At 41.5% G+C, this 57671-nt stretch carries 51 protein-coding genes (2 of these 51 only partly in view); 31 read left to right on the forward strand and 20 right to left on the reverse strand.

Annotated elements, in window-relative coordinates; genetic code table 11:
* A protein-coding gene (locus tag CDZ94_RS21930) for a hypothetical protein (protein WP_342587632.1) crosses the window boundary here: on the reverse strand, positions 1-46 show its beginning. 191 nt of this gene lie to the left of the window's left edge; 46 of the gene's 237 nt are visible here — the first part of the coding sequence; the start codon lies at positions 44-46; the stop codon falls past the left edge of the window.
* A 112-nt stretch (positions 47-158) separates the two neighbouring features.
* Here CDZ94_RS21930 and CDZ94_RS16100 point away from each other — a divergent pair, with 112 nt between their 5' ends.
* The 3 genes from CDZ94_RS16100 (at position 159) to CDZ94_RS16110 (ending at position 6582) form a co-directional block, all read left to right on the forward strand.
* A complete protein-coding gene (locus tag CDZ94_RS16100) occupies positions 159-1283 on the forward strand; it encodes an NAD(P)/FAD-dependent oxidoreductase (RefSeq protein WP_096438752.1) in 1125 nt (374 codons plus the stop codon).
* A gap of 164 nt (positions 1284-1447) precedes the next feature.
* On the forward strand, positions 1448-3394 hold the full coding sequence (locus CDZ94_RS16105) for a DUF2075 domain-containing protein (protein ID WP_096438753.1): 1947 nt from the start codon (positions 1448-1450) through the stop codon (positions 3392-3394).
* Between the two features lie 41 nt (positions 3395-3435).
* On the forward strand, positions 3436-6582 hold the full coding sequence (locus CDZ94_RS16110; protein ID WP_096438755.1) for a DEAD/DEAH box helicase: 3147 nt from the start codon (positions 3436-3438) through the stop codon (positions 6580-6582).
* 32 nt (positions 6583-6614) lie between these two features.
* On the opposite strand, the gene CDZ94_RS16115 is transcribed toward CDZ94_RS16110, so the two are convergent.
* The 6 genes from CDZ94_RS16115 to CDZ94_RS16140 form a co-directional block, all read right to left on the reverse strand.
* Positions 6615-7010: a (deoxy)nucleoside triphosphate pyrophosphohydrolase gene (locus CDZ94_RS16115; protein ID WP_096438757.1), complete on the reverse strand. Its 396-nt coding sequence runs from the start codon at positions 7008-7010 to the stop codon at positions 6615-6617.
* Positions 7011-7432: 422 nt separating this feature from the next.
* On the reverse strand, positions 7433-8275 hold the full coding sequence (gene mleCBF / locus CDZ94_RS16120) for a CBF family alpha/beta fold macrolide esterase (RefSeq protein ID WP_096438759.1): 843 nt from the start codon (positions 8273-8275) through the stop codon (positions 7433-7435).
* A gap of 412 nt (positions 8276-8687) precedes the next feature.
* Positions 8688-9947 (reverse strand): MFS transporter, encoded by a 1260-nt coding sequence (locus CDZ94_RS16125; RefSeq protein ID WP_096438761.1) that lies wholly within the window; start codon positions 9945-9947, stop codon positions 8688-8690.
* Positions 9944-10411: an ArsR/SmtB family transcription factor gene (locus tag CDZ94_RS16130; RefSeq protein WP_096438763.1), complete on the reverse strand. Its 468-nt coding sequence runs from the start codon at positions 10409-10411 to the stop codon at positions 9944-9946. Before CDZ94_RS16130 ends, CDZ94_RS16125 begins: the two co-directional genes overlap by 4 nt.
* Before the next feature lie 559 nt (positions 10412-10970).
* Positions 10971-11414, reverse strand: coding sequence for a hypothetical protein (locus tag CDZ94_RS16135; protein WP_096438765.1), 444 nt, complete (start codon positions 11412-11414; stop codon positions 10971-10973).
* A gap of 556 nt (positions 11415-11970) precedes the next feature.
* Positions 11971-13521 carry a glycine betaine uptake BCCT transporter gene (locus tag CDZ94_RS16140; RefSeq protein ID WP_096438767.1) on the reverse strand — a complete coding sequence of 517 codons (1551 nt, stop codon included), beginning with the start codon at positions 13519-13521 and terminating at the stop codon, positions 11971-11973.
* A 460-nt stretch (positions 13522-13981) separates the two neighbouring features.
* Between CDZ94_RS16140 and CDZ94_RS16145 the strand changes: the two genes are divergently transcribed.
* From CDZ94_RS16145 to CDZ94_RS16170, 6 genes are all read left to right on the forward strand, one after another.
* On the forward strand, positions 13982-15457 hold the full coding sequence (locus CDZ94_RS16145; RefSeq protein ID WP_096438769.1) for a protein adenylyltransferase SelO: 1476 nt from the start codon (positions 13982-13984) through the stop codon (positions 15455-15457).
* A 249-nt stretch (positions 15458-15706) separates the two neighbouring features.
* A complete protein-coding gene (locus CDZ94_RS16150; RefSeq protein WP_096438771.1) occupies positions 15707-16186 on the forward strand; it encodes a DinB family protein in 480 nt (159 codons plus the stop codon).
* A gap of 309 nt (positions 16187-16495) precedes the next feature.
* On the forward strand, positions 16496-17233 hold the full coding sequence (locus CDZ94_RS16155) for a DUF899 domain-containing protein (RefSeq protein ID WP_096438773.1): 738 nt from the start codon (positions 16496-16498) through the stop codon (positions 17231-17233).
* Positions 17234-17509: 276 nt separating this feature from the next.
* A complete protein-coding gene (locus CDZ94_RS16160; protein ID WP_096438775.1) occupies positions 17510-18451 on the forward strand; it encodes a D-2-hydroxyacid dehydrogenase in 942 nt (313 codons plus the stop codon).
* A gap of 158 nt (positions 18452-18609) precedes the next feature.
* The gene (locus tag CDZ94_RS16165) at positions 18610-19233 is read left to right on the forward strand and encodes a kinase (protein ID WP_096438777.1); all 624 of its coding nucleotides are present in this window, start codon (positions 18610-18612) and stop codon (positions 19231-19233) included.
* Between the two features lie 429 nt (positions 19234-19662).
* Entirely contained in the window at positions 19663-20286 is a 624-nt protein-coding gene (locus CDZ94_RS16170; RefSeq protein ID WP_096438779.1) for an SGNH/GDSL hydrolase family protein, read from the forward strand.
* Between the two features lie 171 nt (positions 20287-20457).
* Here the strand turns inward: CDZ94_RS16170 and CDZ94_RS16175 are convergent, their stop codons facing one another.
* The 4 genes from CDZ94_RS16175 to CDZ94_RS16190 all read right to left on the reverse strand — a co-directional run bounded on the left by CDZ94_RS16175 (position 20458) and on the right by CDZ94_RS16190 (position 26788).
* Positions 20458-20946: a glutathione peroxidase gene (locus CDZ94_RS16175; RefSeq protein WP_096438781.1), complete on the reverse strand. Its 489-nt coding sequence runs from the start codon at positions 20944-20946 to the stop codon at positions 20458-20460.
* A 198-nt stretch (positions 20947-21144) separates the two neighbouring features.
* The gene (locus CDZ94_RS16180) at positions 21145-22638 is read right to left on the reverse strand and encodes a S8 family serine peptidase (RefSeq protein ID WP_096438783.1); all 1494 of its coding nucleotides are present in this window, start codon (positions 22636-22638) and stop codon (positions 21145-21147) included.
* 536 nt (positions 22639-23174) lie between these two features.
* Entirely contained in the window at positions 23175-24389 is a 1215-nt protein-coding gene (locus CDZ94_RS16185) for a dicarboxylate/amino acid:cation symporter (protein ID WP_096438785.1), read from the reverse strand.
* A gap of 185 nt (positions 24390-24574) precedes the next feature.
* The gene (locus CDZ94_RS16190; protein WP_245415748.1) at positions 24575-26788 is read right to left on the reverse strand and encodes a S8 family peptidase; all 2214 of its coding nucleotides are present in this window, start codon (positions 26786-26788) and stop codon (positions 24575-24577) included.
* A gap of 248 nt (positions 26789-27036) precedes the next feature.
* On the opposite strand from CDZ94_RS16190, the gene CDZ94_RS16195 reads away from it, so the two are divergent.
* The 3 genes from CDZ94_RS16195 (at position 27037) to CDZ94_RS16205 (ending at position 29486) form a co-directional block, all read left to right on the forward strand.
* Complete coding sequence (locus CDZ94_RS16195) at positions 27037-27642, forward strand: FMN-binding negative transcriptional regulator (RefSeq protein ID WP_096438789.1); 606 nt, start codon at positions 27037-27039, stop codon at positions 27640-27642.
* Between the two features lie 156 nt (positions 27643-27798).
* Complete coding sequence (locus tag CDZ94_RS16200) at positions 27799-28539, forward strand: class I SAM-dependent methyltransferase (RefSeq protein WP_096438791.1); 741 nt, start codon at positions 27799-27801, stop codon at positions 28537-28539.
* A 185-nt stretch (positions 28540-28724) separates the two neighbouring features.
* Positions 28725-29486, forward strand: coding sequence for a class I SAM-dependent methyltransferase (locus CDZ94_RS16205; RefSeq protein ID WP_096438793.1), 762 nt, complete (start codon positions 28725-28727; stop codon positions 29484-29486).
* Positions 29487-30016: 530 nt separating this feature from the next.
* On the opposite strand, the gene CDZ94_RS16210 is transcribed toward CDZ94_RS16205, so the two are convergent.
* The 4 genes from CDZ94_RS16210 to CDZ94_RS16225 form a co-directional block, all read right to left on the reverse strand.
* The gene (locus CDZ94_RS16210) at positions 30017-31222 is read right to left on the reverse strand and encodes an NAD(P)/FAD-dependent oxidoreductase (RefSeq protein WP_096438795.1); all 1206 of its coding nucleotides are present in this window, start codon (positions 31220-31222) and stop codon (positions 30017-30019) included.
* The gene (locus CDZ94_RS16215) at positions 31215-31553 is read right to left on the reverse strand and encodes a (2Fe-2S)-binding protein (protein ID WP_096438797.1); all 339 of its coding nucleotides are present in this window, start codon (positions 31551-31553) and stop codon (positions 31215-31217) included. The genes CDZ94_RS16210 and CDZ94_RS16215 overlap by 8 nt, the downstream gene beginning before the upstream one ends.
* A complete protein-coding gene (locus CDZ94_RS16220) occupies positions 31546-31815 on the reverse strand; it encodes a (2Fe-2S)-binding protein (RefSeq protein ID WP_232735848.1) in 270 nt (89 codons plus the stop codon). The genes CDZ94_RS16215 and CDZ94_RS16220 overlap by 8 nt, the downstream gene beginning before the upstream one ends.
* Before the next feature lie 65 nt (positions 31816-31880).
* Entirely contained in the window at positions 31881-33605 is a 1725-nt protein-coding gene (locus tag CDZ94_RS16225; RefSeq protein ID WP_096438799.1) for a sigma-54 interaction domain-containing protein, read from the reverse strand.
* Positions 33606-33766: 161 nt separating this feature from the next.
* Between CDZ94_RS16225 and CDZ94_RS16230 the strand changes: the two genes are divergently transcribed.
* The 9 genes from CDZ94_RS16230 to CDZ94_RS16275 all read left to right on the forward strand — a co-directional run bounded on the left by CDZ94_RS16230 (position 33767) and on the right by CDZ94_RS16275 (position 43505).
* The gene (locus CDZ94_RS16230; protein WP_096438801.1) at positions 33767-34948 is read left to right on the forward strand and encodes an NAD(P)/FAD-dependent oxidoreductase; all 1182 of its coding nucleotides are present in this window, start codon (positions 33767-33769) and stop codon (positions 34946-34948) included.
* Positions 34949-35971, forward strand: a complete 1023-nt coding sequence (locus CDZ94_RS16235; RefSeq protein ID WP_096438803.1) for a proline racemase family protein — start codon at positions 34949-34951, stop codon at positions 35969-35971. It begins immediately after the preceding gene.
* 17 nt (positions 35972-35988) lie between these two features.
* The gene (locus CDZ94_RS16240) at positions 35989-36897 is read left to right on the forward strand and encodes a proline racemase family protein (RefSeq protein ID WP_096438805.1); all 909 of its coding nucleotides are present in this window, start codon (positions 35989-35991) and stop codon (positions 36895-36897) included.
* Positions 36898-36969: 72 nt separating this feature from the next.
* Positions 36970-38397, forward strand: coding sequence for a Na+/H+ antiporter NhaC (gene nhaC / locus CDZ94_RS16245; RefSeq protein WP_096438807.1), 1428 nt, complete (start codon positions 36970-36972; stop codon positions 38395-38397).
* Positions 38398-38421: 24 nt separating this feature from the next.
* On the forward strand, positions 38422-39315 hold the full coding sequence (dapA, locus tag CDZ94_RS16250; protein WP_096438809.1) for a 4-hydroxy-tetrahydrodipicolinate synthase: 894 nt from the start codon (positions 38422-38424) through the stop codon (positions 39313-39315).
* A gap of 14 nt (positions 39316-39329) precedes the next feature.
* Positions 39330-40814: an aldehyde dehydrogenase family protein gene (locus CDZ94_RS16255; protein WP_096438811.1), complete on the forward strand. Its 1485-nt coding sequence runs from the start codon at positions 39330-39332 to the stop codon at positions 40812-40814.
* Positions 40815-41179: 365 nt separating this feature from the next.
* Positions 41180-41812: a fumarylacetoacetate hydrolase family protein gene (locus tag CDZ94_RS16260; RefSeq protein ID WP_096438813.1), complete on the forward strand. Its 633-nt coding sequence runs from the start codon at positions 41180-41182 to the stop codon at positions 41810-41812.
* A 409-nt stretch (positions 41813-42221) separates the two neighbouring features.
* Positions 42222-43118 (forward strand): Rpn family recombination-promoting nuclease/putative transposase, encoded by an 897-nt coding sequence (locus tag CDZ94_RS16270; protein WP_096438817.1) that lies wholly within the window; start codon positions 42222-42224, stop codon positions 43116-43118.
* A 162-nt stretch (positions 43119-43280) separates the two neighbouring features.
* Positions 43281-43505, forward strand: coding sequence for an RpnC/YadD family protein (locus CDZ94_RS16275; protein ID WP_157911775.1), 225 nt, complete (start codon positions 43281-43283; stop codon positions 43503-43505).
* Between the two features lie 110 nt (positions 43506-43615).
* Here the strand turns inward: CDZ94_RS16275 and CDZ94_RS16280 are convergent, their stop codons facing one another.
* The gene (locus CDZ94_RS16280; protein WP_096438821.1) at positions 43616-44497 is read right to left on the reverse strand and encodes a LysR family transcriptional regulator; all 882 of its coding nucleotides are present in this window, start codon (positions 44495-44497) and stop codon (positions 43616-43618) included.
* 170 nt (positions 44498-44667) lie between these two features.
* Between CDZ94_RS16280 and hpaI the strand changes: the two genes are divergently transcribed.
* The 10 genes from hpaI (at position 44668) to CDZ94_RS16330 (ending at position 55720) form a co-directional block, all read left to right on the forward strand.
* Positions 44668-45591, forward strand: coding sequence for a 2,4-dihydroxyhept-2-ene-1,7-dioic acid aldolase (gene hpaI, locus CDZ94_RS16285; RefSeq protein ID WP_096438823.1), 924 nt, complete (start codon positions 44668-44670; stop codon positions 45589-45591).
* A gap of 36 nt (positions 45592-45627) precedes the next feature.
* The gene (gene hpaE, locus CDZ94_RS16290; RefSeq protein WP_096438825.1) at positions 45628-47157 is read left to right on the forward strand and encodes a 5-carboxymethyl-2-hydroxymuconate semialdehyde dehydrogenase; all 1530 of its coding nucleotides are present in this window, start codon (positions 45628-45630) and stop codon (positions 47155-47157) included.
* A gap of 148 nt (positions 47158-47305) precedes the next feature.
* A complete protein-coding gene (hpaB, locus tag CDZ94_RS16295; RefSeq protein WP_096438827.1) occupies positions 47306-48781 on the forward strand; it encodes a 4-hydroxyphenylacetate 3-monooxygenase, oxygenase component in 1476 nt (491 codons plus the stop codon).
* A 13-nt stretch (positions 48782-48794) separates the two neighbouring features.
* Positions 48795-49778, forward strand: a complete 984-nt coding sequence (gene hpaD, locus CDZ94_RS16300) for a 3,4-dihydroxyphenylacetate 2,3-dioxygenase (RefSeq protein WP_096438829.1) — start codon at positions 48795-48797, stop codon at positions 49776-49778.
* Positions 49779-49817: 39 nt separating this feature from the next.
* Positions 49818-51248 carry an aldehyde dehydrogenase family protein gene (locus tag CDZ94_RS16305; RefSeq protein ID WP_096440934.1) on the forward strand — a complete coding sequence of 477 codons (1431 nt, stop codon included), beginning with the start codon at positions 49818-49820 and terminating at the stop codon, positions 51246-51248.
* Positions 51249-51725 (forward strand): flavin reductase family protein, encoded by a 477-nt coding sequence (locus CDZ94_RS16310; RefSeq protein WP_096438831.1) that lies wholly within the window; start codon positions 51249-51251, stop codon positions 51723-51725.
* Between the two features lie 142 nt (positions 51726-51867).
* Complete coding sequence (locus tag CDZ94_RS16315) at positions 51868-52728, forward strand: FAD synthetase family protein (RefSeq protein ID WP_096438833.1); 861 nt, start codon at positions 51868-51870, stop codon at positions 52726-52728.
* A 106-nt stretch (positions 52729-52834) separates the two neighbouring features.
* Entirely contained in the window at positions 52835-53902 is a 1068-nt protein-coding gene (locus CDZ94_RS16320; protein ID WP_096438835.1) for a TRAP transporter substrate-binding protein, read from the forward strand.
* 13 nt (positions 53903-53915) lie between these two features.
* Positions 53916-54419 carry a TRAP transporter small permease gene (locus CDZ94_RS16325; protein WP_096438837.1) on the forward strand — a complete coding sequence of 168 codons (504 nt, stop codon included), beginning with the start codon at positions 53916-53918 and terminating at the stop codon, positions 54417-54419.
* Positions 54416-55720, forward strand: a complete 1305-nt coding sequence (locus CDZ94_RS16330) for a TRAP transporter large permease (RefSeq protein ID WP_096438839.1) — start codon at positions 54416-54418, stop codon at positions 55718-55720. Before CDZ94_RS16325 ends, CDZ94_RS16330 begins: the two co-directional genes overlap by 4 nt.
* An 82-nt stretch (positions 55721-55802) precedes the next feature.
* On the opposite strand, the gene CDZ94_RS16335 is transcribed toward CDZ94_RS16330, so the two are convergent.
* From CDZ94_RS16335 to CDZ94_RS16345, 4 genes are all read right to left on the reverse strand, one after another.
* Positions 55803-56567, reverse strand: a complete 765-nt coding sequence (locus CDZ94_RS16335; RefSeq protein WP_096438841.1) for a class I SAM-dependent methyltransferase — start codon at positions 56565-56567, stop codon at positions 55803-55805.
* Between the two features lie 50 nt (positions 56568-56617).
* Positions 56618-56794: a hypothetical protein gene (locus CDZ94_RS21425; protein WP_157812053.1), complete on the reverse strand. Its 177-nt coding sequence runs from the start codon at positions 56792-56794 to the stop codon at positions 56618-56620.
* A gap of 69 nt (positions 56795-56863) precedes the next feature.
* Positions 56864-57247: a 5-carboxymethyl-2-hydroxymuconate Delta-isomerase gene (locus tag CDZ94_RS16340; protein WP_096438843.1), complete on the reverse strand. Its 384-nt coding sequence runs from the start codon at positions 57245-57247 to the stop codon at positions 56864-56866.
* A gap of 39 nt (positions 57248-57286) precedes the next feature.
* Positions 57287-57671, reverse strand: partial view of a fumarylacetoacetate hydrolase family protein gene (locus tag CDZ94_RS16345; RefSeq protein ID WP_096438845.1) — the 3' portion only. Its footprint extends 365 nt past the window's final position; only the last 385 of its 750 coding nucleotides appear in the window; its start codon lies off the right edge, out of view; it ends in the stop codon at positions 57287-57289.

Below are 57671 nucleotides of genomic sequence, written 5' to 3' on the forward strand. Positions count from 1 at the left end.
CTTTTTGTAAGGGACGTACTTTTAAGCTTCCTTTTTGAAATAACATGACTCCATCCTTTTATAATACAGAATATTCAAATTATGTTATATTCATTTTAGCATGATCGTTAAAAGTCATCCTCCATTCATTTCATAAAACCAAGATGAGGAGTGTTCATATGAAAGTGGTCGTTGTCGGAACTGGGATCGTAGGCGCAAGTGCTGCCTATCATTTGGCGAAACGAAAGATAGAGGTTGTCATGGTCGACAAGGTTCAAGAAGGGAAAGCAACATCAGCTGGAGCAGGGATCGTCTGTCCATGGGCGTCCAAAGTTGATGATGGAGATTGGTATAAAATCGCAAAACGAGGCGCCAAACATTATCCAACATTAATCGAAGAGCTCAAGAATGATGGCGAAGAGGAAGTTGGCTACCGAAAAGTAGGCGCACTCTGTGTGAGTAAAGACACCGATGAGCTAGATGAAATCGAAAATAGGGTCAGCGCCAAACAACAGGACGCACCAGAAGCTGGCGAAATTAAACGGCTTAATGCTGACCAAACACGCAAGCTTTTTCCACCATTAAATGAAAAACTAGAAGGGGTACTCGTATCTGGAGCCGCTCGAGTTGACGGGCGTTTGCTCCGTGAAGCTTTAAAGCGCGCGGCGCAAAAGCATGGAGCACAGTTCATTGAAGGAGAAGGAATGCTCATCTATGAATCTAACAAAGTAACCGGAGTAAAGGTGAACGGGGAGACGATCTTAGCCGATAGCGTCTTAATCACAACGGGAGCTTGGGCACCTGAATTACTCAAACCACTTGGAATAAACTTAACCATCGAACCTCAGCGTGGACAAATTGCTCACATCCAGTTACCTGACCAAGAAACGAAAGACTGGCCCGTGATTCTCCCACAAACTAGTCATTACATGTTAGCCTTCGATGACTCCCGCATAGTCGCAGGTGCCACACGAGAAACAGACTCCGGCTTTGATTACCGATTAACAGCAGGCGGTGTAAAGGAAGTTCTTGACCAAGCTTTACATATCGCACCCGGCTTAACAAATGGCACATTGAAAGAAGTACGGATCGGATTCCGTCCCATGGGTCCAGATATCCTGCCCATCCTTGGCCCCGTTCCAGACTATGAAGGACTCGTTTTAGCAAACGGGTTAGGCGCATCCGGCTTGACTATGGGCCCTTATGTAGGGAAGCTGGCGGGAGAGATCGCGATAGGAGGAGAGGTAGAGCTGGATATTACCCCTTATCTTCCGGGGCGTGTGATTCACTTTACAGGAGATTAGTAACTTATTAGTGGGCATACCGCTCACTTTTTTTGTAGAAATATAAAAGTTAAACCACGTAAGCGTTCTCTGTGTTCTAGGATCTTTGATATAATAGTAAGAAATATTTAGGAATTTTGGTTTAGGTAACCATTACATACATAATAGCAAAGCCAGGTGAGACGATGATTGTATATGAAGCGACGAAAAACGAGTTTTTGGATGATGTTTTTCATGATCAGCTTGTTAACAATATTTGCGCGAATTATGAAACCAAGATCGGTCGGATTAATGAACGAGAAGTTCGTTCATGGGATAATTCAATGCAATATATGTATCGTGTGCTCAGTGATCATGAGATTCCTAATGACGCTGGGGTTGCGATTGAATTTAAAATCCCACATACATCAAAGCGTGTCGATTTTTTGATTTCCGGGAAACAGCAAAGTGAAAACTCGGTCGTTATAGTGGAGCTAAAGCAATGGAACCAAGTTGAGAAAATTGAAGGAAAAGAAGCGATTGTGAAAACATTCCTCAACCGCGGATTAAGGGAAACGACACATCCTTCGTATCAAGCATGGTCTTATGCAGCACTGATTAAAGATTACAACGAAAATGCCCAGGACAATGCCATGAACTTGTATCCGTGTGCGTATTTACATAACTACATTCATGCAGGGCAGGCCGATCCTCTGACAGATCCGGTGTATGAATTTTACATGGAGGAAGCGCCTGTTTTTATGAAAGGTCAAGCTGGGAAACTGCGTGATTTTATTAAACGCTATATTACGATTGGGGATCAGAAGGAAAACCTATACAAGATCGAAAAAGGACGGATCCGACCTTCAAAATCATTGCAGGACTCCCTGAATAGTATGCTTCAAGGCAATCAGGAGTTCGTAATGGTTGATGAGCAAAAGGTTGTGTATGAAACAGCTCTTCAATTAATGAATGAAGCAAAGCGGACAAATACGAAGCAGGTGCTCGTCGTTGAAGGTGGGCCTGGAACCGGAAAGTCTGTGTTGGCGATCAACCTCCTTGTTGAAATGACAAAACGCAATCTAGTAAGTCAGTACGTCACAAAAAATGCAGCTCCAAGAAACATTTACGCGACAAAGCTAAAGCAAGATTTCCGTAAAGGGCACATTGATAACTTGTTTAAAGGCTCAGGCAGCTATGTTAATGCTGAAAAAAATGAGTTTGACTGTCTTATTGTTGATGAAGCTCACCGTTTAAATGAAAAATCCGGTATGTTTCAACATTTAGGTGAAAATCAACTGAAGGAAATTATGAATGCAGCGAACCTGTCGATTTTCTTTTTAGATGAACGGCAGCGTGTCACGTTAAAGGATGCTGGCAGTTTAGAGGACATTAAGAACTTTTCTGAAGGTCATGGTGCAAACATGACAATGGTGAAACTAGACTCACAGTTCCGCTGCAATGGTTCTGATGGATATTTAGCATGGGTTGATGATGTACTGCAAATCCGCGAAACTGCGAACGCAAACGAAATAAGCCACCAATATGATTTTCGAATATTTAATAACCCTAATGACATGCGTCAGGAAATTGCAAAATTAAATGAAGAAAGTAACAAATCGAGACTGTTAGCAGGCTATTGCTGGAACTGGGTCAAAGAAGGAAAAGCCGATACCGATTTTTATGACATCACCATCCCTGAACACGACTTTGCGATGAGCTGGAACTTAGGGAGTACTGCCACATGGGCAATTGATAAAACCTCAGTGAATGAAATCGGCTGTATCCACACCGCCCAAGGGTTAGAATTTGATTACGCAGGCGTCATTATTGGTGACGATATTATTTACCGAGATGGAGAAGTCAAGACAGACTATACAAAACGAGCGAAAACAGACAACTCATTACGAGGCATAAAGAAAATGTTTAAGGAAGACCCAGAAAAAGCAGAAAAGCTTGCCGATGACATCATCCGCAACACATACCGGACTCTCTTAACCCGCGGCCAAAAAGGATGCTTTGTCTATTGCACCGACGAACCCCTAGCAGAGTACTTAAAGGAAAGACTGGTACGCGTCAACCGCGTTTACGAAGAAAATGAGTTCTTTAGGTCGGTGGAGAGAGTGGCGGAGGATGATGGGGAGTATAGTTAATTTAACGCTACGACCTCCATTTTAAGGTAAAGAGGTGAAATATGCTTACTGAAGGAATTTACGAACAAATTATTTCTGAAAAATTAAAGAATGAACTTGAAATGCACCAAAACGTTGATATTCGTAAAGAGAAGCTTGATGTTGAAGATGCGAAAAAGATGTTATCGTCATATATTTCTCATGTGACTAGAAAAGCTCTAAGTTATGTACGGGATGAGGGAGCGAACGATCAAGATGCCTTACTGAAACAAATCAAAACGTGTAATGACATTATTCATATTTTAAGTGAGCAACTTATGGAAGACGAGTTTCAATCTTTACAGATCTCAGATGAAGGGGAAGTATTAACTTCCATTTATTCAAAACTAAATCATGTAAGAGGTTTAAAGAAAGGCGAGGTCATTAGACCAATTACGCCAATATCAGAAAGCTCTTTGTTTACTGGATCACACCATGAACCGAATATGTTAGGGGAATTGAAGAAGGAGATTCAAACGTCAGACCGGATTGATATGCTTGTCTCATTTATTAAGTGGAGTGGCCTTCGGTGTATCATTGAGGAGTTAAGAGATTTCACTGAAAACAAAAGAGGAAAACTTAGAGTCATAACAACATCTTATATGGAAGCTTCTGATTATAAAGCCATTGTAGAACTAAGCAAGCTTGCTAATACAGAGGTAAGAATTTCCTATGATGTTGAACGAACTAGGCTACATGCAAAAGCTTACATGTTCAAGAGGAAAACAGGATTTTCAACTGCATACATAGGTTCTTCAAACTTATCTAATCCAGCACTTACATCAGGCTTAGAGTGGAATTTAAAAGTAACGGAGAAGGATTCCTTTGATGTAGTAAAAAAGTTTGATGCTACATTCGAAAGTTATTGGAACGATGGTGAATTTATTCGTTTTGATCATGAACAAGAAGCAGATGTAACGAGATTAAAAAACGCATTAAATAAGTCAAAGGTAAAAGAAAAGAATAGTCCGGCATTTTTATTTGATATCCAGCCCTATCATTACCAAAAAGAAATTTTAGAAAGCTTACAAGCAGAACGAGAAGTTTTTGGAAGGAATAAGAATTTGTTAGTTGCTGCTACTGGTGTTGGAAAAACAGTCATTTCTGCATTTGATTATAAAAGGTTTGTCAAGAAACATAAAAGGTTACCGAAGCTTTTATTTGTTGCACATAGAGAAGAAATACTGAAGCAAAGTCGAGATACGTTTCGAGCAATATTAAAGGATTATAACTTTGGTGACTTGTTAGTCGGAGGACAAGCACCTAGTTCGATTGAGCAATTATTTATTAGTATTCAAAGTTTCAATAGTACAAAGCTATATAAAAATACTACTCCTGATTTTTACGATTTTATTATTGTCGATGAGTTTCATCACGCTGCGGCAGACTCTTATCAGAAATTATTAAGTTACTACACGCCACAAATATTGTTAGGGTTAACAGCTACACCTGAGCGAATGGATGGCAAAAATGTATTAGAATACTTTGAGGATAAAGTGGCTGCTGAGATGCGTTTACCAGAAGCGATTGATCAGAAGCTGTTATCTCCATTTCAATATTTTTGTGTAACTGACACCGTTGATTTATCCAAATTAAAATGGAGCCGAAGAGGGTACGATATTCGAGAATTAGAAAATGTTTATACTTCTAATAAGTTAAGAAGTAACCAAATTATCAAAGCGCTAGAGAAATACGTAAGTGATCTAGACGAGGTTAAAGGGCTTGGATTTTGCGTTAGCATTGAGCATGCAAAATACATGGCCGATTATTTTAACGAAATGAATGTTCCATCGGTTGCCTTGTACGGAGACGTTGATCGAAAAACGAGGGAAGAAGCTAAGAGCAAACTGGTGAATGGGGAGATCACGTTTATTTTTGTTGTTGATTTATACAATGAAGGTGTTGATATCCCAGAAGTGAACACAATTCTATTTTTACGACCAACTGAAAGTTTGACCGTCTTTCTTCAACAATTAGGAAGAGGGCTTCGGTTGTCTGATGGGAAAGAATGTCTCACTGTTTTAGACTTTGTTGGTCAAGCTCATCGAAATTATGATTTTGAAGCAAAATTTCGTGCTATAACAGGTAGAACAAAACATTCAGTAAAATACTATGTTGAAAATGGATTTTTTAATTTACCAAAGGGTTGCTTTATTCAACTCGAAAAACAAGCAAAAGAATATGTTTTGAGGAATATTAATGATCATTCGAATACACGTAGAAATCTTGTTACTAAAATGAAATATTTTGAAGAGGATACAGAGTTAGAGTTAACTCTTTTTAATTTCTTAAAGCATTATCAACTATCCTTACATGACTTTTATGGGAAAAATGGTGATCGCTCATTTCAACGAATGAAGGTTGAAGCTGGTAAAAAAGATGATTTTACTTGCGACAATGAGAAAGCGGTTTTAAAACGTTTTCCAAACTTTTTTCACATTGATTCAAAAGATTATCTTTCCTTTTTGCTTCGATATATGGAAGAAGGGAAAGTCGAAACTGAAAATGAGAAGTTAATGCTCACCATGCTTTACTATTCCTTTTACCCTTCTGCCCCTAGTAAAGAAGGCTTTCGTTCTTTTAGAGAAGGGCTAGAAAAAATATTGAAAACAGAAGAAATACGTGATGAGTTAAAAGCAATTTTAGAGTATAAATACTCTACCATAAGCTTTGTGGAAAAAGCTCATGACTTTTCGTTTCAATGCCCTCTTAAGGTGCATAGCCATTATTCAACAGCACAGATTTTAGCTGCATTTGGCTTTTTTAATGAAGATAAAAGTCCTGCGTTCCGAGAAGGAGTAAAGCATTTTGAAGATAAGAATCTTGATATATTCTTTATCACGTTAAATAAATCTGAAAAAGACTTTTCCCCTTCTACATTGTATGACGATTATGCCATTAATGAGCGTTTATTTCATTGGCAAACTCAGAGCCGAGTATCAGATGGGAGTAAAACGGCGGAAAGGTATATTAATCATAAAAAGAACGGGCATCAGATTGCATTATTTGTAAGGGAATATAAAAAAGAACAGGGTTACACGTCTCCGTTTGTGTTCTTAGGAACAGCTGATCATATCAAGCATTCAGGCAGCAAGCCAATGAGCTTTGTGTGGAAGTTAAAAGAAGAAATGCCGCCACATCTTATCGAAAAGGCAAGTAGAGTGATATGAACCTGTGAAAATGGTCTTCTTATACGAGAAGGCTATTTTTCGTTCATTAACTGTTCTACAGCAGGAATATCAGCAGGTGCCCACTTTAATGATTCAAGGTTCTCTCTTTTTAGCCAAACCAATGAGGAATGTTCACTGGGAACCGGGCTTCCTTTGATAATCTTAGATTTAATACAAATCAACGTAATAATAAAATCTTCATATTCATGAGTGTGTTCATGAAATAACTCACTCGTTTCAATGATACATCCTAGTTCTTCTTCAATTTCTCTTCTTAATGCAGTGAAGATGTCTTCGTCCTTTTCAACCTTTCCACCTGGAAACTCCCACACATTTGGAATGCTCATCTTAGGTGACCTTAGGGTACATAGGATTTCACCTTGTCCATTTTCGATTATTCCTGCAACAACGTTGACAACTTTTTTCAATGGTATCGCTCCTACAAATAAAGTCTATGAATATCATATCATAACGTTTTTTGTGGGACATGGGGACATGGGACATGGGGACAGACATGGGACATGGGGACAGGTCCCGTGTCCCGGCAGTTCTAACCTGGATTCCCTAAATGTATAACGATAACTTCGCCTTAAACCGCTGAATGAATATTGCCACCGAGTGCCTTTTTTAATTTATGCCTGCCCCCTCGGGGCAGGCATAAATTCAGGTTGTCGAGAAACCCACAGTTTTTTCAAAACGTGGGTTTCTCGACAATCTGAAAATGGTGACTATATTGATATATAGTCACCATTTTATACCTATTTACCCTACCACTCTTTAGGGTCTGCTGCTCTTACTAATACATCTGATAATTGCTTGCGCCAGTTTTTACTTCTTGCCACTTATTCTTTTATCTCGAACTAAGCTTTACAACTGAATTAATAATTTGATCCCAGTCTTCACTATGAATCTCGTGTCCTGATCCATCAAGAGTCACTAATTCAGCATGAGGGAGGGCTTTCGCAAGAGCAAGCCCGTGCTCGTATGGCAGAGCTGGGTCTTTTGTACCATGAATAACGAGCGCAGGTACGCTGATCTCACCCATTCTATCGAAATACACGTCTCCTCCTTGCAGCATGGCATGATTAAATCTGCTCGGCAGTTGCTTGGCACGATTTGCTTCTCTTTCCGCCAACTTATATATTCTTTCCTGCTCATAAGGTTTGGTGCCGACTAAAGTTTTCCAGCCATCTGCAAGATAGGGAATGACCTTCTCCAGATTTGTCCAATCTATGAAAGAACTTTTCGCATGGTGATTTAGTATGCTCTGATCCATTGGAGGTAGTTTTTCCATCTCAGTCCCGAACACACTTGATGCAATTAGCGTAAGCTTACATACGCGTTCCGGGTATCTCAAGGCAAGAATTTGGCCGATCATACCGCCCAGTGACATTCCAACGATATGAGCGTACTTTATGGAATAAGCATCCAGTACACCTGCTGCATCGTCAGCCAAGTCCGTTATTGTATAATTGGAAGTACCAGGTTCATAAACGGTCGATCGCCCAAGGTCCCGATGATCGTAACGAATGACAAACCTCCCCTGATCGGCGAGGCGAAGACAGAAGTCCTCATCCCACCAGTCCAATGATGACATCGCTCCCATGATTAGAAGCACAGCTGGGTCCTTAGGGTTTCCAAAGCTGTCAGTACATATATCGACTTTATTTACTCTCAGTATTTGTTCACTCATGTTTATTACCTCCGTATTATTTATTATCTAATCGCCGTTACAAAGGCGCAGATCAATAAACTCTTTCCGGAGTATGATTGGCCTGCCCCTTTAATTATCGGAGTCGAACCCACTTGATAATCATAACGAGGCCTCCTTTTAAATGTTATTTAATATGGGAATTATCCCTATATTTATTACTAGAACATAGGGACATCCCCTCACATACCAAAATTTTCTTGTTGTTTTTATCTCAGATACTGCTAAGCAACTATTCCTTTTAATTCTAGATGGGGGAATAACTATTACATCGCGAGTACCTATAAAAAAAGACATTGTGGAAACAATCCAATTCAAGAGTGCTTCCTTAAAAGAAGGGTCAACGCTCTTTTTTCATTATATTGCGGCTCCATCATTTAGGTAGAGCTCTCCTTTACTGAGCTTGCTTTTCGGCTGAGGGAGTAAATAAGGTTAGTTTGTCAATCGGCTTTAGCGAACGCAAAATCGGGTGGAGAAGCCAATACAGGCTAAATAGTACCATAATCATCCCTGATAGAATGAACGGATAAACCGGGCTAAACATGGAGCTGATCGTACCTCCAAGGAGTGCCCCAACTGGCTGACCAATGGCGGCAAAGCTAGTGAGGACCGTAATGACTCGGCCAATCATCTTTACTTCGACCTGCTGCTGAATGATCGAAAATAAGAGAATATTAATGACCCCGACCGCAATAAACCCGATGCCATAAAAGACGATGGAAAACCAAGCAGGAAGCAAGGTAGCCCCTAGCCAAAAGAGGCCTGCCCACAGTGCCGAGACCATCGTTAGTGACCCGTATGGCAGCTGTTTAATTCGAGGCGTAAGAATGGAACCGCCTAGCATTCCTAGTGTCATCGCCACCATAAAATAGCCATAAAAGGCTTCACTGCCTCCTTGCATGAGAGAAAAGGCAGGAAGGGAAGCGAACATGCCGCCTACAAAGAAATTGACAAAAACCGCTGAAACAATGATATGGGGGAGAATCGAGTGACGAATGTACTCTATGCCTGCTTTTAAATCCTTCTTATAGCTTTGAATTAAGATTTTGGTTTTATATGTGTCCGAGTCATTTGTGACTTTGTTCGCTTCAAAACGAAACAATAGGTAAAGTAACGATGTGATCGCATGACAGCAGGCGGTAATAAGAACGGCCTGCACACTACCAATGACAGCAACTAATACCCCTGCAACGGCTAGAAAGACAATATCAAGGCTCTCCCGTAGCGTATTGATATAGGAGTTTGCTTTTACGACATTTGCTTTTCCGACAAAAGAAGGGACAAGTGTCGTTTCAATAGGATAGGTAAACGCCGAAATGAGTGCTACGGAAAACATAATCATAATGACGTAGGATACTTGCAATACAGAAAACGCGTAAAGGAGGGGGATTAAAAAAAGCAGCATCGATTTCGCTAACTCACATACGATCAAGGCTTTTTTATATGAGACGTAATTGGCGAATGGTGAAATGAGAAAACTGATACAGCTAGGAAGGCTGATAACAAAAAATGCCACACCTGAATAAAAAGGGTCGCCACTAATGTAAAGCACTAAGAGCATACCCGCAATACTATAAATCCCGGTACCGATCGCTTTTACAAAGACACCTGAGAGTAAAATATTAAAATTATAACTGAACAATCGCTGGTTCATTCTGCTTCGTCCTCCTCATCATGTGAAATCGTGCATTCAACGCGGTACGCTACACGTTTTTTGTGCGAAGAGACTGAATGGCGTGCGAATTCTACAATCAGTTCTTGCAAGCGTTCATTAAATTGTTCCAATTCTTCAGGTGATAAAGTGAGCGTTGCTGAATTCTTAGTGTGTACTGAGCTTTTCTTTGTGTAGTCTTGATCTTCTAATGTGAAACTTAATGCTTTTGAGCGGTAATATTTCTCAACAATCCCTTTCGATGTGTCTTCATGGTCGAGCTTAAGAATGCCATGATTGTAAAGCTTTTGGATGTGATAGTGGACGCTTCCCCCTGACTTCCCTAAATGGGTTGCAACTTGTTTCGCTGTCATTGTCTGATCATAGAGCAGCATAATAATTTGGCTTCGAAGTGGGTGGGAAATGATTTTTTGCTGCTCTAATGTAATCGTCATATTCTTTGCCATAACATCACCTTCTTTTTATCATCTATTTTTATAGTACGATCTAAAAAGTTAGATTACAACCTTTTTTCAGACTTTTCGAAAAAATATTCAAATGTGAGTAGTTCCGGGGAATGTATTGGTTTTGTAATTTTTATTTAAAAGCAGGCAGCTACCTTCACGTCGCTCGTCTCAATGAGAAAACCAGCATTTAGTGGAATCTAGTCAAAGCAGCAAGAAATCTGGTCAACCGGCGTCGAGATGTAGTCAAAAGAAGGTTTTATCTGGTTATTCAGGGTCGATCTGCTAAATTAGAGACGAAATCTAGTAAAATTGGCTAGATGGGTTTTGTTGTCGATGACTTTACAAAACTCTTCAACGGTTTTAATTCAACTTTGATCGGATCAACTCTTTCGTTTTCTTTAGAAGCTTTTTTGTTTAGATAGTCGGTGATCGCGACAATGGTTTATTTTCTGTAGTAATCTCTATAGTAATCTCTGTAGTAATCTATGGTATTGTTCCTTTAAGTTTTTCACCTAAAGGAATAGAATGATTGCTTGAAGAAACATTTTGTCCCTTCGAATCATCCCTTCGAATTATCCTTTTGAATTCTTTTTGAATCGACTTTATAACCGTCCAAATAATAGCCACGACGAAAAAGATCAGTCTGGATATTCACCAAATTGACCCGGTATTGCTTCGTATGATCCCAGTTGTGATGCGGGTTGTTTCGCTCATCTAGCCAGCCTGCATCGACCAGCGCTTTTAAATACCTCCTCATTGCTTTACTTGAGACGGTCATCATCGTATCTTCCACCAGTTCCTCTGCTTTTTTATAGATCCAGCCGTTCAAAAGCTCAATGCCAAAGTCCTCGTTTCGCCTCCGCTCTTCTTCGATGACGAACCGGTCAAAATCACCTATATACTGCGACCAGTAAATCATCTGATTGAGCACAAGTGCTAGCTTAAAATCCCCCGTCAATGCCAGGAGCTCTTCTTTGATTACAGACCTTTTTGGTTTTCTCATCCATACCCCTCCGTTTTTTGATATGTCTTCATTTAATAGGTATGGAGAACTTAAGGGAAATGGGGAGGAGAAGTTTATATTTTATTAAGCTTTTTTGTAAATTGGTTTTGTTAGGAACTATTCTACACAATATTGATTTTCTTCTACTCAAATGAATTTCATAATATGAGTGTGTCATTAGCTCAGAAATTATTCATATTAGAAGCATATTATACTTCCGCAGAAGTGTCGTGGTGTCTTCGGGCCTTTATAAGTAAGGCTGTTTTCTAAAAGACTGTTGTTCTTGACACAAAATATATAAACTGCGACATAGAAGTAGATTGATTTCCGCTCCGGACAGTCGCGCGGAAAGCGAGCAGATGCAGGCCAACGGAGCTGCATTACAATAAGAAATAATCAAGAAAACGGGGAGAAAATATTATTTTGAAGTTGTGTGCTTTTTTAAACAAGTGAATTATGAAAGTGATTCACTCAAGGCTCCTTTTTAATAATGTTGCTCTTTTATTTCAAAGGGTCGTTTATCATAAGAAAAAAACCTAGCCTGCTAAAGCTAGGTTTATGTTGGATTGATTTGATCTTCTGTATTTTTCAGCTTGCTTCTCGCTTTTTCTCTCTGAGCACCTGAGTTTGGTTTCGGTTTTACTTCTGCTTTAAAGGATTTTAACATTGAAAAGGGCATGACGAAAAGTACAAGAGTCAATGGAAACGCACTAACGATAATGGCTGTTTGCAGTGCTTCCAACCCTCCTGAGGCCATTAAGACTACGGCCGAGGCTGCTAAGATAAGTCCCCAGATATATTTAACAACATTTGGAGGTTCTGTGCTTCCGTTTGTTGTTTGCATTCCAAGGACAAACGTAGCAGAATCAGCAGAAGTGATGAAGAATGTACTAATGAGAAAGATCGTAATGGCTGCAAGAATCCCGCTTAAAGGCAGTTGTTCGTAAACTAAGAATAATGCCGTTTCTAGAGCCTGTCCTGATACATCCAGTCCCATCGTATATTCGTAAAAAATGCCTGTTCCTCCAAAAACGCAGAACCATAGTGTACAGACAAAGGTTGGGGCGAGTAATACAGCAATGACAAATTCTCGAACGGTTCTTCCTTTTGAAACGCGTGCAATAAACGTACCGACAAAGGGTGACCAGGCAATCCACCATGCCCAATAAAAGATTGTCCATGCTTGGAGCCAAGCGGCATTGCCCGAATCAAATGGAGATAAGCGTAGTCCCATTGCAGGTATGTTTTGAATGTAACTTCCTAAGGTGGTTGTATACAAATCTAATATAAAGATCGTAGGTCCAAGAATGATGACCACAGTGAATAAGATAACGGCTAAAGCCATATTCGTATTACTTAAGTATTTAATGCCTTTTTTGATCCCTGTGCCAGCACTAATTAAAAACAAGATCGTGACAATAGCAATAATGGTAAACTGAATCGTAAAATTATTTGGGATACCAGTTAAATAGCTTAATCCGCCGTTAATTTGAGCGGCACCTAAGCCGAGTGATGCACATACGCCGAATATCGTGGCAAAAACAGCGACAATATCAATCACGATTCCCGTGCGCCCTTTGACCTTATCGCCAAGTAGAGGGCGTAAGGTCGCACTCAGTAAACCTGGATACCCTTTTCTAAATTTAAAATAAGCGAGGGCAAGTGCGATGATCGCGTAAATTGCCCAAGCATGGAAGCCCCAATGAAGATAGGTATACTGTAAGCTCATGATAGCTGCTTCACCCGTATCTCCTTCGATAAAGGGGGGATTGGCAAAATGTGCAATGGGCTCAGAGACGCCAAAAAACAATAAACCGATCCCCATTCCTGCACTAAATAACATCGCAAACCAGGTCGGGCGGCTAAACTCGGGTTGATCATCGTCTTTGCCGAGTTTGATTTTTCCGTACTTGCTAAAAATGAGGAATAAAGCAAATACGAGAAAGAAGGTGGCTGCGATTTGATAAAACCAACCGAAGTTTTGAAGGAAGAATGTTAGGGCAACATCCATGACGCTACCTAGATGTTCGGGGGAAACAACACCCCATAAGACAAAAATAACCGACATGACAATAGCAATCCAAAAAACAGTAGTCACTTTATTCATGGAAATAAAGCCTCCTTTGTCACTATTGTTTTGAACAACGCCTATTTTTATGTAGAGGAATGAATTTCATAATTCTGAGCCCAGGCAGCACAACGGTTCTAAGACATGAAAAAAAGAGCACCTCCCCGAATGTCGAATTTAGTAAGTGACTAAACAAGCGAAATGAAATGGGAGGATACCGTCTGTTTAGCACCCTACGTAGTTGGACGGAATCTGCGAGACACCTGCGGAAAAACGGACTAGGTCGAGGCGGCGAGTTTTCGTAATAAAAAAATGTATTTCGATAACACCTTTAATTTCAAATTAAGAGCGGCACCTTTGTTTTGATAAGGTATAATAAATTACCAGAAGTATACATTAAAAGAGGCTACCTTCTGTTAAAATTGAAATAGAGACCATCATAGAATACCTATATTTTTATATTAGGAAACAAATCGTCAAAAGTAGGAAAGGGGATACGATGTCAAAAGGAAAAGAAACAATAGAAACAGGGTGGAATTTAGACAACAGCTATGCCGATTTGCCAGAATCATTTTTTACTAGCCTTAATCCAACCCCTGTGCGCTCACCAAAGTTGATTATACTCAATCATTCATTGGCAACATCTCTCGGGTTGAACGTTCAGAAGCTGCAAAGCGAAGATAGCGTAGCGGTGTTTGCTGGCAACCAGATTCCTGAAGGTGCTTCACCTCTTGCTCAGGCTTACGCGGGGCATCAATTCGAGCATTTTACCATGTTAGGAGACGGCCGGGCTCTGCTACTAGGGGAGCAGGTTACTCCTGAGGGTGAGAGGGTTGATATTCAGCTCAAGGGTTCAGGGAGAACGCCATACTCCCGCGGGGGCGATGGTCGAGCGGGACTCGGACCGATGTTGCGCGAATATATCATCAGCGAAGCCATGCATGCGCTTGGTATTCCCACCAACCGAAGCTTAGCGGTGGTGACTACTGGTGAGTCAGTCATCCGCGAAACCGATCAGCCTGGTGCTATTCTGACTCGTGTGGCTACCAGTCATTTGCGCGTAGGTACGTTTCAATATGCCGCAAAATGGGGCACAGTTGAGGAACTCCAGGTGCTGGCTGACTATACACTACAGCGGCATTTTCCAAACGTTGTAGATGATGATAACAGATATTTATCCCTACTTCAGGAAGTGATCAAGCGTCAGGCCGCGCTAATTGCCAAATGGCAACTGGTTGGCTTTGTTCACGGGGTAATGAACACGGATAACATGACCATTAGTGGAGAAACCATTGATTATGGTCCTTGCGCCTTCATGGATGTCTATGACCCGGCAACGGTATTCAGTTCCATTGACATGCAAGGGCGCTATGCCTATGGCAATCAGCCGCCTATTGCCGGTTGGAATCTCGCGCGATTTGCTGAAACCCTATTGCCGCTGTTGCATGACGATCAAGAGCAGGCTATTAAACTGGCTCAGGATGAGATTTCAGATTTTGCGAAGTTGTATCACTCTCATTGGCTCGCAGGAATGAGGGCAAAGCTGGGGATATTTAACGAAGAGGCAGAGGATGAAACCATTATTGAAGACCTCCTCAGTATGATGCAGAAGTATCGTGCGGACTATACGAATACCTTCGTGGCATTAACGTTTGATAAGTCGGAAGATACGGTCCTGTTTGATACTGAAGAATTTACTAAGTGGCATGAGCAGTGGCAGGCGAGACTAGGCAGGCAGGAGGAATCGAAAGTTTCCTCGCGTGATTTGATGCAAAACAGTAATCCTGCGCTAATCCCTCGGAACCACCGAGTAGAAGCGGCACTAGAAGCCGCCGTGAACCAAGGAGACTACAGCGTGATGGAGCGGTTACTGGATGTGCTTTCAAGCCCATACGCACACTCGCCTGCACAGGCTGAGTACGCCACACCTCCTGAGCCATCAAGCCGTCCTTATCGAACCTATTGCGGCACATGATATTTCTGCTTTTTTAATCAAGCTGACATCATGTCAGATTAGAAGTGATATCGATTCAAATCATCCAATGAGGGGTGGGCTCTTTTATGAGTTCACTCTTTTTTTTGCGCCTAGAAAAATTGCTCAAAACGTCATCGAGGGGTATAAATCTTTTTCGTTTGTTTGACTCATAGTTTAATCAGCAAGGGAAAATGTGTGTGAATGGAGAAGTAGTTGAAGAAAAGATCCAAAAGGGGAGGACAATAAAATATGGTTCATGCAAATAAGGTATTATTAGATCAATTGTTAGCTAATGCTAATGACCCTAGTTGGTATGTATCATTTCAAGATTCCGTTGACAATTTAACAGAAGAAGAAGCATGTTGGATGCCAAATGAAAATAGCTATAGTATCGCTGCAATTATTCAGCATCTCATTTATTGGAATGAAACGTGGCAAACGAGATATCTGAATGATCACGTCAATGCTGTTCCACGATTAGAGGATAACAACGATAGTTTTTTTATTCCTGAAGATAAGACTTTTCATGAGCTTAAAGATGAATTATTAACGGTCTTATTGCGATGGCAAGATTTACTCACGGAAGAAAAGGTAGAGACGGAAGTCAAGGGGTTTCCAATTCAAGCTGAATGGTGGGAGTTAATTGCAAATGCCGCTACACATAATGCCTACCACATCGGTCAAATCGTGTATATTCGGAAGCTGCAAAGGAGCTGGAGAAATTCATAAGCCTATAAACAACGGTATACCAACTGAAGGGATTCAAAGCTTACTTGTACGTGAAAAAAAGTGGTCCGATAAAGAACGATGTACTGCTCAACGGAAACGTAAGCTAGAATGATTAACAAGATATGCGATAAAAACATGAGGTAGAGGCACACGTTTAATTGATCTATTGTGTGTCTTTTTTGTATTTGGTTTTTATGGTTAAATAAATGAACAAAAATATAGCAATCCAGAAGAAAGATCTTCATATACCATATGGTAGAATGTGTGCAAAGGTATTCCAATTGAAAAAAGTTCAAAGGGGATGAAGGGATGAACGATCAATCGCATGGATGCTGTAATGCTAATGAAAGTGGTAGAAGCTCTTCTAAAAACAGTGAAATTAGCAGGTCGAGGATCGTCTCAAGAGAAGAGTGGCAGGAGGCTCACCAGGCGTTTTTAGAGGAAGAAAAAGCATTTACTCGCGCCCGTGATGAACTGAACGCTAAACGTCGTCAATTACCGATGATGGAAGTTACTAAACGATACGTTTTTAATGGAACAAATGGAACGTCAAGCTTACATGACTTATTTGCTGGTCGCCGCCAGCTCATTGTTTATCATTTTATGTTCGATCCGGGTTGGAAGGAAGGCTGCGATGGCTGTTCTATGATGGTGGATAACATGGGACACCCCTCTCATTTGAATGCTCGTGACACAACGCTTGTCTTAATATCTAGAGCACCACTCGACAAGGTTGAACCGTTTAAGGCTCGAATGGGTTGGACTATCCCTTGGTATTCGTCATTCTCCAGCGAATTCAATCGTGATTTTGGCGCAACAACTGAGAATGGTGAAACGCACGGTTATAGTGTTTTTCTATTAGATGACAATCGGATCTATCATACCTACTCATCTTGGAGACGCGGGGTTGAATACTTGGGTAGTAATTGGAGTTATTTGGATATGACACCACTCGGTCGACAAGAATTGTGGGAAGAGTCCCCGTCATGGGTTAATCAAACGGCCACATATGAATGGTGGCGTCATCACGATCGCTATGAAAAGTAGTGAAATTCAAATTCATAAATATCAAGTGGATTTCCACTAGAATGGAATAAGTGCGATGAAGTAGAAAGTGCATCACTTCTACCGATTAGCCCGTATATCTTCATATACCGGGCTGTTTCTTTTGGAATGGCTGTCTTCGTAAAGTTTGTTGCTTTTTGAGGGCAAGCGTACGCTTGCCTAACGCTCAAAAAACAAATAGCAACAATCTTTTAGAAAAGAGCTTTTTGAATAAATGCGATAAAATAGAGAAAATGAATTCAGGGAGGGACTTTGGTTATGGAAATTAGCAATATTTTATTTGCAAGTCCTATGTATAAAGAGATCGAAACCATTTTAAAAAACAAAGATGTCAATCAGAGTAAACAGTTTCGGTTTCTTTCGGAAGAAGACGTCACGGAAGAAGATTATGGATGGGCAGATGCTTTTGTAGCGTTTAAGCGGCCGGATAATTTTACATTTGGCAACATCAAATGGGTTCATTCTCTCGGAGCCGGAGTCGATAAAATTCTCAAAGACATCGACTGGAAAGATGATGTTGTTTTAACGAGGATGGTCAGTTCTTTTGGTCAAAAAATAAGTGAGTATTGCATAAGCTATATTTTACGTGATTCGCAACATCACGATCAATATGAGGATTGGCAATCTAAGAAAGAGTGGAATCAGCTTGCACCAACGCCGCTACATGAAAAACAAGTCGTTGTTTATGGCACAGGGGTGATTGGCCAAGAAGTAGCCAAAACGCTTGCCTATTTCGGCGTGAAAGTTTTCGGAGTTTCCCTCAGCGGTAATTCAAAAGAACCTTTCACAGACGTTTTTTCTTCAGAAGACGAAGGTCACCATGCTTTGTCAGAAGCCGATTATGTGATTAATACAATACCGTTAACAGAAAAAACGAGAAAAATGTTTGATGAATCTCTGTTTAATAAATGTGAGAATGTCGTTTTCATTAACGTAGGACGTGGGGAATCCGTTGACAATCAAGTATTAATGGAAGCTTTACATAAAGGGAATGTAAGAAAGGCTATTTTAGATGTCTTTCAAGACGAGCCTCTTCCAGAAAATGATCCGTTCTGGACACATCCAAATGTCGTTGTGACACCGCACATTTCTGCTGTCACGACACCTGAAGAAGGGGTGGATTGCTTTTTGGAAACATTAGATCATATCGAAAATAATAACCCGGTTCCTAATCTAGTTGATCTTAAAAAGGGATTCTAATAAATGAGCCTTTGTAGGTAGTGTGGTGCGCGTTATTTGTCGAATCGCCGATATCAGTGCTATTTCCGCCGATATAAGACCAATTTCCGCTGATATATTGACTATTTGCGCTGATACAATACGAAAACAGCCAATATTTAAAATAGGGGATGAATGAGATGTTCATAAACGAGCTGGCAGAAAAATTATATTTTCAATTTTCAACACGTTCTATTAAAGATCGTCCTCTAATCGTCGGAATAGATGGATTAAGTGGAGCAGGAAAAACGACATTAGTAAAAAAAATTGAACAAGAATTAAATGATAATAACTGTGAGGTAGTCACTTTTCACCTTGATGACCACATTGTTGAAAGGAATAAACGATACCAAACAGGACATGAAGAATGGTATGAATATTATTACTTACAATGGGATATTAAAAGGTTGACAACCCATTTATTTGAACTACTACATACTAGTTGTAACAAAATATTTTTACCTTTTTACGATAAATCTACTGATTCAACTTCAACTAAACAAATAACAGTAGCATCTGACAGTATTGTTCTTATTGAAGGTATATTTCTACAAAGACAAGAATGGAGAAGGTTTTACGATTTTATTATTTTTTTAGACTGTCCTCGTGAATTGAGGTATAAGAGATCTTTAAATCGTGATTCGTATATCGGAAATTATCCAGCAAGGCTTAATAAGTATAAGCGGAGATACTGGTTAGCAGAAAAACATTACTTAGATATAGTAAAACCAGTTAGAAATGCAGATTTAGTATATAATGCATAAATATAAACAACTGTTAGGATAAGTGTGTATGTGTCAACTGAAGAACCATTTGCTTTTTCAGTATCTTTGCGTTGTTCCACAAACAGCCGCGAATTGTGAAAATAGAAGTAAAAGATCAATACATATTGTCATGTAATATGTATCGCTCTTTATTTTTTATGACTTTTTTAATACATCCAGTAATCGTATTCGCTGCATTGTCCCCTCCATTTGTCCTTGCAGTCATATTGATAAGTATGTATCGCATTGATTAGAATTGAGTATAGACGATGACTTTACGTGAATCGCAAGCTAAATATTAAATTAGGCTTTTTACACTTGCGCTTACCCTTCCGTTAAACTTAAAATGTAACGCTCTTTCATTATTGGAATCCTGTAGTTTGAATACAAAAAGAGTTTCATTATTTATCTTTCGAGGGGGATAATAGAATGAAGACGCCAAAAATCTTATTTATTGGGGACAGTATAACCGATTGTGGAAGATTAGAAGATCAGGATGGTTTGGGATATGGTTATGTAAGACTTTTGCATGATTATTTGGTGACAACATATCCATCTACTAGCTTTCAAATCGTGAATGTAGGGATAAGTGGAAATCGAATTATTGACTTGGCTGAAAGGTGGCAATCAGATGTGATAGACCATCAGCCAGATTTCGTTTCAATATCAATTGGAATAAATGATGTATGGAGACAACTTGATCGTCCAGAAATGGAACAAGTAACTCCTGAAGAATATCATCAAATTTACGTAGAGTTATTAACAAAAGTCAGAGGCCAAACCAATGCTAAAATCTTTTTAATGGAACCAACCATTATTGGGGAGGATACTGACTCAACTGGTAATAAGATGTTATTAGATTATGTAGAGATCGTAAATAAAGTCGCAGAGCAGTTTGAAGAAACTGTCATACCAACGCATAAAGCGTTTAACCAGTATTTACAATCCAAAGCCAATCATCAGCTAACGACAGATAGTGTACACATGAATTCAATGGGGAATATGTTAATTGCTACTACCTGGCTGAGAGCAGTAGAAGATCAATTACGATAAATTACCATAAGAGTTAAAAAAGGCTACGATGTCTTGCTCGTCGCTCTGGTGCTCGAAAACTTCGCCGCCGCGACCTAATCGGCTCTTTTTATACTCCTTTTTGAACACGCACTATTATGGAAACTAATAGAGGTTATCAGAAAGTATTATTTTAGCGAATTCGCTTTTGTATCAACTGATCGACAACAACGCTAGAATATCTTTCTCGATTTTTTTCGGAGAAGTTTGTGGGGAATAGCGCTTTACGACTTGACCTTTAGGATCGATTAGAAATTTAGTAAAATTCCATTTGATTTCAGAGCTTAGAAGCCCTTTTTGTTCGCTTTTCAAATGCTTGTATAATGGATGGGCATTTTCACCGTTCACCTTGATTTTTGCAAATAGTGGAAAGGTGACACCGAAGTTAATTTCACAGGAGTCGGTCATATCTTTGTCTGCTACCGGCTCTTGGTTCATAAATTGATTGCACGGAAATCCGAGAACAGCGAGCCCTTGGTTTTGATAGGCTTGGTGTAAGTCCTCTAGTTCTTTAAATTGCCGCGCTAAACCGCATTTCGTTGCTGTATTGACAATGATCATTGGTCTGCCTTTATACGATTCTAGTGACATCTCTTCACCATTTGGTGTCTTTACTGAAAAGGCGTGTACTGTTGTTGCCATGATATCTCCTCCTATGTAAGTACTCATTATCTTTATTGTACTTGTCGTTGCTTTGAGCGAACAACAATAAATTTAGATAGGTCGACTGGTCTTAAAGCTTTAATAGGATAACGTAAACGAGGTGAGTGGTACAGGTAGAAGAGTAGCTAACCAAACAAGCCAGCGGATTAATCCGACTGGCTCGTTCTTTCGTACTTATTATCTTGTTAACGCGTTGTAAATGTTGACGCGTCCGTGACCGAAATATTTACTGTAGCCTTGTTTGTCGACGCTGTCAGCTGATTGTTGTAAGCGATTTTGAACTTGTCGAGGTGTTGGCTTTTTCCCAGTTTCTTCGTAGACTTGAGAGATGTAGGCAGCAGCGGCTCCTGCTACTTGTGGGGAAGCCATTGACGTTCCTCTCATCCAAACGTATCCATTTTCTCCAAATAACTCTTGACTGCGGTTGTTATTAAAATAGGTTGGGTATGCACTTAAAATGGAAAACTTGAATGTGTCGTCGCCTTCATAACCTGCAGGTGGGTCGTCTCCACCAGGTGCACCTAGATCAATGGCACTGTTTCCGTAGTTGGAGAAGAAAGATAATCGATCCTCAGTACCAAACCCGCCGCCCATGGCAGATACGGTAACGACACCAGGAAGATGAGCAGGGACAAACCACGCGGCACCTCTTACTTCATACTCAGGGCCAGCGTTTCCTTCAATCCAATCTGCGACTTTGGAAGGGTTACTCATATCTTGCGCAGAGTTTCCAGCTGCTGCAACGATCGTTACATTTTTATTCACTGCATAGTCAACAGCGCGTTTATAAGCAACTACATCTGCCGCTTGATTATTCCCCATTCTGACACGTTCGCCTGTTTCTGGGTCAGTATAGAACCATTGTCCAACGACGCGCGTACCACCTAAACTCATATTAATCACATCAACACCGTCATCAGCTGCAGCGATTATTGCATCTGTAATCCAAAGCTGCTGGGCACTTCCTCTGTCAAACACACGATAAGACTTTAATCCAACGTCAGGAGAGACTCCTTTCATACGTCCATTACCGGCAATCGTACCAGCAACATGTGTCCCATGCCCATGGTTATCCCATGAATCCTCTGTACCTGGGACGAACGTACGCGAAGCTTCAGGACCGCCAATAATATTGGGTGCTAAATCCGGGTGTTCGAAATCAAATCCAGTATCGATGACACCAACGACGACATCATGTGTACCACTATGTACATCATGACTAGCAAAGTCATTTGTTACCTTTTCAATATCCCATTGCCAGCCAGCTTCCCAGATGTTTTCATCGGCAGGGACTGGACCTGGGTTGTCGCCGCTCACATTCTCTCCATCTAATTCGAAGTCAGGTAAATCTAGCGTGACATCAAGAGATGGAGAGAGACTGAGTACTTCCTTTTCTTTGGTTAATGCATTAATAAATGCTAGAGGGTTATCGGTCGTTGCTTCCAAAACACCGATATCAGAGACTTCATACGCCACTTCACCACCAGCACTTTGAATGATTCCTTGATAATTGGTAGGCAGCTCTTCGGATTTGAAGGCTACGATAAATCGTTCTTCATAATCATCACTTTGGCTAGGGCTATTTTCAGCAGCACCAGCAAAGCTGATCGATGAAGCAACTAAAGCTAAGACTAAAACAAAAACTAAAGGGTACTTCAATGTTCTTTTCATATAATTCCTCCTTTGGATTAGGTACGTTACCAAAATATCACAAAATCAGACATTGTAGTTAGAATATTGTGAAAATAATACAATGGATATATGAGCTCAGGAAACATTTCGATTCCAAAGACTGACTGCTGTAATTTGATGTCATTCAAAAGTCCCGAATGACACACTTATGTGATTAATAGATACCTTAGAACAGTACTAAGCAATCATAGATTAAAAACCTTTCCTGTAAACAGAGGCACTGGGTAACCATAGCGAGCTGTCGAATATAGTTTAAGGGGGCTTTTATTCATAAAGGTGAGAGCAGACATGAGACGGAGGATTGTTAATGGATAGGAAAAGGTAGGATGGTAATAAAATTTCTGAAAACTTATGTTAGAAAAGACTTCAATTTTTAGGTCTATTAACAAAGAAAATGCCCACACTCTAGGCGTGGGCATTTTTCTTAGGGAAATCCTGATTATTAAATAAAATCCTAATACATAGAAAGTTATCCATTCAACAAAAAAACGTGTGATTTGAAAGATCTGTCGTGATTAAGCTTTCGCTTCTTCTTCATCTAGGGGTTCATTGCGATCAACAATGACCGCACCTGAAGCATCACCAATAACGTTGACAGATGTTCGGAACATGTCAAGGATACGATCAATACCTGCAACTAGGGCAATTCCTTCCAATGGCAGTCCAATGCTCGTCAAGACAAGCGTGAGCATAATTAACCCTGCGCCTGGTACACCCGCTGTGCCGATGGAAGCGAGTGTCGCGATTAAGACGACGGTGAGGACTTGCATTAAGGATAAGTCCATTCCATAAAATTGCGCGATGAAGAGAACGGCGACCCCTTGGTAAATGGCAGTGCCATCCATATTGATCGTAGCGCCGAGGGGCAGGACAAAGCTGCTTGTTCCTTTGGAAACGCCGAGGTTCTCCGTTACGTTTTTTATCGTAATCGGGAGTGTCCCTGCACTACTTGCTGAGCTGAACGCGAAAATACCGGCTGGTGCGATGCCTTTTAAAAATGTAATCGGATTTAGTTTCCCTAAGGTTTTCACGGCGATGGAATACGTAATCGCGATATGAACAATACAGGCAACGGCAACGGCCAGGATGACTTTGAACAGCGGCAGAAGAATCGATAGCCCGTGATCGCCGACAATAGGTGCTACTAACCCGAATACGCCGATCGGTGCCAATAAAATGATAAAGCTAGTAATTTTAAACATCACTTCGGAAAAACCTTCAAAGAAGCGCAGAACAGGTTTCGCTTTTTCGCCAACAGCGGTAATACCAATCCCAAGAAAAATAGCAAAGAAAATGATTTGGAGGATGTTCCCTTCAACTAAACCTGCAAATGGATTGGTAGGGATGATATTTAATAACGTATCAACCACGCCCTCCGGTTGCTCTGTTTGAGCTGCGCTATCATCAATGCTTTCCGGCGGGATTTCTACGCCTTCACCCGGAGCGAATAAAAAGCCCATGCCAAGACCAAGGGAAATGGCAATTGCTGACGTAGCTAAATAATAAGCGACGGTTTTTCCGCCGAGGCGACCCATTTTCTTCATATCACCTGTTCCAGCGACACCGACGACTAGGGTTGCCAAAATGAGCGGTGCAATAATAAACTGAATTAACCGTAAAAATGCATCGCCTAACGGTGATACAGCTTCAATTTCGGGGCCGACAATGGCACCGAGCACAATGGCTAACACAAAAGCAATGAGGATTTGAGTTAAGAAGCTTATTTTCATCTTATGTTGTACCTCCTTCAATAAAGTTTAAGTATTTTACGAGTGCTCCTTAAACAAGAGTATATTTTACGATACCATAAACCTTTCCAAAAATTAAAACTTGTTTTTCTTTTTGTGTGAAACTCTTACACCTATGCTCATGGAAAAGAAGGTGCCCTTTTTGGACACCTTCTAACTTTTGCCTATTATTTTCTGCCAATGAACGCTTGTTCATACACTTGGTTACCGGCAGAGTCTTCGGCTTCAAAAATGACAGTCCATGGGGCTTTACCTGTCATTTTAAGGTCTGTTTCGGTGAATACGAGCGTATACTCATCTTCAGCTGTGAAATCTTCTTTTGCCCAGTTGTACAAGGTGTTGCCGTTTGCAGAGCGAACAGTCAGAGTGACTGTTTGGAGATCTTCAATTTTGTCAGTATCAGAAACAGTGGCAGAAATATCAACCGTGTCATTTCCAGAGATCCGTTCCGGGGTGACATGAAGTACTGCTTCAGGATCAGCATTCACATCCTCGTCGTAAGAAACTTCCCAGGTTCCTTCATAGTCAGTTACTAAGTTGTTTCGTCCGTCGATACGAATCGTCCACGTTCCCGGCTCAGGGAAGGTAGCTTCTACAAAGCGGTTGTTTGAAACATCGAGTAAAGCGGCTGACTGTGCCGCTGCTGCATCGGTATCTGTGACATCAGTTTCTGGAGCATAAAGGGAGATGTACAAGTTCTCAGCTGCCAGTGCCCATGAAAGGTCCGCATAGACTTGTAATGCGTCTTCTTCAACTTCAAAGGTGTGAGTCGCATATCCTTCGTTCGTTTCCCACGTATTAGCAGGAACTGTCCCTTCATAAGTACCACTTTCTGTCACAATGTTTTCAGGGAGCTCAAATGTCACGAGATCGTCTTCTGTTACTTGGTCAGGTATGTTACTTAACTCCGCACGCTCAACAGCTGCTTTTGCATCAATAAATCCTGCGCCCGTATCATGTGTTTCATAGCCGACCATGATTTCTTTGTTGGCTGTTACTTCCGTTAACCGAATGAGGTCTAAAGGCGACAGCTTACCATCGTTATTTTGCTCATAAGCATCAATGACAAGGGCGAGAACACCGGTAACCATTGGGGAGGCCATCGATGTTCCGCTCGCAGAACCATAAAGAGTCCCACTCGTGGTCATAGGGTGTGCAGGGTTTTGTGCGGAAACGATGTTTGCACCTGGTGCAGTAACTGATGGGCGGTGAAGACTTAATGGCTTTGCTTCGTGATCCCATGTCTCTTTTTCTTCAGCAGTTGCAGCAACGTATTCTTCAAAGTTTCCTAAAGCCTCTTCACGGTCAAAATTGCCGTCTTCTTTTCCGCGGGAAGAAAAGCCTGTTACTTTATATGCTTTGTCTGTTGCACCGATTCCTAAAACATACGGAGCAGCAGCGTGAGGGTTACAAGTGTCCGATTCAGGACCGGAGTTTCCATAAGCGAATACGCTTAAAATACCTTTCTCATACGCAGCAGCAGTAGCAACACTGACAGCGCTATTTGGATTGTATTCACAACCTTCTGATCCCCAGCTGTTATTGATTACCCGAATATCGGCTTCGTCATTTTTTACCTGATCAAGAATATGGTCGTATGCTTCGACAGTGAAGACGAGAAAAATTCCTGCTGAAGCGCTGTAGCTGTGGATGTTAGCATCTGGCGCCATTCCTCGGTAATTTCCTTCAGAAGCTTCACCGGAACCGGCAATCGTACCGTAAATGTGAGTGCCATGTCCGTACTCATCTGTATTCACCGGCACTCCTGCTTCTTCCTCTACATCGATAATAGAGGTTTGAATATTGGTTCCGTCTGGAGAGGTGCTTACGTAGCCATTGTCATCCGTAAGAATGGTTCCGGTAACTTGCCAATTGTGGAGCATATTATCTTGAACGTCAGGGTGCAGTCCGTCTGTCCCCGTGTCAATGATGGCGACCTCAACGCCGTTACCCGTATAGCCTAAGTCATTTACATCACTGGCATTTGTCATATCGCGGCCTTCCGCATTAAATAAGGCCATTTCACGGTTTGGCTCAACAAAGAGAACCTCATCTTCTTGTGTAAGTTCAGTTATTTCTGTTTTGCTCAAAAGGACACGTGCGACAGGTAAATGGTTAAACGTTTTATAATCGCGATCAAACTCGTCTAACAAAGTAACGTTTTCTATACTGTCAAACACAACAAGAACATCATAATAAAGAAGATCTGTTGCGTTTTCCAGTTCGATTGAGAATTCCTGATCTAACTTTGAGGTGTCAATGCTTAATGACGCTTGTGCGCGTTCAACCGCAAAAGCTAGAGCAGTTACAAGTAGTGCCGCTGCAAGTAATAGACCTGCTAACTTTAATCTGTTTTTACTGAATGTACCTTGTTCAATCAATGAAAATCCTCCTTTTATTGTTGACAACGATTTTTTCAACCACATACAGTATCTAATGTAATGATAATTCTGACTATTAAGCATAGGGTGTATATTTTTATCAGAAGTAGTAGATGAATTTTATCCTAAAGTCCTAGTTCGGTTGGTGTATAGAAATGGGGGATGAAGGTTGTTTGAAGGAGTCCGCTTAGTCATGTTGAATAGTAAAGACATGCACTTAATCTATCATTTTGGAAATGGGTGATTCGATGTATATACCAAAATATTTTAGGATCGATGATGAAGAACGGATTTATGATTATATCGAAGAAAATAGCTTTGCAACAGTGTTTTCTCAGCACAATGGCGAATCTTGCGCGACTCATTTACCACTGACATTAGATAAACAGGAACGTGCGTTATATGGACATTTTGCCTATCAAAACGAACAATGGAAGGATATCGAAAAACAAAAGATCCTTGTGGTATTTCAAGGTCCCCACTGCTACATATCGCCTTCCTGGTATGAGACAAATAAAGCAGTCCCGACCTGGAATTATGTGTCGATCCACGTGTATGGAGAAATAGAAATTGTTGAAAATGAACAGGAGATATTCAAATCACTAAATGATATGGTCAATAAATACGAAAAACCGAATAGTGCCTATCAATTAAGTGAAGTAGATCCAACCTATATCAAAGGGTTAAGCAAAGGAATTGTAGGCTTTAAGCTAAATATAACTAGAATTGAAGGCAAAGCAAAACTGAGTCAAAATCATTCAGTAGAAAGGCAACAATTAGTCATTAAAGAATTGGAAAAAACGCAAGGTGAAGATAATAATAAGATTGCAGCCCTTATGAAGAAAACCCTTTAGAGTTTCAGTAATGCGGTCCCATATTCAGGTAGCATAGCATTAAAGTAAGTAGAAAGGAGATGAAAGGTATGGTAAGACGAGAGATAGCAGCCTCCTAAAATAGGTGTGTTTTTAATTTTTAGGAGGCTACTTTAAAATATAGGAGATGTATATCAAATGAAACAAAACATATATGATGATTTAAAATTCTTCTCTGCATATAAACAGATGTCACGTTCAATAAAGGGTCTTGAAGGTGCGGGAGAGTGGCATGTAGTAAAATCATTACTACCAGATTTACGAAATAAAAGTGTGCTCGATTTAGGATGTGGCTTTGGTTGGTATTGTCGATTTGCTCGTGAGCAACAAGCAAGTTCGGTAGTAGGGGTCGATCTATCAGAAAAAATGCTTGAAGATGCTCGAAAGCAAACGCATGATCCTGCTATTTCATATTTGCACATGCCAATTGAAGACATCGAATTTCCAAATGACCAATTTGATGTCGTCTTCAGTTCGTTGGCTTTCCACTATATTCAGTCGTTTGAAGGTATTTGTAAGAAGGTCCATGAATGTTTAAAGCCAGGGGGTATGTTCATCTTTTCAGTTGAACATCCAATCTTTACTTCTCGACAAGAACAAGATTGGTATATTGATGATCAAGGAAATCGACTACATTGGCCCGTGGATCATTACCAAAAAGAAGGATTACGTCAAACACCATTCTTATCGGAACATGTTATAAAATATCACCGGACAATCTCAACCTATGTAAATGATGTTATTGGAGCTGGGTTTGAGTTAAAAGCCGTTAAGGAACCAACGCCTCCCGGGGAAATGCTTACAGGTGAACCATTGTTGAACGATGAGAATCGAAGACCTATGTTCTTCATTATTTCGGCAGAAAAAGGAACTGGTTGAGCTAAAAGGGATTTTAGCGCAAGGAAGCTCAAAATTATTTTGAGCTTCCTGTATTTTTATGCCATTAAGGGCACATCAAAAACGAGCAAAATGAGTTCGTTTTTTATCTTTAAGCCATTAAACTGATAGAGGAGAATAATTAAATAAAGAGTTTGAATTTTCTTTAAGGAAGAAGGGGAATAAAATTGTTGAGTTACTATAGTAAACTATCTTCAGAAGCGTATGATTTGGATAAGCCTATTGGTCATTCCTTTGGGGATGTTGAGTATTATTTAGATCGGTTATCTTCTTGCAAAGGGCGAATACTCGAGCCTGCAACGGGTACGGGGCGTATTCTCGTTCCTCTTTTAGAAAAAGGGTTAAATGTAGATGGATTTGATCGTTCAACGGATATGTTAAACATATGTCGTAATCACTGTGAAAAGAGAGGGTTAAAGCCAAACCTTTTCGAGGCAGGTATGGAATCTTTTTCAGTTGACACTAAATATGAAGCGATAATCGTACCAACAGGAACGTTTTTGTTATTACACGAACGAGACAAGTCGATGAGAGCATTAGAAAATTTCTATAAGCATCTAGCTCATGGCGGTAGGCTCATTCTTGATCTATTTTTGCAAACAGATATTGAAGTCGGCAAACCTTCTACAAGAATATTTCAATGCCATAACGATGATGTTATAACGTTAGAAAATAAAGTGGTGAAAGTTGACTACATCAACCAGTACATAGTGTCTCACGGGCGTTATGAGAAGTGGCGTAATGGTACGTTGATAGAAACAGAGCTAGAACCATTTCCATTGCGCTGGTATGGGGTTGAAGAATTTAAATTAATTCTTGAAAAAGTAGGTTTTAGAGACATTGTCATTTCTTCAAATTATCGTTTTGGACAATATCCAACCGAATCAAACGAAACCATTACTTTTGAAGCTGTTGCAAATAAAAAGTAATACTGTTCAATTAACTGAATCACTTTCATCATTCATTAGTTTAAAAAAGCACACTACTTTAAAATAATACTTTCTCCCATTTTTTTTATTAATACTTATTGTAGTGAGCGTGCCTTTTTGCAGCTAGGCCTGCATCTGCTCGCTTTCCGCGGACGAACCGCCAAGCCTCCTCGGGAAAAACGCCCTGCGGGGTCTCGGCTGGTCCGTTTTTCCGCAGGAGTCTCACAGATTCCGGCCAACTGCGTAGGGGATTAAAAGACGGTTTCCTCCCATCTCATTTCGTTTGCTTGTCACTTACAAAATTGGACATTTGGGGTATTTTCTTTTGGGGAATTTATAGCGGTTTTATATGGTGTGATAGTGATTTTAAGCACCATTTTGTTAGGATTACATTTGATGAAGATTGCTAATCGTTCATCCTTAGAGAAGCTTGTGAAACAAACAGTAAGAAAAGCTGAAGAGAAAACGGCTTTCCTCTCTCTTCAGCTTTTCTTTTAAAAACGGAATTGTGGTAGAGTAATAGCTTTATTTTATCCATTGTAATACGCTTTCCATTGTTCCTGAACCTTTCTCTTCCCCCTTTTCACATTAGGATGAAATTGAATATGGGCGCGGTCTCTTGTATGATCAATAGATCGGACAGATTCTTGAATCTCTTTTTCCAGCCCAATAATTCCAGAATTGCGAGCGATCGACAAGCCGGCTGTAATACCTTGTGTAGCCGCAACTTTAGCGCCTTCAATGCCAGTAATATTTCCTGCAATATATAAACCGTCCAATGTTGTTTCCATCCGCTCATTATGTAAAGGGACATAGCCACCTAATTCTTCAATTAAATAAAAGGGGCACCCGGCAACGCCAGCAAGCTCTGCTAATGGGTACAAGCCTCCTGCTATGCATACAAAATCAGCAGGTATCTTTTCTTCGCTACCAGCAATAACCTCTCCATCAGAAGTAATCGTTGCGATTGTCACGCCTTCTACTTGATTCTCACCGTAGATTTCGATCACAGCTTTTCTAAGTTGGATCGGGATATTCCACATTTTCACTCCTTTTTTAGGGTAGAAGGTGACGCCTAACTTCTTCATGAAATCATTTCTCATAAGCTTGCTACCGAGCTTAATGAATTCAGAGGGAGCCATGTGGGATACGGGAAGAAGGGAATTGAGTACTTTCTTTGGGTCTGTAGCGTCGCTTGTGATTTTATTCATTTTAGGTAAAGTCATACAAGCCACTTCAACACCGGCCAGTTGAAGTTCCATAGCAATGGCTGCAGATAGTACATTTACTCCGATAATGACCCCTCGTTCTCCGGGTTTGACTCGGTGAACGTTAGTCATGACTTGTGCAGCACCGACGGACATAACTCCAGGTAATGTCCATCCAGGGACAGGTACTGGAGATTCAGCTGCACCTGTGGCTAGTAATAAATGATTTGTATAAAACGTATTTTCTTCAGTATAAATTACCCATTCATGGTCAACTTTTTCTATATGATTTACTGGGGTATTCAGCTTAACCTGTATACCTAAGTCTTTTGCCTGGTTATACAATCGAGTCGATTCATGTATACCATTCCACCACGATCCGTCGGGTTCCTCATACAGCTGTCCAAGAAGTCTTCCTCCAGCCTTCATGAACTCATCTAGCACGAGAACATCTAGTCCCTTTTTTGCACAAGTAATCGCTGCTGATAATCCCGCAGGCCCGGCTCCGATGATGACCACTTTACTCATCTTCACCCCTCCAATCTCTTACAGGTGTAGGGAGTTTTCCGATACTTTCTACGACCATTCCTTCCTCTATTGGTGTAAGGCATGCACGAACGGCTGGTTGTCCATTTACGGTTACTCTACATTCATAGCAGTGACCAATGTTGCAATATATTCCGCGAGGTGATCCGCTTTCCTCATGATGGCGCAGGGTGCGAACACCGTTGGCTAAGAGTGCTGCGGCTAGTGGTTCGTTTCCGCACCCTTCATATACCTTGTTATTAAACGTAAACGAAACATCATACTGATCATCTAGATTACCAAGTATAGGGTGTTCTAAGATTCGTCTATTCATTAGTCTCAGCCCCCAAATTCCCAAAGCTGATTGGACGAACCGGTGGTTGATACTTTAATGTTCTACGAAGATTCTCGCCAACTAAATCCGCAGTTATATTGTCTACCATCATTCTGCACGTTCTTCCACCGCAATATCCCATACCCGCCCTGGTGCGAAGTTTTAATTCTCTCGCAGTGCAATTGTACTTAGTAGCTGTTTCAACTATTTCGTTGTATGTTACTTCTTCACATCTGCAAATTACCATGTCCATTTCTGTCAATTGGATCACTCCTTCTAGCGTCTGTATCCTAATTAATATGCAAGAAAGGTGCCAAACCTATGGAACTAAACGTTTATCCCTAATTTTTTTAATCTGTTGTAGAGAGTAACTCTAGTAATCTGTAAATTTTTTGCGCAGGATAACTTATTCCCGTTTACTTTTTTTAATTCTTTGAGAATGATTTCTTTTTCGACTTCTTGGAGTCTCTCACTTAAAGAACGTTGCTCATGTTCAGTGAATGCTGTGATATTTCTGTTATGTTTTTTTGATACATCGGTTTCAAATGGCAGATCATCTGCTTTTATTTCACCATCTTCTGAAAATACAACGAGTCTTTCTACAACATTTTTAAGTTCTCTGATGTTTCCTGGCCAATGATGCTGAAGGAGTGACTGCATCACGTTTTGTGATATTCCGTGAATGGGGCGGTTGTACTTAATGGATATTTCGTGTAAGAAATAATGTGTTAATTCAATAATATCTTCAGGACGTTTTCTTAATGGTGGTATTTCTATACTTACGACATTTAAACGATAATAGAGGTCTTCTCTGAATTTCCCTTCTTTAATAAGCTCATTTAGGTCGCGGTTTGTTGCTGCGACGACTCTGAAATCTACTTCCACTTCTTGTGTTCCACCTACAGGATAAAACTTTTTTTCTTGTAGTAATCTCAGAATTTTTACCTGCATTTCCAATGGCATTTCCCCAATTTCATCTAAAAACAATGTCCCTTCTTTTGCTAGCTCAACTTTCCCTTTCTTTCCTTTTTGATGAGCACCTGAAAAAGCACCTTTTTCATATCCGAAAATTTCACTTTCAAAAAGCGTAGAAGGTATGGCGCCACAATTGATTGCTACAAAGGGGGATTTTTCACCTTCACGAATATTGTGTGTTGCTTTTGCAAAGAGCTCTTTTCCGACCCCGCTTTCCCCGTATATCAATATATTTGTATCTGTGGATGCGGCTTTTTTAATTTTGTTAACGGTTTGTTTTAATTGCGAACTGTTGCCCCTAATGTTGAGGAATGGGTCCTCGGTAGGCATTAATTTAATGACTTCTTTTTCTAAGTTGAATAGTTTTTGGGAGGCATTGTATAACTCTTTATTCAGTCTGATCTGACTTGTTATATCTGATTCGGATACAACCGCCCCAACTATTTCTTTATTTAGGTAAACGGGATTCGAATTGATTAATACAACTTGATTCTCCCTAGCTTTATGTTGATTGTGATGAACAGATATTCCGTTTTTAAGTGTATTCAGTATTTCCAGTCGTTCAGAGCTGAAGAAGTTTGTAATCGGTTTTCCGATGATTTCTTCTTGTTTGAATGAAAAGATTTGCTCTGCTCCCTTCGTCCAAGCCACGACATTTTGATCACTGTCAATAACAGTGCAAGATTCATCAATAGTGCTAAGAATTGTAGAAATATAGGCTTGCAAGTGCTGGTAGGCATTGAACAGTTTTTTACACAACTGCTGAGCATTTACATAACCGAGAACTTCTTTTTGGTCACTCATGAAGGCAAGGTGGTCGTGCTTATTTAGTTTGTCGATAACGCTGGCAATATCTTCGTTTATCGTTATTTCTCCGCAAGGACGGTAGTTGAGTTTATTCGTTTGTTCCATCACGTCAACATAGTAGGTTTGATTGTTGTCTATGAGAAAAACTTGTTTAGCGTTTTCGGTATTTATCATTGTGTTTACTTCATATTTGGTCACTTGATCTTGGTGTAATGTGATGCATTGTTTATTGATGATGCTTTCAATATTCGGAAGAAAAGAAGAAAACATTAGCTCATCTCCTTTTGATGTATAAGAAAATTTACACTTTAAAATTATTTTTACATGTATGCTTTTAAAATTCAATTATATTTTGAATGGTGTGAATATTTTGTTCTTGGCATGAAAGTTGCATTAATAATTGAATAACACGACGGAGAAAGGAGGATTTTATGGAAAAAACGATTCATCGAGATGTAGTCGTCATTGGTGGAGGTATTATCGGAGCGGCGATTGCTTACTATTGTTCAAAAGCGGGATTGGATACGACGGTTTTAGAAAAAAAGGAATTGGCTAGTGGTACCTCTTCTAGATGTGATGGGAATATTCTCGCTATTGACAAGGATCCTGGTTTCGATAGTCAAATGTCCTTAAAAAGTCAGCAGTTAGTCCATAAATTATCGAAGGAGCTTGAACTTTCATTTGAATATCGCAATCCAGGAAGCATTCTCGTTTGTGAAAACGACGCTGAAATGGAAGCAGCACGAAAGTGGGTACACAAGCAACAGGAAGCTGGACTCGAATTCAACATGCTAGACCGAGAAGACTTGCGGAATGAATCTAAGTATTTTGCAGAAGATCTTTACGGTGGCCTGGAATGTCAAACAGATTCTACAGTCAACCCCTATATGCTAACGTATTCGATGTTTTACAGCGCCCAAAAACATGGTGCGAAGCTACATACTCATACGGAAGTTAAACATGTTGCTAAAAATGCAGCAAAGCAATTTGTCATTGAAACAAATAACGGCGTGTTTACAGCTAACAAAGTGATTAATGCATGTGGTGTGTGGGCTCCGTTTATTGGAAAAATGCTTGATGTTGATATCCCGATTAAGCCGAGAAAGGGACAATTAATTGTCGCTTCAAGGCAACAGCCGGTTGGTCTTAGGAAAGTAATGGAATTCGGTTATTTGATTTCGAAGTTCGGCGGTGAGCGAACCGTCGATTCATTAACAGAAAAATATGGTGCTGCTTTAGTTTTTGAGCCTACTGAAAGCCAGAACTTTTTAATTGGTAGCAGCAGAGAGTTCAATGGCTTTGATCTTAAAGTGAATCACGAAGTTACAAAAATCATCGCGAAAAGAGCAGTGAGGTTCTATCCTAAAATAGCCGATATGACTGTGATTAGAACGTATGCGGGTTTACGACCGTGGACGAAAGATCATCTTCCTATCGTGTCCCATGTTGATGAAGTACCGGGATTTTATGTAGCGGCTGGTCATGAGGGGGATGGGATCAGCTTAGCAGCGATTACCGGAAAAGTCATTGAAGAAATGATTACCGGAAAAGAGACGTCTATACCAACCGAACCGTTACGCTATGATCGATTTAAAGAGAGGGTGACGAGTTAAGTGAATTTTCAGCGTTTATTTTCAACGATCGATACACATACAGGAGGTAACCCTACGAGAACGGTCATTAGTGGTCTTCCCCCTTTAAAAGGGAATACGATGTCTGAAAAAATGCTTTATATGAAGAACAATTATGACTGGATCCGAAAGTTTTTAATGAATGAGCCTAGAGGTCATGAAGTGATGTCTGGTGCTTTACTCGTGGATCCGTGTCATCCAGCAGCTGATATTGGGGTGATTTTTATTGAAACAGGAGGTTATTTGCCGATGTGTGGTCATGATACGATCGGATGCTGTACGGCTCTTGTAGAAGCAGGGTTAATTGAAAGCACTGAACCTTACACGACGATTCAGTTGGATACACCAGCAGGTTTAGTAAAAGTAAAAATTAAGGTTGTAAATGGAGTGGCAAAAGAAGTGACGTTTGCAAATGTGCCTTCATTTTTGCTGAAATCCATTGAAATCGATGTAGAAAGTGTCGGTCATGTGAAATGTGATATTGCCTATGGAGGCAATTTTTACGGAATTATTGATGCACGTGACCTTGGAATAGAGTTAAACACGCAGAATGCTTCACTCATTGTTGAACAGGCTATCGCGATACGTAATGCAATTAACGAAGCGGAGGTTGTCGTTCATCCTGAGCATCCGTTTATTAAAGGTCTTACACATATTGAATTTTTTACTGATCCCGTTCATCCAGATGCCGATGTTAAAAATACAGTCGTCGTTCCTCCTGGTGGAATTGACCGTTCACCCTGTGGAACGGGAACCTCTGCAAAGCTAGCTACGATGTTCAGTAAAAATGAAATAGAAAAAGATGAACGGTTTGTCCATGAGAGTATAGTAGGTACGCTTTTTAAAGCTAGAATCACAGAAGTTTCTAGCATTAAGGACTATGATGCCGTTGTAACCGAAGTGACAGGTTCGGCTTGGGTTATGGGAATGCACCGTTTTTTCTATAACGAAAAAGATCCGTTAAGGGAAGGGTTTTTGCTTATTCCTCCAATGGAAGATCACTAGAAAAAGAAGGTGATGAGATGCAGGTTAAAAAAATATTTTCAACGATTGATACACACGTATTAGGTGAGGTGTTCAGAATCATAATCGAATCACCTATAGCGTTAACCGAAATAAATCAGTCCTTCCTTGAAGAGAAGTATAAGCGTGAGGTGGAGTGGCTACTAAACGAGCCGAGGGGGCATCGAGGTATGAATGGGTGCTTTGTCCTTCCTTCCAAAGTGGCTGATTATGCTTTAATGTTTGTTAACCACGACAGTGACGTTCAATTTAAATATAGCGGGTTCGTTGCCTCTATTACAGCTTTACTGGAAACAGGTAACTTGGCCAAAAAAGAAGATGATTTCTATGATATTGAAACAGTCAATGGCGTGTTTACGGTTTATGCAAAATATGAAAATCAGGTGGTGAGTAGGGTCCGTTTTGAAAATAAGGCGTGCAAAGTTGTTGAGTCTACCAACGAATTCGACATGGTAGAAGTCGACGGCTCACGAAAATACTTGATTTACGAGCTTCCTGAGTCGATAGCCAGCATTCATATGGAAAGCTTATCAACTATCATGCGATGGGGAAAGCAAACGAGAGAAAAAACTAGGAGGGGACAAGCCATATTTGATGGCATAACCTTGGTCGATTCTATGGACTCGGTGGACGGTAATATTCAGTCGGTGACGTTTGGAAACGATGGATACATCCTACGCTCCCCAGGGGTAGATAGCACTGTTGCCATATTTGCTGCTCTACTGAATAGATCAGGTCAATCTGTCCAGCTTACAAATCAAAGTATTTATGGAAGCAAGTTGACGGTTCAATTGGTTCCTGGTACTAGAGATCAATTTTACATCGAAACGCAAGGATTTATAACGGGAATGCATCAGTTTATTTATGATCAGGAAGACCATTTGGAAAATGGGTTTTTACTAAAGTAGAGAAAAGAGTTTTTAATGTAGAGATGATATCTTTCATTATTTGAAAAACCGTTTAAAAAAGGAGAGTGAAGAATGAGTGCTGATAAAAGATTACCTACATTAGCAGAAGTGTTATTTGTCTTAATCACTTTTGTTTTAATCATGTTCTTGTTTGTCATTCAGTTTGGTTTGCCAATTCAACTTGCCTTGTTAACCACTTGGTTTATGATCATGATCGTAGGAATGAGAATAGGTCATAGCTACAAAGAAATGCAGCAAGGGATAATAAAAGGGATAAATGATGGAATGGAAGCTGTTCTTATACTAATAGCTGTGGGTGCATTAATTGGGACATGGATTGCTGGTGGTATTGTTCCTAGTATCATTTATTACGGGCTTTCCATTATTAATCCAAACATATTCTTATTAGCTGCATTCGTCATTTGTGCGATTACATCTTTAGCGACAGGAACATCCTTTGGTTCGGCAGGGACTGCGGGTATTGCCATGATGGGTATTGGAGCGAGTTTCGGATTTCCCATCGCATTAGTTGCAGGTGCTGTAATATCCGGGTGTTATGTCGGTGATAAACTCTCTCCACTTTCTGATACGACAGTAATGACAGCTTCTTTATCAAAAGTCAATGTCATTGAACATATCAAATCCATGCTTTATGTCAGTGCACCGGCTTTTCTTATAGCAGGAGCTTTATTTCTAACGACTGGATTGTTTTTTCATGATAGTAGTGGGACGTTAAGTCAAGCAGAAACAACGATGGCTTCACTAAATGAGTACTTTACGATTAGCTGGTACATGATTGTGCCTGCTGCGATCGTCATCACTTTACTCGCCATGAAAAAACCTTCCATACCAGTGATTTTGTTCGGTGCACTATTAGGTACTGTGTGGGCATTCTTATTTCAAAATGTTTCCCTCTTTGATGCGGTTAATAGTTTATATGCTGGTAACTCAATCGATTCAGGTGTTGCGTTTATTGATAATCTATTAAACCGTGGCGGCATTGTCTTCATGCTTGAAGTGATCGTACTCATTTTGTTTGCTTTAGGTGTTGGCGGGTTAATGGAACAAACCGGCATCTTACGAGCGATTTGCATCAAAATGCTGACATGGGCAGATAACGCTGGCAAAACGACGTTATCTACTTTACTTTCTGGCTTCTTTGGTAACTTTTTTGGAGGGGCTGCTTATGTTTCGATCATTACCGCTAGTAAAATTACCGAAGAAAACTATGATCGCTTGAAAATTGACCGAAGAATACTTTCAAGAAATACAGAAGCAGGAGGAACGGTGACAACCCCGATGGTTCCGTGGTCTGATGGTGGTGTATTTATGGCTGCAACACTAGGCGTATCTACGCTGGCCTACCTGCCATTTTTATGGTTTAACCTTTTGATTGTAGTTATGTCGATTTTATATGGATTTACGAACAAATTTATTTGGTACACGAACGCTAACGAAGTAGATGGTGAGACATCAGGAGTCAAAGAGAATGTCAATTAAAACAAAAATAGGGAGGATATTTTAATGAAACAACTAGAAGGGGCATTTCCAGTACTTATTACACCAATGACAAGTGAAGGGGAGGTTGATTTTCCTGGTTTAAGAAAGAATATTGACCATTTTATTAATGAAGACGTAGCCGGAGTGGTTGTTAATGGAAGTACAGGTGAGTTTGTCAGTTTAACGAAGGAAGAACGGCTTAAAGTGGCAGAAGTAGCGGTTGAGCAGGTGAATGGCCGTCTTCCACTTCTTGTAGGTACAGCTGCGGAAACAACGGCAGATGCCATTGAATATACAAAGCACGCAGAAGACATAGGGTCAGATGCAGCCTTGTTAATTAATTCGTATTATGCACACCCGAAAGAGGAAGAAATCTATGAGCATTTTAAAGCAGTAGCAGATGCTGTTAGTTTTCCAGTCATGATCTACAACAATCCATTTACTTCTGGGGTCGATATTGAGACTGAAACGATTTTACAGGTTGCCCGTGATGTAGAGAATATTACTCATATTAAAGAATCTAGTGGAGATATCGGTAAATTACGAGATATTACAAGGCAAGGAAGTGGGTTTGTAACAACATTTTGTGGATCCGATGATTTAGCACTAGAGTCGTTTTTAGTAGGGGCAAAGGGATGGATTTCTGTTGCAGGAAATGTGGTGCCAAGGCTTGTGACAGATTTATATCAGAGTGTAAAAGAAAGTGATATGGATAAGGCATGGGAACTGTATGATCGAGTTCTTCCACTTTGTAGATTTATTGAAGGATCGGGTAAGTATGTACAAATCGTGAAAAGAGCGATGGACATACAAGGGTTAGCAGGAGGTCCGTCACGTAAACCAAGACTGCCGCTAACGAAGAAAGAAGATACAATGCTTCAGGACATTTTGAAAGGGTTATTAGTAACTGAAAAATAGAAGGAGGAAATAAAATGATCATGTCTCAAATTGAATTAAAACCGAAAGTAAAGAAATTCTTAGAAGGAAAAAAAGAATTATTTATTAATGGAGAATTCGTTCCTTCAAGTAGTGGGAGAGAGTTCGAGGTTTATAATCCTGCTACGGAAGAAGTGCTTGCTAACGTGAGTGAGGCTCAAGCTGATGATATAGACAAAGCTGTTAGTGCAGCAAGAGTAGCCTTTGAAGAAGGTGAATGGCCTAAATTAAGTGCTGCTGAAAGATCGCATCTTATATATAAATTCGCTGACTTGATTGAGAAGAATAGAGAAGAGCTTGCACAATTAGAATCACTAGATAATGGAAAGCCATACTCTGTTGCTTTAGCAGATGATATCGATGGCACTGCAGAGCACTTTCGATACTATGCAGGGTGGGCGACAAAAGTACTTGGTCAAACGGTACCGATATTTCATGATTATTTAAATTATACGGTACATGAACCTGTAGGAGTAGTTGGGCAAATTATACCTTGGAATTTCCCATTGTCGATGGCTTCCTGGAAATTAGGTGCGGCACTGGCTACAGGTTGTACTATCGTATTGAAACCAGCAGAACAAACGCCACTGTCTTTACTTTATGCAGCAGAGCTACTAAATGAAGCAGGATTTCCAAATGGTGTTGTCAATGTTGTACCTGGGTTCGGAGAGGTTGCCGGGGCTGCTATAGTTGATCATCAGGATGTAGATAAAATTGCTTTTACAGGATCAACAGTGGTTGGCAAATCCATTATGAGAAAAGCCGCGGATTCGGTTAAAGATATTACGCTTGAGCTTGGGGGGAAATCTCCTAATATCATTCTAGAAGATGCGGATATTGATAAAGCCATTGAGGGTGCTTTTGATGGAATCATGTATAATCACGGTCAAAATTGCAGTGCTGGCTCAAGAGTGTATGTACACCGTAAACACTACGACCGAGTCGTGAATGAATTAGCAAGGCTTGCCGAAGAAGTTAAACTCGGTTATGGGCTAGACCCTGAGACGGATATGGGGCCGCTTGTATCAAAAGAACAATATGACCGAGTGTTTGGGTATATTGAAAAAGGGAAAAGTGAAGGAGCGAAACTCGTAACTGGCGGTGAAAAACCTTTTGATAAAGGATATTTTATTCGTCCTACCGTCTTTGCTGACGTAGAAGAGGATATGACGATTGCTCGAGAAGAAATTTTTGGTCCAGTGGTTGCCGTTTTTCCATTTGACACAACAGAAGAAGCGATACGACGTGCAAATGATAGTGTATATGGTTTGGCTGCCGCGGTGTGGACAGAAAATATTAAAACAGCACATAAGGTGGCACACAAGTTAAAAGCCGGAACTGTTTGGATTAATGATTATAATTTAGAAAATCCTGCAGCAGCATTTGGCGGATATAAACAATCGGGTATCGGTCGTGAAATGGGGAACTATGCATTAGATAACTATACAGAAGTGAAAAGTGTTTGGGTGAATTTGCAATAAAATAATGCAGCTGTCCTTCAGTATAGGGCAGCTGTTTTTAGTTAGAATGATAGCCTGCTTAGTGAGAGGGAGGTTTTTTGAAAAGTTGATTGACAGTGGGGGAGTGAAGGGGTATAAACGAAGGTAATGAGGGTACCTGAAGGTGCGTCTGATGGAAAGATCATCAATAAATAGAAACATAGGCTGAAATACTCCTAAAGAAAGAAATGAGAGGAACATGAGAATGGAAGGTTTACTAAAGTTTCCTATCATTGTATGTCGCTAATGATTATGATAGATAACAAACAAATGTTATGAACATAGTAAAGGAGAAATCGGCATTTGACCAGACATAGTTGGACGTTTCAAAAAGAGGAGGAGCAATCATGGAAAAAGTTCCATCGAAAATTGTATGTGTCGGTTTAAACTACAAAGATCATGCTAAAGAAGTGGATTTACCTTTGCCGAATGAGCCGTTACTATTTTTAAAACCAAGTACAACTGTAATAAAAAACGGTGAAAATGTCATTTATCCACCAGAAACAGAGCAAGTCGATTATGAGGCAGAATTAGCGGTTATTATCGGGCAGAAAGCAAAAGATATTTCAATAGAGCAAGCATTTGACTTTATCGATGGTTTTTCATGTGCAAACGATGTGACTGCCCGGGATCTTCAATTTTCCGATGGTCAATGGACGAGAGGGAAGTCATTTGACACCTTTTGTCCAATTGGTAATGTCATTACAAAAGGTGTTAATCTTGATGATTCTACGATTGAACTAAGAGTAAATGGTGAGCTTAAACAGCAATCAAACGTGAACCAGCTCATTTTTCCTGTTGATTACCTGGTCTCTTACATATCACACGTGATGACGCTCCTTCCAGGTGATGTGATCCTGACCGGAACCCCCCATGGAGTTGGCTCGGTGCAGCCCGGAGACGAAATGGAAGTGAAAATTGACGGTATTGGGACTTTGAAGAATAAAATAGTGAGGAAGGAATGTGCTTTGCTACTTTAATGATGAAAAAGAGTGAGCCGTGATGATAAAATAAACACGGCTCTATTTATTGCTGGTGGCGGCTTTGGAAGTAGCCGGTGTGTTAGCTGATCATTTTTTCGAAAAATTCCTTGCTTACTCGAGTAATAATTACAACCCTCTCAGTTTAATCAAACGTTTGTTTAACAAGTCGAAAAGCCGTGAAGGTTCAGTATTTTACACGAAACTTAGAAAACTTCACAGAGGCTTATGTTATGGACCTGCCAGCTCATGGCATAATCCCGTATTCTGATTGTTATTAAAACTAAGCACTGTATAACGTTTTATTCTAAAAAGAAACAAGGTTTGTGCAGGAGAATCATCATCTATGTCGAATAACAAGTAAATCAAGGTTCCCCCCCTAACCCCCTCTATTTGAAAGGAGGACGTCATGTCCGACTCCCCAACACCTCACGATCTACTGTTTAAACAACTTCTGAAATACTTTTTCACTGATTCCCTTTTTGCGTTTTTTCCAGATACGACAAAAGAGATTGATTTTCACTCCATTGAATTTTTGTCAGAAGAAAGCTGGCTAGAGGCTTCTTCCGATCATCCTCTCCGCCCAGATCTGATTGTAAAAACGCGACTTAGCGGGAAAGAGACGATGATCCTCATTCATGTTGAAGCTCAGTCCAGCTATGACTCGCAATTTCATTTTAGGATGCTTCGCTACTTTTTTCGCCTCTACGACCATTTCCGAATTCCCGTTCTCCCGATCGCGGTTTTCAGTTACACAGATTCCAATAGCGAGCCTCCTACAACCCTTACAATCGGCACCCCAAACCAAACCACCCTTACGTTTCAATACCAAAGCTTATTGCTAAGACACCTTCCCTGGCGCCAGTTTTTAAATGATGATAACCCGGCAGTTGCCGCATTGCTTTCTCATATGGGGTATAATGAAGAAGAGAAAGTTCAAGTGAAGCTTGCCTTTCTTCGCATGGTGACTCGTCTTGAGCTAAAGCCGGAACAACAACATTTTGTCACGCGATTTTTCGATACGTACGTCCAATTAAATGAAGAGGAGGAGATCGTGTTGAAGGAAGAAACGAAAAAGCTTGCCCCGAAAGAAGCAGACATGGTGTTTGAGATGATGAATTCGTATGAGCGCCGTGGCATGGAAAAAGGAATACAAGAAGGGAGGCAAGAAGGAAGACAAGAAGGAAGACAAGAAGGCCTTCAAGAGGCAGCAAAGCGTATGTTGGCTGAAGGAATGGACGTAGCATTGATCGTAAAACTGACAAAATTACCTGAAGCAGAGGTGCGGGCGTTGGCGTTAGAGTAAGGTTTCAGTGCCTGTTATCAATCGAAGTTATCTTGTCGCTCGTGATCAAGGATGGCCCGCTTTTACTCCATGACTCGACTTGAACTAACACAGGAACAACAACATTTTGTCACGCGATTTTTCGATACGTACGTCCAATTAAATGAAGAGGAGGAGATCGTGTTGAAGGAAGAAACGAAAAAGCTTGCCCCGAAAGAAGCAGACATGGTGTTTGAGATGATGAATTCGTATGAGCGCCGTGGCATGGAAAAAGGAATACAAGAAGGAAGACAAGAAGGCCTTCAAGAGGCAGCAAAGCGTATGTTGGCTGAAGGAATGGACGTAGCTTTGATCGTAAAACTGACAAAATTACCTGAAGCAGAGGTACGGGCGTTGGCGTTAGAGTGAACCAAGTATTTGGCAGACAGTTGAGGGTTGCTCAATATATCTCCGTGCCTGCTAGATCATCGCTGGTTAGGCTCGGAATGTGGGGTCATCTTGGCCGACGTAGAAAAACATTATTCCACCCTAAACCCTTCAATAAACCGCCGCGCTTGCTTCGATAAATGCCGTTGCTTCAACCAGATTACCGCTGACTTCGCCCGTACCGCAGCATCCTCAATCTCATATGCGACTAATTCCGGCGCATGAAAAGAGAACAAAGTCGACCTCGGCACGATTGTCGCACCCACACCTTTTGCTACAAGCGACAGTAGCATCGTCACATCGGGACATTCACAAATAACATTTGGTTCGAAGCCGTGCTTACGACACTCTTCTAAAATCATTTCATATTGCCCAGCGCCGCTTATTCGGTGTAATAAAAGAAGAGGGACATCTTTGAATTCTGCCATTTTCATCGAAGTGCCTGTGTGACCTGATCTTAAAGCTTCATGAAACACCCCGACAAACGGTTCGTCCGGCAATGGGACGTGCCCGAATTCTCTCATTTCTAATGGAAGCCTCACTACTCCTAGCTCTATTTCTCGATTTTTCACCAACTCACCAATTTGGTACGAATCGCCATCTCGCAATAAAAAGCTTACCGCTGGATACGTGTCGCGAAACCGACCAATCCGCTCGGGTAAATAAGAAAAGCATGATTTCACGGTTCCGATTGCTAGTTTACCGCGCAACCCTTCGTCACTTTCTTTTACTTCCTCACGAATCTCATCCATTTCTAATAAAATTCGCTCCGTTTTTTCAAACAGTAAAGCGCCTGCTTGCGTTAATTCCATCGTCCGACCGTTTCGTTCAAAAAGTTGGACCTCGAGTTCTTCTTCGAGCGCTTTGAGCTGCTGGCTGAGGGGAGGTTGAGCCATGTGCAGTTTTTTTGCCGCTTTCGTAATTTGTCCTTCTTCGGCGATCGTAAAGAAATACTTGAGTTGTTTAATGTCCATACCAGTCCACCTCATTGTATATATTTTTCATATCGTTTCTATATAAAATCAATATTTCTCATATAGCTTAGCACATGGTACGTTTTATTTGTAGGAAAATTCGAATAAATTTGTCAATTTAACGAGAAGTTTAAAATCAAAGTAAACGTTTAAAAAGGAGAGATTAAGCAATGAAATACGCAGAAGCAAAACAACGACTACGAGGGTCAATTGCACCGATTGTCACGCCATTTAAGCAGGATCATTCAATGGATTTGGAGAAATTGAAGGAACTTATCGACTGGCATGTGGAAAGCGGCAGTCATGGAATTTCTGTAACAGGAACGACTGGGGAACCGAGCTCACTTACGAAAGAAGAGCGGATTCAAGTAATGGAAACTGCGGTGAAAGCAGTGGATGGCCGTGTGCCATTTGTACCGGGAACGGGATCTACGAATCATCAAGAGACGCTGGATTTAACGAAAAAAGCACAGGAAATGGGAGCAGACGGAGCACTTGTAATCGTTCCTTATTACAATAAACCATCTCAGCATGCCCTTTACAAACATTTCAAAGCGGTTGCTAACAGTGTTGATATTCCGATTATTGTTTACAACATTCCAGGCCGAACGGCGACGAATCTTGACGTGAAGACTCTCGCAAGACTGAGCGAAGACTGTGACAACATTATTGGCGTGAAGGAATCGAATAAAGACTTTGAACATATTAACCGCGTTCTTTTAAATTGCGGTCGTGACTTTAACCTTTATTCGGGTATTGAGTTGCTATGCTATCCGATGCTTGCAATTGGTGGAGCGGGTCATATTAGTGCGACAGCGAACGTAGCGCCTGAGAAGGTTGCGGAAATTTATGATGCGTGGCGAGATGGTGACGTCCAACGTGCACTTAATCTTCATTTTGAATTGATGCCATTAAATGATGTGCTCTTTAAAGACACGAACCCGGCACCACTGAAAGCGGCTCTTGGCATTATGGGGAAAATTGAGCCGGTATTGCGTATGCCGATGGACCTGCCAACAGAAGCGTTGCAAAACGAAATTCGCGATGTATTGAAAACGTATACAAGTGTTTCAGGTGAAGTTACGTCGAAGTAATTTGTAAGCGGATGCAAGATTGAAGGAGGGTGCGAAGTGACGAAATCAACAGAAATAGTCAACCAGGAAAAATTGCAGCACGACAGTAAATTAGACGATGTAAAGCTCTATATTAACGGGGAGTTTGTTTCGGCAAGCTCGAACGAAACATTTGAAAATAAAAATCCTTTCACGAACTACGCCATCAACCAAGTGGCTTCAGGTGGAGCAGAAGATATTGACAAAGCGGTAAGTGCTGCAAAAGCAGCTTTCAAAGGAGAATGGGGGCAGCTGAAGCTTAAAGACCGTCTTGTGTATGTGAACAGGATTGCGGACTTAATCGATGAGCACATCGATGAGATTGCCCCGCTCGAGTCTCTCGATACAGGGCTGCCGATTCACCAGACGAAGAAGATGGTTGCACGGGCGGCACAAAACTTTCGGTTTTACGCGGAAATGGTGTCGAGCCGGTTAACGGGTGATGCGTACCAAGTGGACGATGAATTTTTAAACTACACGGTTCATAAGCCAGTTGGAGTAGCGGGACTTATTACTCCGTGGAATGCGCCGTTTATGCTTGAAACGTGGAAAATTGCCCCAGCGCTTGCTACTGGAAACACGGTTGTGCTAAAGCCGGCTGAATGGTCCCCTCTGACAGCAAACCGTTTAGCGGAAATTATCGATAAAGCGGACCTTCCTAAAGGAGTTTTCAACATCGTTCACGGCTTTGGGGAAACAGCAGGCGCAGCACTTGTCGCTCATCCGGATGCGCCACTGATTTCGTTTACCGGGGAGACGACGACAGGCTCTGAAATTATGAAGAACGGTGCCGATCCATTAAAACGTTTTTCGATGGAGTTGGGCGGAAAATCACCGATTATCGTGTTTGACGATGCCGATATTGATAGAGCGATTGATGCGTGTACGTGGGGCATTTTCTCTTTTAACGGCGAGCGGTGTACGGCGAACTCAAGGCTGTTCGTCCACGAAAATCTATACGACACGTTTGTTGAACAGCTCATTGAGCGTGTGAAAAACATTCGTGTTGGCGATCCGTTAGACGATGAGACGCAAGTCGGACCACTGATTCACACAGAACACTTTGAAAATGTGAAGCGTTACCTTGGCGTTGCTGAAGAAGAAGGTGCTCAAGTGATTAGCGGGCATGTTGATGCGAAATATGCTGACGGAAACTTTGTCCCGCCGACGTTGCTGCTTAACGTGAACAACGAGATGCGCGTGGCTCAAGAGGAAATTTTCGGACCGGTTATCGCGGTGATGACGTTTAAAGACGAAGCAGAAGTCGTGGAAATGGCAAATGATATTCGCTACGGGCTTGCCGGCTACGTCTGGACTAATGACATGAAGCGAGGTCACAGGGTGGCTCAAGCAGTGGATGCAGGAATGATGTGGGTGAACTCGCAAAATGTCCGTGATCTACGTACGCCATTTGGTGGCTCGAAGCATAGTGGCATTGGTCGTGAAGGTGGCTATTACGCGTTTGAATTTTATACTGAAATCCAAGTCGTGCATGTCGCATTAAGTGATCATCCGATACCGCAGTTTGGGAAAGAGAAGCGAACGTAAGAACTTCTTTCTTTTGTAGAATAAATCTTATTTTGTGTTGAATAACTCGTACTTTATGTAGAATAAATCTTATTTTGTGTTGAATAACTCGTATTTTATGTAGAATAAATTCTCTTTTATGTAGAATCTATTTCCAGGAGGAGATTCGATGGGAGCTAAAACAGGCCAGGAATATATCAATCGCTTGAAAAAAGCGAATAACAATATTTATCTTCACGGAGAGCGTGTGGATGATGTCACGGAGCATCCGGGGCTAAAAAATGTCGTCAAATCGATGGCACGCCTTTACGATTTGCAGTTTGAGCAAGAGGAAAAGATGCTCTATACGTCACCGTCTTCAGGAAACAAAGTCGGGATGACCTTTTTGCAGCCAAAATCGGTGGATGATTTGATCAAGCGTCGTGTGGCGATTCAAGAATGGGCACGTACGTCAGGTGGGATGATGGGACGCTCACCAGATTACTTGAACTCGGAAGTCATGGCGATGGGAATGAACAATGAGCTTTTCACAGAAGCAGATCCGATGTTTGCGGATAACGCGCGCAAGTATTATGAGTTTGCCCGTGAGAATGACATTAGCTTAACGCATACGCTCATTCACCCTCAGGTAAACCGTGGAAAAGCGCAGCATCAGCAAAAGGATGCCAACGTAGCCCTTCACTTAGTGGAAAAAAATAAAGATGGCATTATCGTTGATGGCATTCGTTTGCTTGCGACACAAGGCGGAATTACCGACGAAATTCTCGTGTTCCCGTCCACTGTGAAAAAAGCAGGAGAGCTAGACGATCCGTACTCGCTCGCGTTTGCGGTTCCAAATAATACACCGGGCTTGAAGTTTTTGAGCCGTGAGTCGTTTGATTACGGTAAGAGCGAATGGGATCATCCGATGTCGTCTCGTTTTGAAGAAGGTGATGCGATTGTCTCGTTTGAAAATGTCTTTGTTCCGTGGGAGCGTGTCTTTGTTTGTGGTAACTCGTCGATTTGTAACCGGACCTTTAGAGAAACAAATGCGGTCGTTCATATGTCCCATCAAGTGGTTGCCAAAAACATCGTGAAAACCGAATTTTTACTTGGTACTGTTTTGAGCATTATGGATGCGATCGGAATCGACCAGTTCCAGCACGTGCAAGACAAAGGAACGGAGATCATGCTTACTCTTGAGACGATGAAGTCTCACCTTTATCGTGCGGAGCATAACGCGAAGCTCGATGCATCGGGAACGATGACGCCGGATTTTGAAGCGCTGAATGCGGCAAGGAACTGGTATCCGCGTGTATATCCTCGTCTCGTTGAGATTCTCCGGGTGCTTGGAGCTTCGGGCATGATGGGAATTCCAACTGAAGCCGATTTTGCAAACGAGGACATCGGTCCAATCCTTCACCGTGGATTGCAAGCGAAGAATCTAGAAGGCTACGAGCGTGTGCAATTGTTCCGTCTTGCCTGGGATATGACGATGAGTGCATTCGGAAGCCGGCAAATGCACTATGAGTACTATTTCTTTGGGGACCCGGTCCGCATGGGGATGACCTATTTTGAAGGCTATGAAAAAGAAACGTATAAGCAGTACGTACAAGATTTTCTAAATCAAGTTCCGGCTAATAAGCCGAATCTATCGAAAGTGTAATGGGGGTTGTGAGATGGAGCTAAACATTATTCGTACCGGACGTGCCGTATTAAATGTCAAAGACCTTGACGCGTCACGTGAGTTTTATGTGAATGGTCTCGGATTTATTGAGACGGCATCTGATGATAAACACCTTTACTTACGCGGTTTGGAAGAGCACAACCACCATTCAATTTTGCTAAAAAAAGCAGAGGAACCTAGCGTTGAAGTGATCAGCTATAAGGTATATTCTGACAGTGATTTAGAACGTTTGGAAAGTCTTTTTTCCAGTAAAGGCTACCAGACAAAGTGGCTTGAAAAAGGAGAGCAGTACGCGATCGGGCGTACGCTTCGTGTGCAAGATATCTCTGGACTTCCAGTAGAATTTTATGCAGAAATGGACGGCGTTGAGCGGATGCTCCAGCGTTACGACTTGTATAAAGGAGCTCGTGTTCAAAGGATTGATCACTTTAACTGTATGGTCCAGGACGTTGAAAAGGCGTACGATTTTTACAGCAAAGAACTTGGCTTTGCATGCTCAGAGTACACGGCTACAGAAGATGATCGAATTTGGGCGGCATGGCTGCACCGTAAGCCGAGCGTTCATGATGTCGCGTTTATGAACGGAAAAGGGCCGCGGTTGCATCATGTCGGGTTTTGGCTGAGTGATCAGCTGAGTTTGATTCATGCCTGTGACGTATTAGCGTCAATGGGGTATGCGGCAAACATTGAACGAGGCCCAGGACGCCACGGGTTATCGAATGCATTTTTCCTTTACTTGCGCGATCCGGACGGCCACCGTATTGAACTTTACAATGGAGACTATTTAACGAGTGATCCAGATTTCAAGCCGATCCGTTGGGACATTAACGATCCGAGAAGAGCGACCTTTTGGGGTCATGAGGCACCGGACAGCTGGTTTGAAGAAGCGTCTGTTGTGCAGGACTTGTTTGCTGATCGTACGAAGGAAATCGCGGAGCCAACATTAAAGCAACGGAAACCAACGTTTGTCATTTAAGGAGGGGTTTAGGTGAGTTCAGTACAAATTGGAGCAAAAATGAAGCTGTACATCGATGGAAGCTGGGAAGAGGCGCACGATTCTGTCCAGCTCGCTTCTCCTTACGATGGCAGGGTGATTGCAGAAGTACCGGTCGCATCTGAAGCTGAAGTAGAACGTGCAATTGACGCTGCAACGAGAGCACGAAAGGCGATGGCAGCGATGCCTGCACATGCGCGGGGGGCGGTACTGGACCGCCTCGTTCAGCTTTTAGAAGAGCGGAAAGAAGAAGCGGCGCAGCTTATTTCAGCTGAAGCGGCCAAACCGATCCGCACGGCCAGAGAAGAAGTGGCACGTACGATTCAGACGTATCGGTTTGCAGCTCAAGAAGCACGGCAGCTTCATGGCGAGACGCTGCCGATGGATGCAGCACCAGGCGGGGAAAACCGGATTGGCTATACAGTACGTGAGCCTTTAGGGGTAATTGGTGCGATAACACCGTTTAATTTTCCAATGAACCTCGTTGCTCACAAGGTTGGCCCTGCGATTGCATCTGGAAATACAATTGTATTGAAACCAGCTTCACAAACACCGCTGTCTGCTTATTTTTTAGCCGAATTATTAGCAGAGGCCGGTTTGCCAGCAGGGGCATTGAATGTGGTGACTGGAAGCGGGAAAGTAGTAGGAGACCGGATTGTCCAGGATGATCGTGTGAAAATGATCACGTTTACCGGAAGTCCTGAAGTCGGGATTGGCATTAGAAATAAGTCGGGGTTAAAAAAAGTAACGCTCGAGCTTGGGTCTAATTCAGCGCTCATCGTCGATAAGGATGTAAGTGTGGAATCGATCGTGAATCGTTGTGTCAAAGGGGCGTTTGCTTTCCAAGGTCAGGTCTGTATTTCATTGCAACGGATTTATGTCCATGAAGAGGTTTACGAATCTTTTGTGGAACAGTTTGTAAAAGCGACGCAAGCTCTTCAGATTGGGGATCCGGCCAACGAAGCTACTGATGTTTCCGCGGTCATTTCAGAAGGAGATGCGACTCGTGTGGTCGATTGGGTTCGTGAAGCTGAACAGTCTGGGGCAACGATGACTTGCGGAGGCAACCGTGACGGAAGTGTTGTCCAGCCGACAGTTTTGTTGAACGTAGACCCTAAGACGAAGGTTTCGTGCCAAGAAGTGTTTGGCCCTGTTGTCATGATCAACCGTGTTTCTTCTATAGAAGAAGGGATCGAACATGTGAATGATTCGCGGTTCGGACTTCAAGCTGGCATTTACACAAACGATATTCACGGTGCGATGGATGCAGCAGCGAAACTAGAAGTCGGTGGGGTAATGATTAATGATATCCCTACGTTCAGAGTGGACCATATGCCTTATGGAGGTGTGAAAGAAAGCGGTACCGGACGAGAAGGGATCAAGTATGCGTTAGAAGAAATGACCGAGTTAAAGCTGGTCGTCATTAACCGAAATCGTGAAGGAGGAAAATAAATGGATGATCGTATGTTTCGTCAAGCGATGGGCAAGTTTGCGACAGGTGTGACTGTTGTAACAACGGAAGTGGAAGATAAAGTACACGGGATGACAGCTAATGCGTTTATGAGTGTGTCGTTAAACCCAAAGCTGATTGTCATCTCTGTTGCAAACAGAGCGAGAATGAAGGAGTACATTGAGGAGTCAGGTTCTTTTGCTGTAAGCTTACTCGCGGACAATCAGGAGGATTTGTCGAGCTATTTTGCTGGTCAAAGTAAAGAAGAAAAGGAAGTCGGCTTTGAAATCTTTGATAATATGCCTGTGCTGCATGGCTCTTTAGCAAATATTACGTGCGATGTACACAATGCTCACATCGAGGGAGATCATACGCTTTACATTGGGAAAGTTCGTGATATTGCTTTAAATGACGGGAAGCCGCTTGCCTATTTTTCTGGAAAATATTATGAACTTACTTCATTAGAGGCTACTAAATAAGTAGCATACGTCTGCGGAAAGCGAAGCCCTTTGTATTTGAGTTCTAGAGTTATTCAGCAATCCCTAATTAAAAGAGAGTGATGGGCGAAATCCTGATATACAGATTCCGAGTGTTTATTTAATTATTAGAGGGGGATTTTCGGTGGAAACTGTAAAATTAAATGAAAAGACAATATGCTCAGGACAATCCATGCGCCGTCCCTCTGCTGTTGCACTCGGTTTTTTCGATGGCGTTCACATTGGTCATCAGAAGATTCTTCAAACAGCGAAGCAGATAGCGGAGAAACAAGGTCTTGCTTTTGCGGTGATGACGTTTGATCCTCATCCGAGTAAAGTGGTAAAGCCGGATCGGGCGATTGAGCAATTTATTACGCCTTTACATGAAAAACTAGCGATTTTCAGCCGTTGCGGAGTAGATGTCGTTTATGTCGTTGATTTTACGCAAGCTTTTGCTGTTTTGTCTCCTCGGGAATTTATCCAGAATTACGTGTGTGGAGTGGGTTGTAAGCACGTGGTGGCCGGTTTTGATTTTGCCTATGGGTTCCGCGGTCAGGGAACGATGGATACGATTGTAGCCCATGGAGATGGAGTATTTGATGCGACAAAGGTAGAAAAAATTGACTGCCAAGGTGAAAAAATTGGTTCGACAGCTATTCGGCAACGTTTGGAAAATGGAAAAGTAGAAGAAATTCCTTCTTTTTTAGGTAAGGCGTTTGAAGTAAAAGCGTTTGTAGATCGATCGGTTTCGAGTCGGGAAACAGTTTATGTGAGTGTGGAAAAGGATTATAAGCTCCCCAAACCTGGTGTCTATCAGATTAAGGTTGAACAACAAGCGTTGCGTATCGAGGGTATTTGTGAGTGGCAAGGTGAAGATTTCAATGGAGAAAGAAGACTTGATGTTTATCTCAAAGAACCAATGAGCTCCGTGCTAGAAGGTGATATTAACATTCAGTGGGTAAGGAAAAGGCAGGATCAAAAGTTTGGAAAGTTAAGAGCGATGTAATGGTAGAGGTTTTCAAAAAGCAACAAAGAGATTTGGTCGCTATGTTTCTCGGAATTTTTGAAAACCTCTATAAAAAGAGTTTACGATTTTTAAAGGGGTGAAAAGGTTGAAGATAAACCGAATACTATCTTCCTTAGTTGTAATCGGAACCATGATGTTTGTTTCAGGGTGTGGTGACAGTGCCTCAGAAGGCGCGGGGGACGGTGGCGGGTCTGACAGTACAGGAGAATCACACGAATTTGATTTCTCTCATTTCTTTCCCCCTACCCATGCCCAAGAAACTGTCGTGGTTCAAGACTTTATCGAAGAAGTGTTGGAAAGCACAGAAGACCGCATTAGCATAACGTCTTATCCTGGTGCTTCTATTACTGCACCTGATACCCAATATGACTCTGTCACAACAGGTGTCTCTGATATTGGACTGAGTGTTCATAGCTACACGCCAGGGCAATTTCCGCTTACCTCTGTAATGGAACTTCCTTTTATAAGTGAGACGGGAGAAGGCGGCTCTAAGATTCTATGGAACTTGTATAAAGAGTTTGAGGAGATTCAAGATGAATACGATGAGACCGTACCTTTATGGTTTTACACGAGTGAGCCGGGACAAATCATTACAGTGGGTAAACCAGTAGAAAGTGTTGAAGATTTACAAGGGATGAGAATTCGCTCTCCGTCTCCTGAAGTGAACAGGTGGCTTGAACTATTGGGGGCAACACCGGTTTCGATGTCGATGAATGAAACGTATGAAGCTTTGGAACGTGGGGTTGTTGATGGGTCGGTTGCACCGATGCATGCCCTGGTTGATTATAGTTTATATGAAGTAGTGGATTACATTACGGTCGGTAGTTTTTATAATACGACATTTTTTACTGTGATGAATCAAAACAGCTGGGATTCTTTATCTGCTGAAGACCAACAGACACTGGAAAGCGTCTCAGGGGAAAGCATGGCTGCAAGTGCTGGTTCTGTCTTTGATGACCGCGAAAGGGAAGCCTTTGAAGCGGCAGAAGCGGCCGGAGTTGAAATCTACGAAATACCAGATAGTGAAATCGATACTTGGCACGAACAAATTTCTCCAGTTATTGAAGAGTGGATTGAGTCGATGGAGGATCAAGGATTACCAGGACGTGAAGTTTATGAGCGAGCGCTAGAACTAAGTGAAGAGCTCGAATAAGGTGGATTTAACGATGAACCAGTTTGGAAAAGTAGTGGATAGCATTGTTATGAAACTGACGCGCGTCTTACATTATGTATCAAATGGCATTCTCGTTTTCATTATGCTCTGTATAAGTGCAGATGTTATTGGTCGGTCGTTATTTGGCCGACCGATAGCAGGAGCGTTGGAGTTAACGGAAAGCGGTACGGCATTACTCGTTTTTTTCGCATTGGCGATGACACATAAACATCATGAACACATTGCAATTGGTTTTTTAGTCGATAAGCTGCCAAATAAGTTACAGAATCGTCTTTTGTCGGTCATGCAGTTTGTGATTTTTATCGTGTTGGTATTGATCACTTATTATCTATTTGAGAATGGCACAAGGCTGTTCGCGCGTCACACGGTAACAAGTGATTTAGGACTGCCGGTATACATATTTACCTACCTCGCTGCTGTAGGTACCCTTTTATTCGCATTTGTCGCGTTTTCTCATGGCGTGAAGTATGCAGTAAAGGGGGGAGGTAAATCATGAGTCCTGAAATGATCGGTACGTTGGGGATTGTTCTCCTTCTTCTTTTATTTTTAATGAAAGTACCTGTTAGTATATCGTTAATTATCGTCGGGACTATAGGGTTTGGGGCGATTCGTGGCTGGGAAGCAGGACTTGTTCAGTTAGGGACAACCCCTTTTAGCACGGCTAGCTCCTATTCATTAAGCGTAATTCCGTTATTTATCCTTATGGGAATGTTTTTATCTTATAGCGGTTTTGGCCGCGACTTGTACCAGGCAGTTGATGCATGGCTCGGTCATATTAAAGGCGGTCTTGCCATGACAACGATCGGGACGAGTGCCTTGTTTTCCTCGATCTCAGGTTCCGTAAATGCAACGACAGCTACGATGGCTAAAATTTCAATACCGGAAATGAAAAAGTATAATTATGATTCGGGTTTGAGCACGGCGAGTGTCGCTGCAGGTGGAACGCTTGGAATTTTGATTCCGCCGAGTGTTATTTTAATTCTTTATGGTGTACTGACGATGGAAAACGTAGGGGAGCTGTTGATTGCGGGCATTGTGCCAGGAATTTTGCAAATGGTCTTATTTATGTCTGTGATTTACTACGTGGTTCGGAAAAACCCGTCGCTAGCACCTGTTAGTGAGAAGAGAACGACCAACGAGAGATTGCGTGGTCTTATGAAGATATGGCCTTTTCTATTGCTGTTTGGCCTAAGTATTGGTGGGATTTATTTTGGTTATTTTACGCCAACAGAAGCAGGGGCGATTGGTGCTCTTGGTGCTCTTGTCATTACGCTTTGTGCAAGACGGCTAAGCTGGCATGATTTCGTAACGTCTTTAAGTGAAACGACAAGGTTAACCGCAATGATTTTTTTCATTTTAATCGGAGCGAATATCTTTAGTCAGTTTTTGGCGATTAGCCGAATCCCAGCCGAGGTGACTGCCTTTGTAAGCCAACTGGATATGTCACCTTTTCTCATATTAGCTGTCATTCTTCTCGTCTATTTTGTGCTCGGCTTATTTTTAGAAGGAATTGCGATTTTTGTTTTAACGTTGCCTGTCGTTTATCCCCTTATTACTCTCTTAGGGTTTGATGGCATGTGGTTTGGCGTCATTATGGTGATGGTCATGAATATCGGCCTGATTACGCCACCGCTTGGTATCAGTGTTTATGTGATTAGCGGCATTGCCAAAGTACCTATTGAGAAGATTTTTAGAGGGGTTACCCCGATGTTGGTGGCGATGGTTTTATGTTTAATTTTACTTGTGTTATTCCCACAGCTTGTCACATTTTTACCTGACTTAATGAGAGGGAATTAGAAAAAAAGCTAGAATCCGTTGAGGGTTCTGGCTTTGGTTTTTGTAGGAGAGGTGATACTTTTCAATAAATCGCAAGTTAACTTTACGGCTTTGCTATGATTAGTCGCATCGCACAGGTGAAACTAGACTTCTTTCTATACTTTCCATATTTCTTATCCCATTTACCTGATTTAAGGTCATCTGAAAGAGCTTTTACCAATTTATCTTCAACTCCCTCAGGTAAAAATCGCCATGCTGACTGTGATAATCGCACTTCTTTTTTTAAAAAAGCTTCGGGTCGCCCGTAAAAAGCTTCTTGAAAGCCGTCTACACAGTCAAAAGGGACTGGAATAGGCTGAACTTCGCACTTTCCTCCAAGTGCATTTGTAATGGATTTTATTGTAGGGTAACGTGACTTTTCTACCTCAATTAATTCCGGAAAGTAATGTGCATTCCAAAATTCATTCAGGGAGTCGGGATCAAACGTCATGATTACAACTTGGTCTCGGGTCACCCTTCTTAATTCTTGTAAACCTTTTCGCATGTCTGGCCAATGGTGAATCGTTACCATTGCCATAGAGGCATCGAAGGAATGATCATCAAAAGGCAATGAATCCGCTGTTCCAATGATTGCAGGTGCTTTTTGTGTTGTCTGACGTTGAGAACGCATTACCCGTGATGGCTCAACTGCTATGACGTATCTGTCACCAGGCTCGTAAGAACCGGCTCCGGCTCCTACATTTAACACCGTTTTAGCAGAGCCTAAAGCGGCATAAACATATTCTGCTATTCTCGGGTCGGTTCGTCGGTGTCCAGAATATTGATGTCCGTGTTCGTCATAATTGAAAGCGGGATTTTCGATTTCCATAATCGATTTGCACTCCTTTATATAAAACGAAGTAAGGATTCTGTGAGGGCCTAAGATTTAGGGGTCTGTCTCTGCTCGATTTTATGGATGATCAAAACCGCTGTCACCCCGGCAAGAATGAGTCCGTTTCCGACTTTGGATTCAAGTAAAGAAGGGTTAAAAATAGAAAAAATCGTGAAGATAACAACCGGTATCATTACGATGAATTGGAGTGTTCGTAAGGTCATGTAGAAATCTCCTTTTAGAAGTGAAGGGAGTCTCAAAAGGTCAAAAGCCAACCTTTCAAGACTCCCTTCTCATTTGTACCGTTTATGGATGTTGTTTTTCTTATACGTACCAGCTTCACTGAACTCGAACAATTCAAGGGACAGAGCCAGGTACCGTTTTTCGAACACATCATTGAAATGGTCACTCACAACGGTAAACAGTGCTTCACAAGTGTCTTTTTTATCATCTTCAGATCGCCCGCCACCCATTTTTACTGTCACATGAACAAAGGCATCGTCTTCGGTGTCATCTGCTACAATGTAATCGTGAAGTTCAATGGCACGAGAGCGTACCCCGCCAACAGGAAAGGTGTGAGGGCGGCCAATGAACACGTTATTTATCTTTTTTAACAACGAACGAATGTCGGTTTCAGCTTTCAAGTTCTCAGTGTATTCGACAATGATATGTGGCATAAGATGCTCCTTTCGTTTACAAATCTACTCTCCGGCACTTTACTCAGAATCGCCACCCATAATCGTATTCGATAACTTGCCGAGGCCTTCAATTTCGGTTACGACTTCATCTCCGCAAGCGACATTCACGGTTCCTTTCGGTGTGCCGGTTAAGATAATATCCCCTTCGCTAAGCGTCATAAAGCTGCTCAAATATTCAATAAGCTGTGGAATATCAAATATCATGTTTTCTGTCGTACCTTCTTGGGTGAGCTCACCGTTGACGTAGGTGCGAAGCTTAAGGTTCATTGGGTCCGGAATGTCTTTTGCATCGACGAACCAAGGACCGAGTGGTGTACAGTGATCTCGATTTTTTACCCTTAGGTTCGGCCGGTAATAGTTTTCAAGATAGTCACGAAAAGCATAATCATTAGCAATTGTATAG

It is taken from the genome of Alteribacter populi (genome assembly GCF_002352765.1).
In the GTDB taxonomy this organism is placed as follows: domain Bacteria; phylum Bacillota; class Bacilli; order Bacillales; family Salisediminibacteriaceae; genus Alteribacter; species Alteribacter populi.

Coding starts and splice junctions, on each gene's coding strand:
- CDZ94_RS16100 (WP_096438752.1), top strand. CDS start 159: ATGAAAGTGGTCGTTGTCGGAACTGGGATCGTAGGCGCAAGTGCTGCC.
- CDZ94_RS16105 (WP_096438753.1), top strand. CDS start 1,448: ATGATTGTATATGAAGCGACGAAAAACGAGTTTTTGGATGATGTTTTT.
- CDZ94_RS16110 (WP_096438755.1), top strand. CDS start 3,436: ATGCTTACTGAAGGAATTTACGAACAAATTATTTCTGAAAAATTAAAG.
- mleCBF (WP_096438759.1), bottom strand. CDS start 8,275: ATGAGTGAACAAATACTGAGAGTAAATAAAGTCGATATATGTACTGAC.
- CDZ94_RS16125 (WP_096438761.1), bottom strand. CDS start 9,947: ATGAACCAGCGATTGTTCAGTTATAATTTTAATATTTTACTCTCAGGT.
- CDZ94_RS16130 (WP_096438763.1), bottom strand. CDS start 10,411: ATGGCAAAGAATATGACGATTACATTAGAGCAGCAAAAAATCATTTCC.
- CDZ94_RS16135 (WP_096438765.1), bottom strand. CDS start 11,414: ATGAGAAAACCAAAAAGGTCTGTAATCAAAGAAGAGCTCCTGGCATTG.
- CDZ94_RS16140 (WP_096438767.1), bottom strand. CDS start 13,521: ATGAATAAAGTGACTACTGTTTTTTGGATTGCTATTGTCATGTCGGTT.
- CDZ94_RS16145 (WP_096438769.1), top strand. CDS start 13,982: ATGTCAAAAGGAAAAGAAACAATAGAAACAGGGTGGAATTTAGACAAC.
- CDZ94_RS16150 (WP_096438771.1), top strand. CDS start 15,707: ATGGTTCATGCAAATAAGGTATTATTAGATCAATTGTTAGCTAATGCT.
- CDZ94_RS16155 (WP_096438773.1), top strand. CDS start 16,496: ATGAACGATCAATCGCATGGATGCTGTAATGCTAATGAAAGTGGTAGA.
- CDZ94_RS16160 (WP_096438775.1), top strand. CDS start 17,510: ATGGAAATTAGCAATATTTTATTTGCAAGTCCTATGTATAAAGAGATC.
- CDZ94_RS16165 (WP_096438777.1), top strand. CDS start 18,610: ATGTTCATAAACGAGCTGGCAGAAAAATTATATTTTCAATTTTCAACA.
- CDZ94_RS16170 (WP_096438779.1), top strand. CDS start 19,663: ATGAAGACGCCAAAAATCTTATTTATTGGGGACAGTATAACCGATTGT.
- CDZ94_RS16175 (WP_096438781.1), bottom strand. CDS start 20,946: ATGGCAACAACAGTACACGCCTTTTCAGTAAAGACACCAAATGGTGAA.
- CDZ94_RS16180 (WP_096438783.1), bottom strand. CDS start 22,638: ATGAAAAGAACATTGAAGTACCCTTTAGTTTTTGTTTTAGTCTTAGCT.
- CDZ94_RS16185 (WP_096438785.1), bottom strand. CDS start 24,389: ATGAAAATAAGCTTCTTAACTCAAATCCTCATTGCTTTTGTGTTAGCC.
- CDZ94_RS16195 (WP_096438789.1), top strand. CDS start 27,037: ATGTATATACCAAAATATTTTAGGATCGATGATGAAGAACGGATTTAT.
- CDZ94_RS16200 (WP_096438791.1), top strand. CDS start 27,799: ATGAAACAAAACATATATGATGATTTAAAATTCTTCTCTGCATATAAA.
- CDZ94_RS16210 (WP_096438795.1), bottom strand. CDS start 31,222: ATGAGTAAAGTGGTCATCATCGGAGCCGGGCCTGCGGGATTATCAGCA.
- CDZ94_RS16215 (WP_096438797.1), bottom strand. CDS start 31,553: ATGAATAGACGAATCTTAGAACACCCTATACTTGGTAATCTAGATGAT.
- CDZ94_RS16225 (WP_096438799.1), bottom strand. CDS start 33,605: ATGTTTTCTTCTTTTCTTCCGAATATTGAAAGCATCATCAATAAACAA.
- CDZ94_RS16230 (WP_096438801.1), top strand. CDS start 33,767: ATGGAAAAAACGATTCATCGAGATGTAGTCGTCATTGGTGGAGGTATT.
- CDZ94_RS16240 (WP_096438805.1), top strand. CDS start 35,989: ATGCAGGTTAAAAAAATATTTTCAACGATTGATACACACGTATTAGGT.
- nhaC (WP_096438807.1), top strand. CDS start 36,970: ATGAGTGCTGATAAAAGATTACCTACATTAGCAGAAGTGTTATTTGTC.
- dapA (WP_096438809.1), top strand. CDS start 38,422: ATGAAACAACTAGAAGGGGCATTTCCAGTACTTATTACACCAATGACA.
- CDZ94_RS16255 (WP_096438811.1), top strand. CDS start 39,330: ATGATCATGTCTCAAATTGAATTAAAACCGAAAGTAAAGAAATTCTTA.
- CDZ94_RS16260 (WP_096438813.1), top strand. CDS start 41,180: ATGGAAAAAGTTCCATCGAAAATTGTATGTGTCGGTTTAAACTACAAA.
- CDZ94_RS16270 (WP_096438817.1), top strand. CDS start 42,222: ATGTCCGACTCCCCAACACCTCACGATCTACTGTTTAAACAACTTCTG.
- CDZ94_RS16280 (WP_096438821.1), bottom strand. CDS start 44,497: ATGGACATTAAACAACTCAAGTATTTCTTTACGATCGCCGAAGAAGGA.
- hpaI (WP_096438823.1), top strand. CDS start 44,668: ATGAAATACGCAGAAGCAAAACAACGACTACGAGGGTCAATTGCACCG.
- hpaB (WP_096438827.1), top strand. CDS start 47,306: ATGGGAGCTAAAACAGGCCAGGAATATATCAATCGCTTGAAAAAAGCG.
- hpaD (WP_096438829.1), top strand. CDS start 48,795: ATGGAGCTAAACATTATTCGTACCGGACGTGCCGTATTAAATGTCAAA.
- CDZ94_RS16305 (WP_096440934.1), top strand. CDS start 49,818: ATGAAGCTGTACATCGATGGAAGCTGGGAAGAGGCGCACGATTCTGTC.
- CDZ94_RS16310 (WP_096438831.1), top strand. CDS start 51,249: ATGGATGATCGTATGTTTCGTCAAGCGATGGGCAAGTTTGCGACAGGT.
- CDZ94_RS16325 (WP_096438837.1), top strand. CDS start 53,916: ATGAACCAGTTTGGAAAAGTAGTGGATAGCATTGTTATGAAACTGACG.
- CDZ94_RS16330 (WP_096438839.1), top strand. CDS start 54,416: ATGAGTCCTGAAATGATCGGTACGTTGGGGATTGTTCTCCTTCTTCTT.
- CDZ94_RS16335 (WP_096438841.1), bottom strand. CDS start 56,567: ATGGAAATCGAAAATCCCGCTTTCAATTATGACGAACACGGACATCAA.
- CDZ94_RS21425 (WP_157812053.1), bottom strand. CDS start 56,794: ATGACCTTACGAACACTCCAATTCATCGTAATGATACCGGTTGTTATC.
- CDZ94_RS16340 (WP_096438843.1), bottom strand. CDS start 57,247: ATGCCACATATCATTGTCGAATACACTGAGAACTTGAAAGCTGAAACC.